The organism is Actinomyces denticolens (genome assembly GCF_002072185.1).
Lineage (GTDB): Bacteria > Actinomycetota > Actinomycetes > Actinomycetales > Actinomycetaceae > Actinomyces > Actinomyces denticolens.
In genome coordinates this window covers 1-55,947 of the sequence record NZ_MVIW01000003.1, presented here as the reverse complement: position 1 = coordinate 55,947, position 55,947 = coordinate 1, and the positions used below count along the sequence as shown (strand labels likewise).

49 protein-coding genes and 6 tRNA genes are annotated in these 55,947 nt (G+C 71.4%); 37 read left to right on the top strand and 18 right to left on the bottom strand.

Annotation, left to right across the window (positions count from 1 at the left end; translation table 11 throughout):
* Window positions 1–10: 10 nt before the first annotated feature.
* The 6 genes from B1H55_RS01485 to B1H55_RS01460 all read left to right on the top strand — a co-directional run bounded on the left by B1H55_RS01485 (window position 11) and on the right by B1H55_RS01460 (window position 6,086).
* Window positions 11–295, top strand: a complete 285-nt coding sequence (locus B1H55_RS01485; protein WP_073452310.1) for an HU family DNA-binding protein — start codon at window positions 11–13, stop codon at window positions 293–295.
* 171 nt (window positions 296–466) lie between these two features.
* Entirely contained in the window at window positions 467–1,249 is a 783-nt protein-coding gene (locus B1H55_RS01480; protein ID WP_307190086.1) for an ABC transporter ATP-binding protein, read from the top strand.
* Window positions 1,225–2,943, top strand: a complete 1,719-nt coding sequence (locus tag B1H55_RS01475; protein WP_077239964.1) for a transporter — start codon at window positions 1,225–1,227, stop codon at window positions 2,941–2,943. Before B1H55_RS01480 ends, B1H55_RS01475 begins: the two co-directional genes overlap by 25 nt.
* Window positions 2,944–3,085: 142 nt before the next feature.
* On the top strand, window positions 3,086–3,829 hold the full coding sequence (nagB, locus tag B1H55_RS01470; RefSeq protein ID WP_077239965.1) for a glucosamine-6-phosphate deaminase: 744 nt from the start codon (window positions 3,086–3,088) through the stop codon (window positions 3,827–3,829).
* 77 nt (window positions 3,830–3,906) lie between these two features.
* Window positions 3,907–4,269, top strand: coding sequence for a DUF3039 domain-containing protein (locus B1H55_RS01465; protein WP_073452305.1), 363 nt, complete (start codon window positions 3,907–3,909; stop codon window positions 4,267–4,269).
* Entirely contained in the window at window positions 4,266–6,086 is a 1,821-nt protein-coding gene (locus B1H55_RS01460; protein WP_077239966.1) for a DEAD/DEAH box helicase, read from the top strand. The genes B1H55_RS01465 and B1H55_RS01460 overlap by 4 nt, the downstream gene beginning before the upstream one ends.
* 92 nt (window positions 6,087–6,178) lie before the next feature.
* On the opposite strand, the gene B1H55_RS01455 is transcribed toward B1H55_RS01460, so the two are convergent.
* Window positions 6,179–7,579, bottom strand: a complete 1,401-nt coding sequence (locus tag B1H55_RS01455) for a nicotinate phosphoribosyltransferase (RefSeq protein WP_073452302.1) — start codon at window positions 7,577–7,579, stop codon at window positions 6,179–6,181.
* A 64-nt stretch (window positions 7,580–7,643) separates the two neighbouring features.
* Between B1H55_RS01455 and clpS the strand changes: the two genes are divergently transcribed.
* The 5 genes from clpS to B1H55_RS01430 are packed head-to-tail and all read left to right on the top strand — an operon-like array spanning window position 7,644 to window position 10,820.
* The gene (gene clpS, locus B1H55_RS01450; protein WP_073452439.1) at window positions 7,644–7,967 is read left to right on the top strand and encodes an ATP-dependent Clp protease adapter ClpS; all 324 of its coding nucleotides are present in this window, start codon (window positions 7,644–7,646) and stop codon (window positions 7,965–7,967) included.
* The gene (locus B1H55_RS01445) at window positions 7,964–8,530 is read left to right on the top strand and encodes a DUF2017 family protein (protein ID WP_077239968.1); all 567 of its coding nucleotides are present in this window, start codon (window positions 7,964–7,966) and stop codon (window positions 8,528–8,530) included. The genes clpS and B1H55_RS01445 overlap by 4 nt, the downstream gene beginning before the upstream one ends.
* A 42-nt stretch (window positions 8,531–8,572) precedes the next feature.
* On the top strand, window positions 8,573–9,460 hold the full coding sequence (gene murI / locus B1H55_RS01440; RefSeq protein WP_218565827.1) for a glutamate racemase: 888 nt from the start codon (window positions 8,573–8,575) through the stop codon (window positions 9,458–9,460).
* Entirely contained in the window at window positions 9,457–10,263 is an 807-nt protein-coding gene (locus tag B1H55_RS01435) for an MBL fold metallo-hydrolase (protein ID WP_073452297.1), read from the top strand. The genes murI and B1H55_RS01435 overlap by 4 nt, the downstream gene beginning before the upstream one ends.
* Entirely contained in the window at window positions 10,260–10,820 is a 561-nt protein-coding gene (locus B1H55_RS01430) for a DUF3054 domain-containing protein (RefSeq protein ID WP_231952568.1), read from the top strand. The genes B1H55_RS01435 and B1H55_RS01430 overlap by 4 nt, the downstream gene beginning before the upstream one ends.
* Before the next feature lie 97 nt (window positions 10,821–10,917).
* Here the strand turns inward: B1H55_RS01430 and B1H55_RS01425 are convergent, their stop codons facing one another.
* Complete coding sequence (locus tag B1H55_RS01425) at window positions 10,918–11,640, bottom strand: non-canonical purine NTP pyrophosphatase (protein WP_073452295.1); 723 nt, start codon at window positions 11,638–11,640, stop codon at window positions 10,918–10,920.
* Entirely contained in the window at window positions 11,637–12,431 is a 795-nt protein-coding gene (rph, locus tag B1H55_RS01420) for a ribonuclease PH (RefSeq protein ID WP_077239970.1), read from the bottom strand. Before rph ends, B1H55_RS01425 begins: the two co-directional genes overlap by 4 nt.
* 277 nt (window positions 12,432–12,708) lie before the next feature.
* Between rph and B1H55_RS01415 the strand changes: the two genes are divergently transcribed.
* Genes B1H55_RS01415 through B1H55_RS01400 form a run of 4 tightly spaced genes read left to right on the top strand, consistent with a single transcriptional unit; the run spans window position 12,709 to window position 17,315 of the window.
* Window positions 12,709–14,232, top strand: coding sequence for an ABC transporter substrate-binding protein (locus tag B1H55_RS01415; protein WP_077239971.1), 1,524 nt, complete (start codon window positions 12,709–12,711; stop codon window positions 14,230–14,232).
* Window positions 14,229–15,179 (top strand): ABC transporter permease, encoded by a 951-nt coding sequence (locus B1H55_RS01410; RefSeq protein ID WP_073452289.1) that lies wholly within the window; start codon window positions 14,229–14,231, stop codon window positions 15,177–15,179. The genes B1H55_RS01415 and B1H55_RS01410 overlap by 4 nt, the downstream gene beginning before the upstream one ends.
* Before the next feature lie 8 nt (window positions 15,180–15,187).
* The gene (locus B1H55_RS01405; RefSeq protein WP_073452287.1) at window positions 15,188–15,970 is read left to right on the top strand and encodes an ABC transporter permease subunit; all 783 of its coding nucleotides are present in this window, start codon (window positions 15,188–15,190) and stop codon (window positions 15,968–15,970) included.
* Complete coding sequence (locus tag B1H55_RS01400) at window positions 15,957–17,315, top strand: ABC transporter ATP-binding protein (RefSeq protein ID WP_073452285.1); 1,359 nt, start codon at window positions 15,957–15,959, stop codon at window positions 17,313–17,315. The genes B1H55_RS01405 and B1H55_RS01400 overlap by 14 nt, the downstream gene beginning before the upstream one ends.
* Before the next feature lie 94 nt (window positions 17,316–17,409).
* Here B1H55_RS01400 and B1H55_RS01395 read toward each other — a convergent pair.
* The 6 genes from B1H55_RS01395 to pip all read right to left on the bottom strand — a co-directional run bounded on the left by B1H55_RS01395 (window position 17,410) and on the right by pip (window position 20,085).
* Window positions 17,410–17,494: transfer RNA gene (locus B1H55_RS01395), tRNA-Leu, on the bottom strand.
* Between the two features lie 75 nt (window positions 17,495–17,569).
* On the bottom strand, window positions 17,570–18,046 hold the full coding sequence (gene bcp, locus B1H55_RS01390) for a thioredoxin-dependent thiol peroxidase (RefSeq protein ID WP_077239972.1): 477 nt from the start codon (window positions 18,044–18,046) through the stop codon (window positions 17,570–17,572).
* A 56-nt stretch (window positions 18,047–18,102) separates the two neighbouring features.
* Complete coding sequence (locus B1H55_RS12590) at window positions 18,103–18,270, bottom strand: hypothetical protein (protein WP_167370537.1); 168 nt, start codon at window positions 18,268–18,270, stop codon at window positions 18,103–18,105.
* A 362-nt stretch (window positions 18,271–18,632) separates the two neighbouring features.
* Window positions 18,633–18,706 (bottom strand) — tRNA-Lys (locus B1H55_RS01380).
* Window positions 18,707–18,743: 37 nt separating this feature from the next.
* A tRNA-Lys gene (locus B1H55_RS01375) sits at window positions 18,744–18,817 on the bottom strand.
* Window positions 18,818–18,933: 116 nt separating this feature from the next.
* Window positions 18,934–20,085, bottom strand: a complete 1,152-nt coding sequence (gene pip / locus B1H55_RS01370) for a prolyl aminopeptidase (RefSeq protein ID WP_231952566.1) — start codon at window positions 20,083–20,085, stop codon at window positions 18,934–18,936.
* 157 nt (window positions 20,086–20,242) lie between these two features.
* Between pip and B1H55_RS01365 the strand changes: the two genes are divergently transcribed.
* From B1H55_RS01365 to B1H55_RS01350, 4 genes are all read left to right on the top strand, one after another.
* Window positions 20,243–21,163: an ATP-grasp domain-containing protein gene (locus tag B1H55_RS01365; RefSeq protein WP_073452281.1), complete on the top strand. Its 921-nt coding sequence runs from the start codon at window positions 20,243–20,245 to the stop codon at window positions 21,161–21,163.
* Window positions 21,164–21,296: 133 nt separating this feature from the next.
* On the top strand, window positions 21,297–21,920 hold the full coding sequence (locus B1H55_RS01360) for a hypothetical protein (protein WP_073452279.1): 624 nt from the start codon (window positions 21,297–21,299) through the stop codon (window positions 21,918–21,920).
* Window positions 21,917–22,402: a hypothetical protein gene (locus B1H55_RS01355; protein ID WP_073452278.1), complete on the top strand. Its 486-nt coding sequence runs from the start codon at window positions 21,917–21,919 to the stop codon at window positions 22,400–22,402. The genes B1H55_RS01360 and B1H55_RS01355 overlap by 4 nt, the downstream gene beginning before the upstream one ends.
* A 23-nt stretch (window positions 22,403–22,425) precedes the next feature.
* Window positions 22,426–22,809, top strand: coding sequence for a YccF domain-containing protein (locus B1H55_RS01350; RefSeq protein WP_077239973.1), 384 nt, complete (start codon window positions 22,426–22,428; stop codon window positions 22,807–22,809).
* A 46-nt stretch (window positions 22,810–22,855) separates the two neighbouring features.
* Here the strand turns inward: B1H55_RS01350 and B1H55_RS01345 are convergent, their stop codons facing one another.
* Window positions 22,856–24,196: an amino acid permease gene (locus tag B1H55_RS01345; RefSeq protein WP_073452275.1), complete on the bottom strand. Its 1,341-nt coding sequence runs from the start codon at window positions 24,194–24,196 to the stop codon at window positions 22,856–22,858.
* 172 nt (window positions 24,197–24,368) lie between these two features.
* Between B1H55_RS01345 and mmuM the strand changes: the two genes are divergently transcribed.
* The 3 genes from mmuM (at window position 24,369) to B1H55_RS01330 (ending at window position 26,576) form a co-directional block, all read left to right on the top strand.
* Window positions 24,369–25,346, top strand: a complete 978-nt coding sequence (gene mmuM, locus B1H55_RS01340; protein ID WP_077239974.1) for a homocysteine S-methyltransferase — start codon at window positions 24,369–24,371, stop codon at window positions 25,344–25,346.
* Window positions 25,347–25,432: 86 nt separating this feature from the next.
* Complete coding sequence (locus tag B1H55_RS01335) at window positions 25,433–25,951, top strand: PadR family transcriptional regulator (protein ID WP_073452271.1); 519 nt, start codon at window positions 25,433–25,435, stop codon at window positions 25,949–25,951.
* On the top strand, window positions 25,941–26,576 hold the full coding sequence (locus B1H55_RS01330) for a GyrI-like domain-containing protein (RefSeq protein WP_073452269.1): 636 nt from the start codon (window positions 25,941–25,943) through the stop codon (window positions 26,574–26,576). Before B1H55_RS01335 ends, B1H55_RS01330 begins: the two co-directional genes overlap by 11 nt.
* Here B1H55_RS01330 and B1H55_RS01325 read toward each other — a convergent pair.
* Window positions 26,573–29,242, bottom strand: coding sequence for a DEAD/DEAH box helicase (locus tag B1H55_RS01325; protein WP_077240165.1), 2,670 nt, complete (start codon window positions 29,240–29,242; stop codon window positions 26,573–26,575). The two genes, B1H55_RS01330 and B1H55_RS01325, sit on opposite strands and share 4 nt — an antisense overlap.
* Window positions 29,243–29,458: 216 nt before the next feature.
* On the opposite strand from B1H55_RS01325, the gene B1H55_RS01320 reads away from it, so the two are divergent.
* The 6 genes from B1H55_RS01320 to B1H55_RS01295 all read left to right on the top strand — a co-directional run bounded on the left by B1H55_RS01320 (window position 29,459) and on the right by B1H55_RS01295 (window position 38,016).
* On the top strand, window positions 29,459–30,649 hold the full coding sequence (locus tag B1H55_RS01320; RefSeq protein WP_157750273.1) for a DUF4241 domain-containing protein: 1,191 nt from the start codon (window positions 29,459–29,461) through the stop codon (window positions 30,647–30,649).
* 134 nt (window positions 30,650–30,783) lie between these two features.
* A complete protein-coding gene (locus B1H55_RS01315; protein WP_080461534.1) occupies window positions 30,784–32,322 on the top strand; it encodes an alanine/glycine:cation symporter family protein in 1,539 nt (512 codons plus the stop codon).
* Between the two features lie 19 nt (window positions 32,323–32,341).
* On the top strand, window positions 32,342–33,901 hold the full coding sequence (locus B1H55_RS01310; protein ID WP_077240166.1) for an alanine/glycine:cation symporter family protein: 1,560 nt from the start codon (window positions 32,342–32,344) through the stop codon (window positions 33,899–33,901).
* 11 nt (window positions 33,902–33,912) lie between these two features.
* Window positions 33,913–35,358 (top strand): alanine/glycine:cation symporter family protein, encoded by a 1,446-nt coding sequence (locus tag B1H55_RS01305; RefSeq protein WP_073452266.1) that lies wholly within the window; start codon window positions 33,913–33,915, stop codon window positions 35,356–35,358.
* Between the two features lie 153 nt (window positions 35,359–35,511).
* Entirely contained in the window at window positions 35,512–37,083 is a 1,572-nt protein-coding gene (locus B1H55_RS01300) for an alanine/glycine:cation symporter family protein (protein WP_371836534.1), read from the top strand.
* A 96-nt stretch (window positions 37,084–37,179) separates the two neighbouring features.
* The gene (locus B1H55_RS01295) at window positions 37,180–38,016 is read left to right on the top strand and encodes a fumarylacetoacetate hydrolase family protein (RefSeq protein ID WP_073452264.1); all 837 of its coding nucleotides are present in this window, start codon (window positions 37,180–37,182) and stop codon (window positions 38,014–38,016) included.
* 294 nt (window positions 38,017–38,310) lie between these two features.
* On the opposite strand, the gene B1H55_RS01290 is transcribed toward B1H55_RS01295, so the two are convergent.
* The 4 genes from B1H55_RS01290 to B1H55_RS01275 all read right to left on the bottom strand — a co-directional run bounded on the left by B1H55_RS01290 (window position 38,311) and on the right by B1H55_RS01275 (window position 40,684).
* A complete protein-coding gene (locus tag B1H55_RS01290) occupies window positions 38,311–38,631 on the bottom strand; it encodes a GIY-YIG nuclease family protein (protein WP_073452262.1) in 321 nt (106 codons plus the stop codon).
* Between the two features lie 12 nt (window positions 38,632–38,643).
* Complete coding sequence (locus B1H55_RS01285) at window positions 38,644–39,876, bottom strand: MalY/PatB family protein (RefSeq protein WP_077239975.1); 1,233 nt, start codon at window positions 39,874–39,876, stop codon at window positions 38,644–38,646.
* 62 nt (window positions 39,877–39,938) lie between these two features.
* On the bottom strand, window positions 39,939–40,217 hold the full coding sequence (locus tag B1H55_RS01280; protein ID WP_077239976.1) for a hypothetical protein: 279 nt from the start codon (window positions 40,215–40,217) through the stop codon (window positions 39,939–39,941).
* Between the two features lie 236 nt (window positions 40,218–40,453).
* Window positions 40,454–40,684 carry a hypothetical protein gene (locus tag B1H55_RS01275; RefSeq protein ID WP_077239977.1) on the bottom strand — a complete coding sequence of 77 codons (231 nt, stop codon included), beginning with the start codon at window positions 40,682–40,684 and terminating at the stop codon, window positions 40,454–40,456.
* A gap of 163 nt (window positions 40,685–40,847) precedes the next feature.
* On the opposite strand from B1H55_RS01275, the gene gltX reads away from it, so the two are divergent.
* Window positions 40,848–42,392, top strand: coding sequence for a glutamate--tRNA ligase (gene gltX, locus B1H55_RS01270; RefSeq protein WP_073452260.1), 1,545 nt, complete (start codon window positions 40,848–40,850; stop codon window positions 42,390–42,392).
* A 103-nt stretch (window positions 42,393–42,495) separates the two neighbouring features.
* Here the strand turns inward: gltX and B1H55_RS01265 are convergent, their stop codons facing one another.
* On the bottom strand, window positions 42,496–43,263 hold the full coding sequence (locus B1H55_RS01265; protein WP_080461528.1) for a hypothetical protein: 768 nt from the start codon (window positions 43,261–43,263) through the stop codon (window positions 42,496–42,498).
* 250 nt (window positions 43,264–43,513) lie between these two features.
* Here B1H55_RS01265 and B1H55_RS01260 point away from each other — a divergent pair.
* The 3 genes from B1H55_RS01260 to B1H55_RS01250 all read left to right on the top strand — a co-directional run bounded on the left by B1H55_RS01260 (window position 43,514) and on the right by B1H55_RS01250 (window position 43,799).
* Window positions 43,514–43,585: transfer RNA gene (locus B1H55_RS01260), tRNA-Gln, on the top strand.
* A gap of 37 nt (window positions 43,586–43,622) precedes the next feature.
* Window positions 43,623–43,695: transfer RNA gene (locus B1H55_RS01255), tRNA-Glu, on the top strand.
* Window positions 43,696–43,726: 31 nt separating this feature from the next.
* Window positions 43,727–43,799 (top strand) — tRNA-Glu (locus B1H55_RS01250).
* A gap of 74 nt (window positions 43,800–43,873) precedes the next feature.
* Here B1H55_RS01250 and B1H55_RS01245 read toward each other — a convergent pair.
* Entirely contained in the window at window positions 43,874–44,806 is a 933-nt protein-coding gene (locus B1H55_RS01245; RefSeq protein ID WP_077239979.1) for a polysaccharide deacetylase family protein, read from the bottom strand.
* Between the two features lie 93 nt (window positions 44,807–44,899).
* On the opposite strand from B1H55_RS01245, the gene B1H55_RS01240 reads away from it, so the two are divergent.
* Window positions 44,900–45,949, top strand: coding sequence for an ATP-binding cassette domain-containing protein (locus tag B1H55_RS01240; protein WP_077239980.1), 1,050 nt, complete (start codon window positions 44,900–44,902; stop codon window positions 45,947–45,949).
* Window positions 45,946–46,788, top strand: coding sequence for an ABC transporter permease (locus B1H55_RS01235; protein WP_073452254.1), 843 nt, complete (start codon window positions 45,946–45,948; stop codon window positions 46,786–46,788). Before B1H55_RS01240 ends, B1H55_RS01235 begins: the two co-directional genes overlap by 4 nt.
* Window positions 46,789–46,819: 31 nt before the next feature.
* Here B1H55_RS01235 and B1H55_RS01230 read toward each other — a convergent pair whose 3' ends face one another.
* A complete protein-coding gene (locus B1H55_RS01230) occupies window positions 46,820–50,128 on the bottom strand; it encodes an AfsR/SARP family transcriptional regulator (RefSeq protein WP_158083319.1) in 3,309 nt (1,102 codons plus the stop codon).
* A 143-nt stretch (window positions 50,129–50,271) separates the two neighbouring features.
* On the opposite strand from B1H55_RS01230, the gene B1H55_RS01225 reads away from it, so the two are divergent.
* The 3 genes from B1H55_RS01225 (at window position 50,272) to B1H55_RS01215 (ending at window position 55,834) form a co-directional block, all read left to right on the top strand.
* Window positions 50,272–51,906, top strand: coding sequence for a ribonuclease J (locus tag B1H55_RS01225; protein ID WP_073452252.1), 1,635 nt, complete (start codon window positions 50,272–50,274; stop codon window positions 51,904–51,906).
* Window positions 51,907–51,911: 5 nt separating this feature from the next.
* Window positions 51,912–52,835: a PfkB family carbohydrate kinase gene (locus B1H55_RS01220; protein WP_073452250.1), complete on the top strand. Its 924-nt coding sequence runs from the start codon at window positions 51,912–51,914 to the stop codon at window positions 52,833–52,835.
* Between the two features lie 113 nt (window positions 52,836–52,948).
* A complete protein-coding gene (locus tag B1H55_RS01215; RefSeq protein WP_073452248.1) occupies window positions 52,949–55,834 on the top strand; it encodes an FtsK/SpoIIIE family DNA translocase in 2,886 nt (961 codons plus the stop codon).
* Window positions 55,835–55,947: the final 113 nt, after the last annotated feature.

Here is a 55,947-nt window from a genome sequence, read left to right as displayed (position 1 = left end):
GAGGCAAGACATGTCCGTCAACCGCACCGAGCTCATCGCGGCCATCGCCGCCAAGACCAGCCTGAAGAAGACCGAGGCCGATGCCTTCCTCGCTGCCTTCCAGGACGTTCTCGTGGAGAGTGTCTCGAAGGGTGAGGCTGTCAAGATCACGGGCCTGATGGGCGTGGAGCGCGTCAAGCGCGCTGCCCGCACTGGCCGCAACCCCCGCACCGGTGAGGAGATTCAGATCCCCGCGGGCTACGGCGTGAAGCTGACCGTGGGCTCGGCCCTCAAGAAGGCCGTCGCCGACAACTGAGCCCGGCCGAGGGCGGAGGGCGCCGCGGCGCCCCTCGACCGCCCGCACGCCCCGGGGGTGCGCTACCGAGACGGTGGCGCACCCCTTCTCGTCGCTCCGGGGGAGGAGGCTCTGGCCGTCTCGTCCGGGCGAACGAGGAACGGCGATCCCCCTCCCCTCTAACCTGGGGGTATGAGCCAGACGACTCCCGGGATCCCCCCGGCGCTCCTCATGGAGGGGCTGTGCAAGGCATTCGGGCAGAAGGTCGCCGTCAACATGCTCGGCCTGTCGATCCCGACGGGCTCCATCTACGGCGTCGTCGGCCCCAATGGCGCGGGCAAGACCACGACGCTGTCCATGTCCACCGGCCTGTTGCGCCCCGACGCCGGGCGCGCCCTCGTCCACGGCATCGACGTGTGGGAGGACCCCGCCGCCGCGAAGTCGCGCCTCGGCGTGCTCCCCGATGGACTGCGCACCTTCGACCGCCTCAACGGTCTCGAGCTCGTCACCTACTCGGGGCTGCTGCGCGGCATGGACCGCGACGTCGTCATCGAGCGGGCGACCGAGCTGCTCCACGTCCTGGAGCTGTGGGACGCGGGCAAGACCCTCGTGGCCGACTACTCCGCGGGGATGCGCAAGAAGGCGCACCTGGCCTGCGCCCTCGTCCATTCGCCCTCCGTGCTCGTCCTCGATGAGCCCTTCGAGTCCGTCGACCCCGTCGCGGCGCGCACGATCCAGGCGATCCTGCGCGACTTCGCGGCGACCGGGGGCACTGTCGTCATCTCCAGCCATGTCATGGCGACCGTCCAGCGCTTCTGCACCCACGTGGGCGTCATCGGCGCCGGCCGGGTCCTGGCCTCGGGCACCATCGACGAGGTCGCCGCGGGGGAGGACCTCGACACCCGATTCGCCCAGCTCGTGGGCGGCCCGACGACGACGGAGGGGCTGTCATGGCTGCGACCCTCATCCGCCTGAGGTGGAGGCTCACGCTCAACGCCGTCACGCGCAGCGCCTGGACGACGATCGCCGCCGTCCTCGGCGCGCTGTGGGCCCTCACGGCGCTGAGCTGGGTGATCCCCGGAGCCGTGCTCCTCGCCGCCGGGATGGGGACGGATGACGCCGCCCTCGTCCTCGGCGCGATCGGCGCGCTGGTGGTCCTGGGGTGGATGCTCATCCCCCTGCTCGTGGCGGGCGTGGACTCCACCCTCGACCCCCGGGCCATGGCGGTGTGGATCACGCCCTCGCGGCGCCTGGCCATCGGATTGGCCGCCGCCGGTGCGCTCGGGCTTCCGGGGATCATCACCGGTGGCGTCCTCCTCATGCCCGTCATCACATGGCTGGTGGCGGGCGAATGGCCCGCCGCCCTGCTCGCGGCGCTCATGGCGCCGGTGGCACTGGCCACCTGCGTCCTCCTGTCGCGGGTCCTGGCCATCGGCCTCGGCGTCCCGACGACGCGGCGCGGGCGGGACACGGCCGGGGTGATCGCCGTCGTCCTCGTCATGGGAGGGGTGCTCCTCCTCAATGCCGTCAACGCGCTCGCCGATCGCGCTCAAGGGATCTCCCTCGACGGCCTGCGCACGATCGCGCGGGCGCTCGGGGCCTCCCCCCTGGGATGGGCGCTGGCCGCGCCCGGGGCGATGGCGCAGGGGAGGGTCGGGATCGCTCTCGTCCAGGCCCTGGGCGCCGTCGTCCTCGCCGCCCTCCTCGTCCCGCTCTGGGAGCGCGTCATGGCGCGAGTCATGACGGGGCCCGCCCGGAGCACGGGACGCGCCGGGGCCTACGCCCCGAGGGCGCCCCGCGGTGGGGCCCTCGATTCCGGGGCGGCGGCGCGGGCGGCGGTGGACGCGCTGACCTGGCACAGGCGCCTGGCGCGGATCATGCCCTCCCCGGCGGCCGCCGTCGCCGCCCGGTGCCTGCGGTACTGGCGCGCCGATCCCCGCTATCTCGCCCAGTTGGTCAGCCTGGTCGTCCTGCCGGTGGCGATGGTGGCGGCAGGCCGCATCCACGGCGCGGCGGCGGCCTCGAACTCCGGGCGAGCCGCCTCGTTCGGCATATTCCCGATGATCGTGACCGCCCTCCTCGTGGCGCTCATCGCCGGCTGGTCGCTCCACGACGATCTCGCCTACGACTCCACCGCCCTGTGGTCGCATATCAGCGCCGGCCTGAGCGGGCGCGATGACCGCCTCGGGCGCCTCGCGGCGGCTCTCCTGTGGCAGGTCCCCGTCCTGACGGGAACGCTCGGCGTCCTGGCCCTGTGGGCGGGGCGCTGGGAGGCGGTGCCGCCCCTGCTCGGTGCAATGGCCTCGCTGCACGGCGCGGCACTGGCGTGGTCCTGCACGGCGAGCGTTGTCATCGTCTACGAGGTCAACGCCCCGGGGGAGAGCCCCCTGAAGTCGCGGACCTCGGGCACGATCCTCATCGCGGCGCTCGAGCAGACGGCGGGCCTGCTCGTCGTCGTGCTCTGCAGCGCGCCGGTATGGGGCGCGATGATCGCGGTGGCCTCGGCGGGCGCGTGGGCCTGGGGCTGGGCGGTGCTCCTGGCGGGAGTGGCCTGGGGCTGCGCCTGCGCGGCCGGGGGTGTCGTCGTCGGCGGGAGGCTCCTGGACCGGCGGGAGGCCGCGGTCCTGGCCACGATCTCGTCGTGGCCGGGGCACATGGAGGTGCGTTGAGCGAGAGGAGGAGTAAAGACGACTGGATGACTTCTAATGATCGGATGCTCTATGATTCACTCATGAGCGCGCAGACGTTATTCCGTTCGTCTCGTCCATCTCATCCACCCCGCCACTGACCGAGCACATTCGAGGAGCAGCCATGGAGCTCATCGTCCTGGACACCCCCGAGGCCATCGCCGATCGCGCCGCCGACGCGATCGAGGAGTTGCTGACCGCCAAGCCGGATGCCGTCCTGGGCACCGCCACCGGCTCCAGCCCCCTGCCCCTCTACGACGAGCTCGTCCGCCGCTGCGCCGCCGGACGCCTGTCCTTCGCAGGGGTCACCGGCTTCATGCTCGACGAGTACGTGGGCCTGCCCGAGGGGCACCCCGAGCGCTACGCCACCTTCATGGAGCGCCACCTGCGCTCCCGCGTCGACATGCGCCCCGGCGCCCTCCACGGCCCGGACGCCCTGGCCGACGACCTCCAGGCCGCCTGCGCCGATTACGAGCGCCAGATGGCGCGGGCTGGCTACTGCGACCTGCAGATCCTGGGCATCGGCTCCGACGGGCACATCGCCTTCAACGAGCCCGGCGGGCCGCTGGACTCGCCCACGCACGTCGATGTCCTCACCGAGCAGACCCGCCGTGACAACGCCCGCTTCTTCGACGGCGATGTCGACGCCGTTCCCACCCACTGCATCACCCAGGGACTGGGCACCATCATGAAGGCCCGCAGGCTCGTCCTCATCGCCACCGGGGCCGGCAAGGCCGAGGCCATCCGCCAGCTCGTCGAGGGCGAGGTCAGCGCCGAGTGGCCCTGCACCGTCATGCAGAACCACCCCGACGCCCTCGTCCTGGTCGACCCCGCCGCCGCCTCCCGCCTCACCGCCACCCGCCCCTGATCGGGGGAGGGGCGGGGCGAGTTATCGCACAGGCCACCGGCTCGGAGCGCGCCCGGGGGCGGGCCTAGACTGGCCGCATGATGCTTCCCCGCATGAGCTCCGATCCGGCTGATCCTGGCAGCCCCGCGGACCCGGGCGCCGAGCCCGGGCGCTCCGTGGGCACGGCCGTCCTGGAGCGCGAGGAGCTGCAGTCCACGGACGACGGCGACGCCGACCGCTTCGCCCACTACGTGCGCAAGGACAAGATCGCCGCCGCGGCCGCCACCGGCCGCCCCGTGGTCGCCCTGTGCGGCAAGGTGTGGACCCCCGGCCGTGACCCGTCGAAATACCCCGTGTGCCCCACCTGCAAGGAGATCCTGGACTCCATGCGCCCCGGTGACGGCGAGGGCGGGGGAGGCCCGCGCCGCCCGCGCTTCCCCTTCGGGCGGGGTGGTCGGTGAGCCCCGCGCGCGGGAGCCAGGCCCAGCACAACAACCCCACCCAGCCGTCGATCTTCGCCGCGGAGCACCTCTCCCCGGCCTATCCGCAGCGCGCCGCCTGGGGGACGACACGCTCCCTGCGCGCCTGGCAGGCGGCCGCCCTCGAGAAGTACATGACGGCCATGCCGCAGGACTTCCTGGCCGTGGCGACGCCGGGCGCGGGCAAGACGACCTTCGCCCTGCGCATCGCCGTCGAGCTCCTGCGCCTGGGCGAGGTCCACAAGGTGACCATCGTGTGCCCCACCGAGCACTTGAAGTACCAGTGGGCGGAGGCCGCCGCGAAGGTCGGCATCCACATCGACCCCTCCTACTCCAACGGGCAGGGGGCCCTCGGATCCCGGTTCGACGGCGTCGCCCTCACCTACGCGCAGGTCGCCGCCAATCCCGCGCTGCACCGCGCCCGCACTGACTCCATCCGCACCCTCGTCATCCTCGACGAGATCCACCACGGCGGCGACGCCCTGAGCTGGGGCGATGCCATCCGCGAGGCCTTCAGCCCCGCCCGGCGCCGCCTGGCCCTGACCGGTACTCCCTTCCGCTCCGACGAGTCCCCCATCCCCTTCGTGACCTACGCCGAGGAGGCCGGGGGGATCAAGCGCTCGAAGGCCGACTACTCCTACGGCTACTCCGACGCCCTGCGCGACGGCGTCGTCCGCCCGGTCATGTTCATGTCGTACTCGGGCGAGATGCGCTGGCGCACCCGCGCGGGGGACGAGGTGGCCGCCCGCCTGGGCGAGCCCCTGACCAAGGACCTCGAGGCCCAGGCCTGGCGCACCGCCCTGGATCCCAAGGGGGAGTGGATCCCCGCAGTGCTCGCAGCCGCGGACCAGCGCCTGAGCGAGATGCGCCGCCAGGTGCCCGATGCCGGCGGCCTGGTCATCGCCGCCGACCAGCGGCGCGCCCGCGCCTACGCCCGCCAATTGGCCGCGATCACCGGGGAGTCCCCCACAGTCGTCCTGTCCGACGACTCGGGTGCCTCCAGCCGTATCGAGACCTTCGCCGAGTCCACCGACCGCTGGATGGTGGCCGTGCGCATGGTCTCGGAGGGGGTGGACGTCCCGCGTCTGGCCGTGGGCGTCTACGCGACCTCGACCTCCACGCCCCTGTTCTTCGCCCAGGCCGTCGGGCGCTTCGTGCGCTCGCGGGCGCGCGGCGAGACTGCCAGCGTCTTCCTGCCCTCGGTCACCCCGCTGCTGGGCCTGGCCAACGAGATGGAGGTCGCCCGCGACCACGTGCTCGGCAAGCCCCGGTCGAACGAGGATGAGGTCTTCGGTTACCCGGAGGACCGCCTCGTCGCCGAGGCCAACCGGGAGGAGAGGGCCTCCGACGATCTCTTCGGCGCCTTCGAGGCCATGAACTCCACCGCCGAGTTCGACCGGGTCCTCTTCGACGGCGGCGAGTTCGGCACCGGCGCCATGGTCGGCTCCGTGGAGGAGCAGGACTACCTGGGCCTGCCCGGACTGCTCGAGCCCGAGCAGGTCACCGCCCTGCTGCGGGCCCGCCAGGACAAGCAGATCAAGTCGCAGAAGCGCCAGGCCGCCGCTGCCGCCCAGCGCCGTGCCAACTCCGGGGTCGACGACGCCCGCAAGCGCGCCGCCGCCCGCAAGGAGCTCAACTCGCTCGTCTCCGCCTGGGCGCGCCGCTCGGGCCAGCCCCACGGGGCGGTTCACAACGAGCTGCGGCGCGTGTGCGGGGGCCCGGAGGTCGCCCAGGCCACCACCGAGCAGATCGAGAAGCGCGTGGGCACCCTGCGCCGCTGGTTCGTCGGCAAGCGCTGACAAGCGCCGGCGGGCGCTGAGAGGGGGCGCGCTGCTGGGGCGCCGGGCCGGCGGGGCGACGACGGCGGCCGGGCCGGCCTGCTCAGCGCGCTTCAGCGCCGGATGGCGGTGCGGCCGTCGAGGTCGAGGTAACGGGTCGGGATCGCGGCATCGCCGTCGCTGAGCCTCCAGGCCTCGTAGGGCAGCTCCGCGCGCGAGACCTGGTGGCGCTCCGCGGCGGCGGCCAGCGCCCCCTCGTCCCGGTGCTCCTCCACGATCGCCCCGTCGACGACGAGCGGCACCTGCAGGGGACGCGCCCCGGCCTCGGCCAGGGCAGCCAGGCCCTCCGCCTCGGTGCCGGCCGAGACGAGCAGCTCCTCCACCGCCGTCCCTGCGCCGTCGATCACACGGCCCGCCCACTTGCGGCCGCCGACCGTCGCCTTGCCCCCCGAGGAGAACTTCGCGACCTCCGCCATCTCGCCGTCGGCCCCCCGGCGCTCCACGAGCTTGTAGACCAGTGCCGCCGTCGGGCGCCCCGAGCCGGTCACGAGCTTGGTCCCCACGCCGTAGGAGTCCACGGGCGCGGCGCCGAGCGCGGCGATCGCGTGCTCATCGAGGTCGTTCGTCACCGTGATCCTGGTGGATGTGGCGCCCAGGGCGTCGAGCTGCGCGCGCACCTTGAAGGCCTCGGCCACGAGATCGCCGGAGTCGAGGCGCACCGCGCCGAGCTCCCCGCCCGCGTCCCGGGCGGCCCTGACCGCCCGCTCCACGCCCGTGGCGATGTCGTAGGTGTCCACGAGGATCGTCGTGCCCGTGCCCAGCGAGGCCACCTGTGCGGCGAAGGCCTCCTCCTCGCTGTCGTGCAGGAGGGTGAAGGAGTGCGCGGAGGTCCCCACCGTGGGGATCCCGTAGCGCATGCCCGCCTCCAGGTTGGAAGTCGCTGTGAACCCGCCGACGACGGCCGCCCTCGCCGCCGCGACGGCCGCCTCCTCGTGCGCCCGGCGCGCCCCGAAGTCAGCGCAGGGGCGGCCGTGAGCAGCGATCGTCATGCGCGAGGCGGCCGAGGCCACCGCGCAGTCGTAGTTGTAGATCGACAGGGCGAGCGTCTCGATGATGCAGGCCTCCGCGAACGTGCCCTCGACCGTGAGCAGGGGGGACCCGGCCACGTAGCACTCGCCCTCGGCATAGCCGCGGATCGTCCCCCGGAACCGGTAGTCGCGCAGGAAGTCCAGCGTCATGTCGTCCACGACCCCGGTGCGGTGCAGGAAGTCGATCTGCTCGGAGGTGAAGGCGAAGGCCTCGACGGCATCCAGGAGGCGCCCCGTGCCCGCCACCACGCCGAAGCGCCGGGAGGCCGGCAGCTTGCGGCCGAAGAGCTCGAAGACGCTCTCCCGCCCGGCCGTGCCCGCCCGCAGCGCCGACTGGAGCATGGTGAGCTCGTACATGTCGGTCATGAGGGAGGTCGACAGCGCGGTGGGCAGCGAGGCGGACGGAGCGCCGGGCGTGATCGTCATGACAACAACCTAGTCCCAACCGAATGCGCGCTGCATGCCCGCCGTCTCCGGCTACGCTGCCAGCATGAGCCCCGCCGTGCCGGTCGCGGAACCGATCATCCAGCCAGATGAGCGCACCAGCGCCCACCGCCTGTGGGCCACCGTCGTCCACGACGACCCCATCAACACCATGGACTACGTCACCTGGGTCTTCGCCAGCTACTTCGGCTATCCCCGATCCAAGGCCGCCCACCTCATGATGCAGGTCCACATGACCGGCCGCGCCACCGTCTCCCGTGGCGAGCGCGCCCGCATGGAGGCCGACGTCACCGCCATGCACTCCTACGGGCTGCGCGCCACCATCGAGCCCCTGGCGGGCCTGCCCGACGGCGGGGGAGAGGACCGATGAGGGCCTTCGCCGCCGTCGAGGGGGGCTGGGAGAGCCGGTTGGAGGCATGGGAGCGCGAGGCCCTGGCCGGCCTCCTCCTGCAGGTCGCCACCGTCCTGGGCGCCGACGACGACGACCATCCCGCCGAGACCTCCGCGGACCGGGCGCTCCGGGCCGAGGCCGCCCTGGCCCGCGAGACCCTCCTGCCCGAAGCCTCGGAGGACCCGGAGATCGCCGTCGCCATCTCCGCGCGCAGGCGCGCGGACCTTCGCGACCTCAAGGACTCCCGGGCGCGCGACGTCGTCGCCGAGCTCCTGGCGCCCTCCGGGACCCGCGGCGCCGTCCGGGTGGCGGCGGGCGCCGAGGGCGCGTGGCTGGGGGCGCTCAACGATGCCCGCCTCCTGCTCGCCCGGCGCCTGGGGATCGACAGTCCCGAAGCCGCTGAGGCGATTCACTCGCTCGCTGACTCGATGCCGAGTGGGAGTGAGGATCCGCAGGTCAGAGAGCATCATGCGGCGGCGATCCTCTACACCATGCTCACCTGGTGGCAGGAATCACTGGTCTCAGGGCTCCTGGGGGACTGAGCGCCGCATAGTCTCGGGTCCATGAATGACGCCGCCATCGGAATGTTCGACTCCGGGGTCGGCGGGCTCACGGTGGCGCGCGCCGTCCTGGATCAGCTCCCCGGGGAGAGGGTCCTCTACATCGGCGACACCGCGAACACCCCCTACGGGCCGCGTCCCATCGACGAGGTGCGCGCCCTCGCCCTGGGGGTGATGGACGAGCTCGTCGATTCCGGCGTCAAACTCCTCGTCATCGCCTGCAACACGGCGTCGGCGGCCGTGCTCCACGACGCCCGCGCCCGCTACACCCTGGGCAGGGGAGTGCCTGTCATCGAGGTGATCCACCCCGCCGCCCGCGCTGCCGCCCGCGTGACCCGCAACGGGCGCATCGGCCTGATCGCCACCCAGGGAACCGTGGACTCGCGCGCCTACCCCGACGCCCTCAGCGCCGTCCCGGGGGTCGAGCTCATCAGCCAGGCCTGCCCGCGCTTCGTCGACCTCGCCGAGAGGGGCGTGACCACGGGCCCCGAGGCACTCGGGGTCGCCGAGGAGTACCTCGCGCCAGTGCGCGACGCCGGCGTCGACACACTCATCCTCGGCTGCACGCACTACCCGCTGCTCGTGGGCCCCATCTCCTACGTCATGGGGGAGGACGTGCGCCTCGTCGCCTCCTCCGATGAGACGGCCAAGGACGTCTACCGGGCTCTTGCCGCGAACGACCTGCTCCGCGACCCGGGCGCTCCCGCCCCCCTCCACGACTTCCGCTCCACGGGGGACCCCGAGTCGTTCGCCGTGCTCGCCCGCCGATTCCTGGGCCCCGAGGTCGGGGCGGTCACCCGCGCCGGCCGCCCGGCGCCGTCGGCGCTGGAGCCGTCGGCACGGGCTGAGCGGGCCGGGCGGGCTGAGCAGGCCGTGCCCGTCCCCGCCATCTCTGACGAGGAGAGCGCATGAGGCTCACCATCATCGGCTGCTCCGGCTCCATGTCGGGACCAGGCTCCTCCGCCTCCTCCTACCTGGTGCAGGCCAGCGGCGGTGACCCTCTGGGCCCCGTGGGCGCCGAGCACACCTGGTCCGTCATCCTGGACCTCGGCCCGGGCTCGATGGGACGCCTCCTCAACCACGTGGACCCCGCCGACCTCGACGCCATCTGCATCTCCCATTGCCACGCCGACCACATGGTCGACCTCGTCGGCATGCAGGTCTACCGCCGCTGGAACCCCACCGGCCCCCTCGGCCCCGTCCTCACCCTCGGGCCCTCCAACCTGCTGGAGCGCCTTCGCGGCGTCGACGGCACGGAGAAGACCGATGAGGACTACCGCACCGAGTTCGATATCCGCACCGTCACCCCGGGGCGCCCCGTCCGCGTGGGCCCCATGACGATCACCCCGTACACCGCCCTGCACCCGGTGGAGGCTTACGGCTACCGGATCGAGGGCCCCAGCGAGGACGGATCGCGCATCGTCACCATGGCCTTCACCGGGGACACCGACTCCTGCGAGGGCATGACCGCCATGGCCGACGGCGTCGACCTGCTCCTGTCCGAGGCCGCCTTCGTGGAGGGCGGGGAGACCGTACGCGGCATGCACCTGACCGGTCTGCGCGCCGGCGAGCTCGCCGCGGAGGGGCACGTGGGGCGCCTGATCCTCACCCACATCCAGCCCTGGACGGACCCCGCCATCCCGCTGGCCGAGGCCCGCCGCGCCTATTCGGGCCCGGTGGACGCGGCCATGAGCTCGATGGTGTGGGAGCTGTGAGCGAGCGCGGGGCCGCTGCCGTGGATCCGATCGAGGGCGACTCCTCCTCATCGGCTGCCGGGGCGGGGGGCAGGATCGAGTGGTCGCCGGCCGTTCCCGACGGCGTTGACTGCCCCTGGACCCGTGACCGGCTCACGCGCTGGTGGCTCGTTCTGCCCGCCGACGCCATCGGCGCCGCACTTGTGGCGGTGCTGGGCTCGGCGGGGGCGCATGAGCTCGACGCGATCCCGACGGCGCTGGCGCAGGGAGCCGTTGCCGTGGTGATCGCCTGGGCATGCGCGTGGGCGCTGCTGCGCGGGCGCGAGCACCACCTCGAGAGGCCCTGGCCGGAGGGCGGTGCCGTCATCGCCGTGACGTGGGGCGCGTGGATCGTCATGCGCGTCCTGGCCGTCGGCGGCGCGGGACTGGCGTCATGGGCCGTCATGACGGGAGTGCTGCTCGCGGCGGCCCTCGATGGCTGGCGCTGGCTCTACGGCTTCGCCAAGGCCCATGACTCGCTCACCCCCAAGCCCCTCCAGCGCCGTCTGGACGCGCAGGATCACTCCTCCAGCACCTGATCCACCCATTCGCATACCTTATGGCCGAGACCGGTCGATAATGTCATCGAGACCGGCCCTCCGAGCCGGTCTCGATGACATTATCGACCGGTCTCGCTCATTGGGGGAGGTGATGAGTGAGGAGATCGGCGAGGATGGGCGCCAGGGCGCGGAAGGCCCGGCCGCGATGGGAGATCGCGTTCTTCTCCGCCGGGGTCAGCTGAGCGCTCGTGCGACCCGCCGCCCCGGGCTCATCCTCGCCGGCGGGAACGAAGATCGGGTCGTAGCCGAAGCCTCCCTCGCCGACGGGCTCGGTGATGAGCCGTCCCTCCATCGAGCGCTCGATGATCTCCTCGCGCCCCGCCTCGCCCCCGACCCCGGGGACGACGAGCACGGCGGCGCAGGTGAAGCGGGCGGTGCGGTGCGGGTCCGCCACGGCGCTGATCTGGCCCAGGAGGAGGCGCAGGTTCGCCTCGTCGTCGCCGTGGCGACCGGCCCAGCGCGCCGAGAAGATCCCCGGCGCCCCGCCGAGGACGTCCACGCACAGCCCCGAGTCATCGGCGACGGCGGGCAGGCCCGAGGCCCGGGCCAGAGCCCGCGCTTTGATGAGGGAGTTCTCCGCGAAACTGAGGCCGTTCTCGATCGGCTCGGGGACGTTCAACTCGGCGGCGGAGATGATCGTCCCGGGGGCCAGCCCGGGTACGAGCGGCGCCAGGATCTGCCGCAGCTCGGCGAGCTTGCCGGCGTTGCGAGTGGCCAGGACGAGGCGGGCCCCGCGGGGCGTCTCGACGGCGGATGAACCGTCGGCGCCGATCGGCTGGTCATCAACGGCCGGAGTCATGCTCGTGCCCCCGCAGCGGATGAGACCGTCACGGGCCCGTCGGCGCGCTCCGCCAGGGCCCGGTGCTGGAGGGCCGCCAACTCCGCGTTGCCCGCGCTCGCCAGGTCGAGCAGGGCGCCGAGCTCGTCGCGGTCGAAGGGGGCGTGCTCAGCGGTTCCCTGGACCTCGATGAAGCGCCCGTCACCGGTCTGGACGACGTTCATGTCGGTCTGGGCGCGAACGTCCTCCTCGTAGGGAAGATCGAGGCAGGGGACACCGTCGATGATGCCGACGCTGACGGCGCTCAGCGAGTCGGCGAGCACGGGCAGCCCGGCGCGGGGCTTGATGAGGCCGCGCTCGGTTCCCCAGGCGACGGCGTCGGTCAGGGCGATGTAGGCCCCGGTGATCGCTGCGGTGCGGGTGCCGCCGTCGGCCTGAAGGACGTCGCAATCCAGCGCGATGGTGTTCTCGCCCAGGGCGCCGACGTCGATGATGCCCCGCAGCGACCGGCCGATGAGGCGGGAGATCTCGTGGGTGCGCCCGCCGACCTTGCCGCGCACGGACTCGCGGCCGCTGCGCTCGGAGCCCGCGCGGGGGAGCATCGCGTACTCGGCGGTCACCCAGCCCTCGCCACTGCCCTTGCGCCAGCGCGGGACGCCCTCGGTGAACGATGCCGCGCACAGCACGCGGGTGCGTCCGAAGCTGATGAGGACGCTGCCCTCTGCGTGGTCGAGCCAGCGGCGGGTGATGGTGACGGGGCGCAGCTCATCGGTCGCGCGCCCGTCCTTGCGGGTGAAGCCGGTCGTAGTCACTGGGACAGGGTACCGGGGTGGCGGGCAGTCCGCGCCGGGCGCACGCCGATTGCATGTGCGGATAAGAATCAATATCATTTTGCTTCGTGATCCCCGACGGCCGTGCCACCGCTGTCGGAGCGCATGACCTCGCCGAAGAGGACCGTGTCTCCGATCAGGATGCGCCGCTGTTCGGCACGAGCGCCTATCGGCGCATTTCCCCGAGCGGTTCGCCCGTACGAGCCGCTAGTCCCCGAGACGGCGCCGCCCGGGCGCCGCGCATCGCAGGAGTCCTGACATGAGACGACGCGCTTTCACCATGCTGGCCCCCGCATTGACGGCACTGGCGCTGTCCGGCTGCTCCGGTCGGGACGGGACCCTCGGCCCCTCCCAGAGCACCCTGCGCGTCGGTGCCCTGGGCGCGAGCACGGACAACCTCAACCCTCTTATGGCCAACGGCCAGGCCGACTACATCGCCATCAGGCATCTCTATGAGACTCTCGTGGAGTTGCGCGATGGCGTGGTGACCCCAGTCGTCGCGCAGAGCGTCACCCCCAACGAGGGCGCCACCCGGTGGACGATCGTCCTCCGCGATGACGCGATCCTGGCCGGGGCGGGCACGACCGCCAGGCCGGTGAGAGCAGCGGATGCCGCCTACAGCCTGTCTCTTCTGTCCGACCCCTCCAGGAGCCCGGGGTACGCGAGCTTCTACCAGGATATGGACGCCGCCTCGATCGAGGTCGTGGACGACCGCACTCTCGTGGTCCCGCTCACGCGGCCCCGCGCCGACTTCCTGTCCACGGTGCTGGCCTTCGCCTCCTTCATCGTGCCCGAGGGGTTCGAGGACTGGACCGCTCCGGTCGGCTCGGGCCCTTACGAGCTGGAGGCCTATGAGCCCGGCAGTAGGATCGTCCTCAAAGCCCGGCAGGATCACCGCGGTGGGACTCCGGCGATCACGCGCCTGGAGATCAGCGTCATCAACGACCCGCAGACCCGTATGAACGCCCTCAAGAGCGGCGAGATCGACGTGGCGACGCGCCTTGATCCCGTCATCGTCAAGGCCGAGGAGGCCAACCCCGACATCATCATCCATCGCGGCTCCACGGCCGATGCGCAGGTCCTGGGCTTCGAAATGAATGTCAAGGCGCCTCCCTTCGACGACCCATCCGTGCGCGAGGCCGTGAAGCTGGCCATCGACCGCCAGGAGATGGTCTCAACAGTCCTGTTCGGCGAGGGGCAGGTCGGTAATGACCTGGTAGGTCTGGGGCTGGAGGGCTATGCCTCCGACATCCCCCAGCGCGAGCACGATCCGAGTCGGGCCCGCGAGCTGTTCGCGCAGGCCGGGGTGACGCAGATATCCATCCGTGCCGCGGAGATCGCGCCGGGCCTGACATCCGCGGCCAAGCTGCTCGTGGACCAACTCGCCGCGGCAGGGGTCACCGCCACCGTGGAGCCGGTGGAGGCGGACGCATTCTTCGCTGATATGGAGGTGGTCTTGTCCACGCCGATGCAGGTCGCCTATTACCTCAACCGCGATGCGGGCGCCTACCTGGGGAGCTTCAGCGGATCCACCGGGTTCTTCAACATCTCCGGTTACGCGCCCGCCGAGTTCGACGAGTTGCTGGCCCGGGCCCAGTCGACCCTCGACGCCGAGGCCCGTGCCGAATTGTTCGGGCAGGCCCAGCGCAAGATCTGGGAGGAGGGCGGAACCGTCCTGTGGGGCTATCAGACCGTCTTGGATGCCAGTATCCCCGGTCTGAAGGACATGGGCCTGGCTCAGGGGATCCCGGTCTTCGATCGGGCGAGCCTCTCCCGCTCATGAGGCCGGACCCGCGCACCGTCCTGGCCGCGCGCATCGTCTGGGCCCCGGTCAGCGTGCTCGCAGCCGGCTGCCTGGCCTGGTGCGCGGTCACCCTCCTGCCCGGTGACGCCGCGACCAACATCCTGGGTCCTCACGCGACCGCCGGGCGCCTGGCCGAGTTGCGGGCCGCCATGGGCCTGGATCGTCCTGCCCTGGAGCAGATGCGGCACTGGCTTCGAGGACTCCTGAGCGGGGACCTGGGCACGAGCATTCTGACTGGCCAGCCGGTAGCCGACCTGATCGCTCCCCGCCTGGGGGCCTCTGCTGTGCTCGCCGGCGCGGCCTCGGCACTGGCGCTCGGAGTCGGCATTCCCCTGGGAACGATGATCGGCCTGCGCCCACGGGGGCGCGGCATCGCCGGCGCCGTCCTCCTGGGGATCGGCGCCGTGCCCGACTTCGTCGTGGGATCGGTGGCCGTGGGGTTGCTCGCGGTCTCCTGGAGGCTGCTGCCCTCCCTGTCCAGGCTCCAGACGGGTCAATGGCCCTGGCAGCGGCCTGAGGCGATGGTCATCCCGGTCCTGGCGATGGCACTGCCCGTGATCGTCTGGGTCGCCCGCTACACAGCCGCCGTGGTGGAGAGGCAGGAGCGGACCGCCCATGTGCGCGCGGCCCGCCTCATGGGCGTCTCCGAGAGGCGCGTGCTCCTCCACCATCTGCTTCCCGGCGCCCTGGCGCCGCTCTTCCAGCTCTTCGGCTGGATGGCCTCGGGACTCGTCGGCTCCACGGTCGTGGTGGAGCAGCTGGTGGAGTTCCCCGGCATCGGCTCCCTCCTGGGACGGGCCGTGAGTCAGAGGGACACCCCAGTGGCGGTCGGGATCGTCACGGTCCTGGCCGCCGTCATTGCCGTGAGCGTGCTCGTGTGCGACCTGGCCGCGCGCAGACTCGATCCGAGGCTGGCATCGCGATGATGCTGGGAATGCGGCGACCGCGCGTCGCCACGATGGCCGTTCTTGCCCTCGGCTGCCTGACGGGCCCCCTAGTCGGCCGGTTCCTGCCGGCATCCCGGGGGCTTCCCTTCCAGGCCCCTGATGGCCGCCACATCCTGGGGACCGACGCGCTGGGCGAGGACGTCCTGGCGCGGCTGGTCGAATGCGCGCCGGGGACATTCCTGGTACCCGGGGCCGCGGCGGCAACGCTCGTGGTCGTCGGCACCCTGCTGGGTGCACTGCTGGGGCTGGGGCCCTCTGGCCTGCGCGCCGTCGTCCTGCGCGCGGGTGACGTGCTGCTCATCATCCCACCGGTCGCGCTCACCCTGGTCATCGTGCTCGGCCTGGGCGCCGAGGCGACGACGATGGTCGCCGCCGTCGTGCTCACCGGCCTGGTCCCCTTCACCCGTGTGACGGCGGGCGCCACCGCCCAGCTGGCGCGCTGCGGCCATGTGGAGGTCGCGATGGGACTGGGGGACGGTCTCCTGCGAATAGCGGTCCGCGACGTGATCCCGATCCTGACGGGTGTCATTGCGGCTGAGGCGGGCTTGCGCCTCCTCGCAGCCATCCAACTGGTGGCGGCCGTGAGCTTCCTCGGCTTCGCCCCCGGGCTCGGGGACAGTTGGGCGAGGGCGCTCAGAGAGAACATCACCGGGTTCAGCCTGAACCCCTGGGCCTGCCTCGCCCCGGGGATGGCCCTGGTCCTCGCTACCGCCCTGATCGCCCTGATCGCCGCCTCTGTTGAACGGGGAGGGCGTGATGACCGTCCTTGACTGCATCGATTTGAGCATCAGCGCCCCTGATGGCCGGGTTCTCGTGGACCACTTGAATCTCAGCGTAGCCATGGGTGGGCGTGTGGCGATCATGGGCCCCTCAGGGACGGGGAAAACCTCCCTACTGCGGGCGCTCCTCGACGATCTTCCTCCCGGCTTCAGCCGCTCGGGAACGCTGCGCCTCGCCGGGCGCGAGGTGAGCGGGAGTCAGGATGCGACCAGGCGGCACGTGCGAGCCCACGTCGCCTATCTGCCCCAGGAGGCCGGTCCGAGCCTGACCCCGACGATGCGCCTAGGAGCCCTTCTCCGCGAGGCCGCGCGGTGCCGCGGCAGGAAGGCCCGCGAGGAGGCGAGGCTCGCCCTGGAGATGGTCGGGCTCCCCACTGACCCGGTCTTCCTCGCCCGCCGGCCCTGGCAGCTCTCCGGAGGGCAGCAGCGCCGCCTGGCACTGGCGCGGGCTCTCGCGCGCCGATGCCCGCTGCTCGTGCTCGACGAGCCGACCGCCGGGCTGGACCCGGCAGCTCGCCGCCAGGTCCTCGACGTCCTTACCGGACTGTCCGGGGGCCTGTGCTGCGCCCTGCTCATGGTCACCCACGACGAACAGGCCGCTGAGGCCCTGGGCTGCGCTGTCAGGCGGCTGGGGCCATCTGGCGCCCCGGCGTCGACGGCGCATGCCGGTCCTCGCGCCGCGCGACGGCCCCGGCCCATTCTGATCACGCGCAATGCCGACATCGCCGCCCCCGGAGGCCGCCTGGTGGCCCGCGACCTCACTCTCGAGATGCGCCCGGGGGAGGTTACGGTGCTGCGAGGGCCCAGCGGTGGGGGCAAGACGACCATCGCCAGGGCGTTAGTCGGCCTGACGCCGATCGTCGGCGGGACGATCGAGCTGGACGGCCGCACCGTCCCCGCTCCTGTGCTCGCTCGTGCAGAAGCGCAGCGGCGGCGCATTCAGTACGTGCCGCAGGATGCCCGATCGGCCTTCAATCCGCGTCGAACCATGCGGCAGGCGATAGACGACGCGCGGCCCGCGATGGATCCCGGCGACTTCTTGGAACCTCTGGGATTGGACGCCGATCAGTGGGGACGCGTGCCGGCCGGCCTGTCCGGAGGGCAATGCCAGCGCTTCGCCCTTCTTCGTGCCCTCGCCGTGCAGCCGGGAATCCTGCTCCTGGACGAGCCGACCTCCGCCCTCGACCCGTCGTCGGCCAGGCGGGTGCTCGGCGTCATCCGGCGCTTCGCCGACCAGGGGAGGGGCGTGCTGCTGCTGACCCACGACGAGGATACGGGCGCTCTGGCGCCGGAGCACGAACTCGTCCTGTGCGATGGCGTCGTTGCGAGCCGCTGAGAGCACCGCCGCAGGACTGAATGCCGTCGGCAGCCGTGGAGTGCGACGCTCCCCGCCCCCTGCTCGCCCGGTTGGGCTTTGTAGAGGAGTGCCGTGGTACGCGAGAAGGGACTCGAACCCTCACGCCCGAAGGCACCAGGACCTAAACCTGGGGCGTCTACCAATTCCGCCACTCGCGCTCGCGGACGAGCCTACCCGCTCGGGCGGGCGCCCCGCGGCGCGGTCAGCTCCGGCCCGCCGGACGCAGCGCCATCTCAGTCGATGCCGAGCTCGGCGCGCAGGCGGCCGACATGCCCGGTGGCCTTGACATTGTGCTTGGCCAGCAGGACCTTCCCCGCGGTGTCCACCACGACAGTCGAGCGGATGACGCCGGTGACGACGCGTCCGTAGTTCTTCTTCTCACCCCAGGCGCCCCAGGCCTCCATGACGGTGTGATCGGGGTCGGACAGCAGCGGGAAGGGCAGGGACTGCCTCTCGGCGAAGCGCGCCAGGGCGGCGGGGGAGTCGGGGGAGATGCCTACCACCTCGTAGCCGGCGGCCCGCCAGGAGGCCAGGGAGTCGCGGAAGTCGCAGGCCTCCTTGGTGCAGCCCGGCGTGGAGGCTCGGGGGTAGAAGTAGACGACCACGCCGGCGTCGGCCCTCTGGCGCAGCTCGGCGAGGCCGACCTCGGCGCCGGAGGCATCAGTCAGTGAGAAGTCCGGGGCCGTGTCCCCGACGGCGAGAGTGCTCATGATCCGTCTCCTGTCCGTATCCGACCTGGGCGTTGTCCTTCCGGTCGGCCCGTGCCTCAGGCGGCCAGGTCCAGGGCCTCCTCGGCGGCCTGCAGGCGCTCCAGGGCCCGCTCTAGGCGGGACGGGGACGCGGTGGCGACCAGGGAGTCGACCTCGGTACGGGCCGCGGCGAGCTCGCGCTCGGCGTCCTCGCGGGATGCGATGATGCTGATGATGTTCGTCATTGCTCTCTCCTTCTTCTCATCTCAGCCCTTCTGCGAGGGCTCCTCAATGCCGGGCGCGGGCAGGGACGGCAGGGAACCTGCTCGGTGGCGCTGACGCGCTCCGGCGGATGGTCACGGTGGGCGCGAACGGCACAGGGCTCCCGGAGGGTTCTCCACGGGGGAGGGCGCCTCGGCGCTCGCGGCACGGCGGCGTGCGCTCGGGATTCATTCCCGCAGCGGCATCGCGCCGATCCAAACGTGGTACACCGCCAAGGACTCGAACCTTGAACCCGCTGATTAAGAGTCAGCTGCTCTACCAATTGAGCTAGCGGTGATCGGCCACTCGCGTGGCCGACGGCTTCCGGCTGGGCCGGGAGTCGTCGTACCCCCTCAGGGACTCGAACCCTGGACACCCTGATTAAGAGTCAGGTGCTCTAACCAACTGAGCTAAGGAGGCTCTGGTGAGCGGCTTCCGGCTGGGCCGGGAGTCGTCGTACCCCCTCAGGGACTCGAACCCTGGACACCCTGATTAAGAGTCAGGTGCTCTAACCAACTGAGCTAAGGAGGCATTGGATTGTCATGATCGCCAGGCGCGAGCGCTTGGCAACGGAGACAGACTGTACCTCCGGGGTGTGCAGCGAGTCCAGCCGGGAGCGGCTTGTGGCCCTCGATGTGCCTGATATCTCAGGCCTCAGTGGGGGTGGCGCCTCCCCGCGCAGTGAGCCGCGCCGATCCGGCGGGCGCCGCGGATCCCGCGAGCCCGGCGCGTCCTGCGAGTCCTGCAAGCTCAGTGGCGAAGCGATCAGTGGCCCTGATGAGCGAGTCGAGGGTCTCGGGCTCGTTGAAGGCGTGGCCCGCGGTGGGGCTGATGCGCAGCTCTGCCTCCGGCCAGGCGCGGTGGAGAGCCCAAGCGGTGCCGATGGGGCAGCACATGTCGTAGCGGCCCTGGACGATCACCCCGGGGATGCCGTGGTCGGCCAGTGTCCTGGCGCGGGTGAGCAGCTCGCCGTCGTCCATCCAGCCGTGGTTGACGAAGTAGTGGTTCTCGATGCGCGCGAAGGTGAGGGCGAAGGCCGGGTCCTGCACCTCATCGATGTGCTCCTGGTCGCGCAGGAGGGTGGAGGTCGCCGCCTCCCATGTGGTCCAGGCGATCGCCGCCGGGCCGTGGATGGCGGGGTCCGGGCTGGTCAGCAGCTCGTGGTAGCGCTCGATGTACCCGCCGGGGCCCACGCCGTCGCCGGCCGCCGCCGTGTAGGCCTCCCACTCGTCGGGCCAGACCATGTCCGCGCCGCCCGCCTCGTAGTACCAGTCGAGCTCGCGCTGGCGCAGGGTGAAGATCCCCCGCAGGACGAGGGCGGCCGCGCGCTCGGGGTGCGTGACGGCGTAGGCCAGGGCCAGGGTGGATCCCCAGGACCCGCCGAAGATGAGCCATGATTCGACGCCCAGGTGGGTGCGCAGGCGCTCCATGTCCTCCACGAGGTGCCAGGTGGTGTTCGCCGTGAGGTCCGCCTCCGGCTCCCAGGCGTGGGGCAGGGAGCGTCCGCAGCCGCGCTGGTCGAACAGGATGATCCGGTACTTCTCCGGATCGAAGCACCGCCGGTGCGCCGGTGCGCAGCCGCCGCCGGGGCCGCCATGGACGAAGACCGCCGGGATGCCCGCCGGGTTGCCGCACTCCTCGTAGTAGACGCTCTGGCCGTCGCCCACCTCGAGAAGGCCGGTGGCGTAGGGCTCGATCTCCGGGTAGAAGCCGCGCAGCGCCGACGACGGCGAGGCGGTGGTGGGGGAGGCGGCATCGATGGGGAGGGGACTGGAGTCGGTCTGCTCGGGGGCGCTCATGGCGGCATTATGGCGCCAGCGCGGGCCGGTGCGCTCGTGGAGGTCCGCAGCGGCCGCGGTGGGACGTCGGGCCCGGGGTGGAGGGGGCTCGCCGTCCCGCTGGTTCTCACAGCCCCGGAGGTGGGGCCTAGGGCCGTGCGCGCGGTACGGTGGGACCGTGAGCATGCCGATTGTGACCCTCGCGACCTCCTCCGACTTCCCAGGACTCGATGAGGACGACCGCGCCCTGCCCGATGCGCTGCGCGAGCGGGGCATCGAGCCGCGCATCGCCGTGTGGAATGAGCCGGGCGTGGACTGGTGCGAGTCGGACATGGTGGTCCTGCGCTCAGTGCGCGACTACGCCAAGAGCGACCGCTACGAGGACTTCATGGCGTGGACGCGCTCCGTCCCGCGCCTCGCCAATCACCCCGACGTCGTCGCCTGGAACGCGGACAAGCACTACCTGCGCCGCCTCAGCGAGCTCGGCGCGCCCATGATCCCGACCCTGTGGCTGGAGCCCGATGCGGGGCTGTCCAAGCACCAGGTGCACTGCCGGTTCCCGGCCTTCGGCGACTTCGTGGTCAAGCCGGCCATCTCCTCGGGCGGCCGCGGCACGGGACGCTACACGGCGATCGACGCCGGCTCCCGCTCGGCGGCCATCAACGACGCCATGCACCATCTCTCGCGGGATCGCACCGTCATGGTGCAGCGCTACCTCGAGGAGGTGGACCGCAGGGGCGAGCTCTCGCTGGTCTACTTCAACGGCGTGCTCTCCCACGCCGTCGAGAAGGCCCCCATGCTGCACCCCTCCTTCCGCTCCACGGACGAGGTCCACGAGGAGATCGTCACGGCGCGTGAGCCCAGCGAGCAGGAGTGGCTGTGGGGAGAGCGGGTGCGCAAGGCCATCCATCAGCACATCAAGGAGCGCTCCGGGCGCGACATCCAGTTGCTGTTCAACCGGGTCGACGTCGTCGAGGACGGCCAGGGGGGCTTCTACCTCATGGAGGTCTCGCTCATCGACGCCGGCCTCTATCTGGGCTCGGCCCCCGACGCCCTCAACAACTTCGCCGACGCCATCGCCCAGCGCGTCTTCTGGTGACTGGGACGATCCGGATCCTCCACTGCGATCAAGGTCTTAGTCTTGATATAGTTTGATCAAGGTAGAAGCATTGATGCAGGGCTATCAAGGCTTCAACATTGATGAACTGAACTGTCGCCGGAATGAGGGTGAGATGCTTGTCATGACTGTCGATCAGCGGGGCTCGCGCACCGCTCCTGATCGTGTGCCCGCCCTGCTGGAGGCCCTGCGCGGCATTCCCGTACGCGCACCCTTCGAACGGACCGTCGGCGATGAGGTCCAGGGAGTCCCTCAGGATGCGGACGCGGTGTGGAGCGCTCTGCGCGTCATGACCCGCGAGGGGGACTGGCATATCGGCATTGGCGGCGGTGCCGGTGAGCTGGGGCCCGATGGAGCCTCCCGTTCCGGGAGGGGGGCGGCCTTCCTCGCCGCGCGCGATGCCGTCGAGGCCTCGAAGAGTCGATCGCCATCGGTTGCCGTGCGCGAGGGAGGGCTGCCCGGAAGTGAGCGCGCCGCTGCTGTCGAGGCGGTGGCCGGGCTCCTGGTGTCCCTGCTCCAGCGCCGAAGCGAGGCGCAGTGGCAGACCATCGATCTCCTCGAAGGCGGCATGAGCGGGCAGCAGGCAGCCACTGTCCTGGGGATCAGCCCCCAGGCCGTCTCCCAGCGTCGACTCGCCGCTGGGGCTGACATCGAGCGCGACGGTGCCGCTCACCTTGTCCGTCTCCTGGACGCGCTGGACCACGCGGCCGCTGACGAGCCCCAGGGGAAGCGGGAATGAGTATCGAGGCTGTTCTTTCGGGCTTCGCCGCGTTCATTGCTTCGGCCGCGGGCGGTTGGCTGTTCGTCCGCCTCCTCCTGGCGTTCGCCCGCGTTCCCGAGCGGTCAGGCGGGCGCGCCAGCTCGCCCGACGGGCGCCGCGTCCCCCTTCTCAAGCCTCGCGCGGGGCAGGGCGGGCAGCGCCGATCATCGCTCGGTGACGGGCCTGTCGGCGAGAGCGGGGACAGGGCGAACGAGGAGCTGTTGCGGGGTGGTGCGATGATCGGTGTCCTGGAGCGCATCGCGATCACTGGAGCCGTTCTGGCAGGCCAAGGCACATGGATCGCCGGTGTGATAGCAGTTAAGGGCCTGGGGCGGTGGGCGGATCTCAAGGACAAACCCGGTTCCACTGAGCGCTTCATCATCGGGACACTCGCCTCGATGATCTGGGCCGTTTTCTGTGGATCCTGCGGGCGGATGGCCATCGGATCGTTCGCGTGCTGAGCCCGGTGTGATAGGACTGTGCCATGCGCACGCTGCTCAACCTCATCTGGGTCGCCTTCGGCGGCTTGTGGCTCTTCCTCGGCTACATCCTCGCCGGGATCATCGCCTGCGTCTTCATCATCACCATCCCCGCCGGGGTGGCCTGCTTCCGCATCGCCGGGTACGTGCTGTGGCCCTTCGGCCGCCAGGTGGTCCCCAGCCCGGGCGCCGGCGTCATGAGCGGGCTGTCCAACGTCATCTGGTTCCTCATCGCCGGCCTGTGGCTCGCCATCGGGCATGTGACCACTGCCTTCGCCCAGGCCATCACGATCATCGGGATCCCCTTGGCCATCGCCAATATCAAGCTCATCCCCGTCACCTGCTTCCCCTTCGGCAAGCGGGTCGTCCCCGGGCGCGGCCTGCTCTGAGGACGCCGATCCGCGTGCCCGAGCGGCGCGGAGATCCCCGATCCGATCAGAGGCTGACACGGCGAGCCGCTGCCCAATGGCCCCCGTAGCACGCCGCCAGGAACACCGCCGTGATCCCCAGGGCCGGGCGCTGAACCGGGTCGAAGACGATGAGCAGGCACGACGCCGTCGTCAGCACCAGTGCCGCGATCGGCACCCACGGGTATCCCGGCGCCCGATACGCCAGCTCCTCGACGCCGTGCCCCTCGGCCGCCCACCTGCGCCGGAACGACAGGTGCGAGGCCGAGATCGCCACCCACACGAGCACCACGGCCAGGCCCGAGACCGACACCAGCACGAGGTAGACCGTCGACGCCGCGTACACCGAGGTCAGGAGCGCGGCCAGACCGCCGATCATCGACAGGCCCATCGCCAGGGCGGGCACCCCGAAGCGGTTCGTGCGCGCCAGCGCCCTCGGCAGAGTCCCCTCGTTCGCCAGGGACCACAGCATGCGGGTCGAGGCGTAGAGCCCCGAGTTCGCCGCCGACAGGATGGCGGCCAGGATGACGACGTTCATGATGTCCCCGGCCCCGGGAATCCCGATCCCGTCCAGGACGGTGACGAAGGGGCTCTCCTCCACTCCCGCGTCCTCCCATGGGATGAGCGCCGCGATGACGACGATGGAGCCGATGAAGAACACAACCAGCCGGGCCAGAGTGGCATGGATCGCGCGGGGGATCGTGGCGCCCGGGTCCTTCACCTCGCCTGCGGTGATGCCGATGAGCTCGGTGCCTGAGAAGGCGAAGTTAACGGCCAGGATCGTGGTGAACACCGCGCCGAAACCGTTGGGAAAGAAGCCGTCCTTGTACAGGTTCGTCAGCCCCGGGAACGACCGGCTCCCCTCATAGGGCAGTAGGCCGATGATCGCGGCCGCGCCCAGAAGGATGAAGATGATGATGGCCGCCACCTTGATCCCCGACAGCAGTGTTTCCGCCTCGGCGAAGATTTTGACCGAGACCATGTTGAGCACCAGGATCAGCACGATGAAGGCGGCCGCCCACACCCATTCGGGGACACCCGGGAACCAACCGTGCATGATCATCGCGGCGCCGGTGAACTCGCTGCCCAGCGCCACCGTCCACGTCAGCCAGTACAGCACCGCCGTCACGAAGCCCGTGGCCGGCCCGATGAAGCGGCGCGCGTAGACGTGGAACGCCCCGGTGAAGGGCATCGCCACGCTCAGCTCGCCCAGGCACAGCATGACCAGGTAGACGATGACGGCGCCGATGGAGTAGGCCAGAACGGTCCCCGCCGGGCCGGCCTGGTAGATCGTGTTGCCGGTCGAGAGGAACAACCCCGTGCCGATGACCCCGCCGAAGCTGATCATCATGAGGTGGCGCCGGTTCATGCGGCGCTCCAGCGCGGTGACGTGACCCGGACCTTCAGGGTGGCCGCTTCCGGGCCGTGGGGGTGGAGCAGGAGGTGCCGCCGATAGGGCGGCTGCGTGATGGGAATCTGCCACGGGAGCCATGGTCGGGACGCTACTGGGACACCCCGGGCCTATCCGATACCGTGTCGCAATGCGAACGTTCTCGGTGCCCGACACCTCTTCCGGACCTCGATCAGTACGGCTGTCCGCCCTTCTGGCGCGAGGCCCGGTCATCCTGGACGGGGCGATGGGGACCGAGCTCGACGCCCGTGGTGTCGACACCCGTAACGCCCTGTGGTCGGCGCTCGCACTCACTGCGGCGCCCGACGTCGTGCGCGAGGTCCACACCGACTACCTGGACGCCGGGGCTCGCGTCATCACCACCAACACCTATCAGGCAACGCTCCCGGCCCTGTGCCACTGCGGGTACGACGCCGCACAGGCACGAGAGATCATCGCGGCCGGTGCCCGCCTGGCCCAGGAGGCCGCCCGCCGCTTCGAGGCCGGGCATCCCGAGGCTCTGGTGCTCGTGGCTGGAGGGCTCGGGCCGTATGGCGCCTACCTGGCTGACGGCAGTGAGTACACCGGGGCCTACGACGTCGACGTTCCCGGTGACCCCCGTTTCCGGGAGGTTCATCAGCCCCGCATCGAGGCGTTGGTGGGGGAGGGGGTCGAGCTGTTCGCCCTGGAGACCCTTCCGCGTCTGGATGAGGCGCGGGCGCTCGTCGCCATGGTGAAGGCTCTGGCGCCCCGGGTCGAGTGCTGGGTCTCCTTCCAGGTGCAGCCCGACGGCGACCGCCTGGCCGACGGCAGTCCACTCACCGAGGTGGCAGCCTGGGCCGAGGGGCAGGACATGGTCGTGGCCGTCGGCCTCAACTGCGTGGCCCCCGACGCCGTCGGCCGAGCGCTGACCGTCCTGCGCGCGGCTACCGGCAAGCCGCTGGTGGCCTATCCCAACGCCGGGGACCTCTACGACCCGGTGACCAAGACCTGGCGGGCAGCGGGGCAGGGCGCCGGGCTCGGGGTGCTGGCACCCTCCTGGATCGCCGCCGGGGCCCGGCTCGTCGGAGGCTGCTGTCGTACCCGCCCGACCCAGATCCGCGAGCTCGCCTGTGCGGTCGGAGCGTAGCCGCACAACCTTCCGACATCTCCGGTGCGGAGTCCCAGTCTCCCGGCTGCCTTTGCGCACCACTACTCTAGTGCTAGAGTAATGACATGTCCTCCGACGCCGACATCGTTGTCCTCTCGCTCCTTGCTGAGCAGCCGCGCCACGGCTACGACCTCGACCGGGTCATCGAGCAGCGCGGATACCGCCAGTGGACCTCCCTGGCCTTCTCCTCGGTCTACTACGTCCTGAAACGACTGGCGCAACGAGGCCTCGTCGAGCCCGACGAGGGGCATACGGGGCGTCGCACCGTCTTCCGCGTCACCGACGCCGGCCAGCGCGAGCTGGCCGAGGCCGCCGGTGAGCGCGTCCTCACTCCGGTCCCGCCCACCGCCGGTGTGCTCCCGGCGATCAATGCCTACTCCCGGCTCGACGATCCCGAGCTCGTGGCTGGGCTTGAGAGACGTGCTCAGGCACTCCGCAAGACGCTTGAAGAGCTTCGCGGCCTGCGCGCTCAGGGCGACGAGGAGCACGCCCTGGCCATCTTCGACTACGAGATCCTGCGTCAGGAAGCGGATCTCACCTGGACCCGAACTCTTCTTAAGGAAGCAGGCAGCGATGAGGACTGACATCAAGAAGGACCGCAAGGACCTCTACCAGCCGGGACGAGCCGACTTCACGGAGGTCGACGTGCCGCCCATGACCTACCTGGCCATCGACGGCCATGGCGACCCCAACACCTCACCGGCCTACGCCTCAGCGATCCAGGCGCTGTACGCGGGCGCCTATGCGATCCGCGCGGTGTTGAAGAAGCGCACTGGTGACGACTTCGTGGTCGGACCCCTTGAGGGGCTGTGGACGAGTGCTGACAGCTCCGCCTTCGTCGCCCGCGACAAGGGGGAGTGGAACTGGACCATGATGATCCCGCTGCCCGACGCGGTCTCGGCACGCGACATCGCCGACGGCCTTGGACAGGCGGCACGCAAGAAGCCTGAGCTTCCCGTCTCCGCTCTCAAGGAGCTCCCTCTGAGCGAGGGCCGCTCATTACAGATCCTCCACGTGGGCACCTACGACGACGAGGCACCCACGCTGGCGCGTCTGCACGATGAGGTCATGCCGCGTCTCGGGCTCACCTGGAACGGCCCCCACCACGAGATCTACCTCAGTGACCCCAGGCGCGTGGCGCCGGAGAAGATGAAGACCATCCTGCGACAGCCGGTGAGGCTCAAGGCCAATACCAACGTGGCGGGCTAGCCCTGCTGCGGGCCCACGGACAGCAGGTGGACCACTGCGCGCTTGTCCCGGTCGCACTCGGCCAGGTCCACCAGGGCCGTCAGGCGCCAGTCGTGATCGCCGTCGGGGTCCTCCAGGACCTGAGTGGCCAGCCACACCTGGCGCCCGGAGGTCTCCAGGGCCTCGCGCAGACGCTCGCTGATCCCGGCGGCGGCCAGGGCCGCCTCGTCGGGGGCCTCGTCGAGTGGCGCCAGTGAGATCGCCCGGGCCGAGGTATCTGTGCCGATCCAGTCGTACTCGTCCCAGTAGCGCGCCAGCGCCTCATCCCAGCGGTCCTCGCCCCAGCCCGACGCGGCGTCCAGACGCGCCAGGCCCTCGACGTCGTCGCGCGCCATGAGCTCGACGCGCCGGAACATCTCGCGGCGCACCGCCACCCGGAAGGCGTGACGGTTGCGGGTGAAGGCCACCATCCCGTCCTCGCCTGCTCCGAAGGCCCGCTCCACCCCGGCCGAGTCATCCGCACCGGGACGGTCGCCCTCCAGCAGACCTGCGACCTCGCCCGCCCTGCCTGCCTGCGCCTGACCGAGCGCCTCCCACTCATCGAGCAAGGAGGAGTCGACGGCGCGTACCAGCGCCCCCAGCCAGTCGATGAGCTCGGTGACTTCGGGGGTGCGGTGCTCCTCGGGGACCACCTGGCGCAGCGCCCGGTAGGCGTCGGTGAGGTAGCGCAGGAGGACGCCCTCACTTCGCCCGAGCTCGTAGCGGGAGACGAGGTCGGAGAAGGTCATCGCGTTCTCCACCATCTCGCGCACCACTGACTTCGGGCGCAGCTCGTGCTCAGCGGTCCATGGGTTGGCCTGCTTGTACATCTCCAGGGCGGGGGCCAGGAGCTCGGCCAGCGGCTGGGGCCAGGTGATCTCCTCGACGGCGGCCATCCGCTCCTCGTAGTCCATCCCCTCGGCCTTCATCGCCGCGATCGCCTCGCCGCGGGCCGCCCTCTGCTGGGCGTACAGGAGGGGCCGGGGGTCGTCCAGGGTCGCCTCGACGACGCTGACCACATCCAGCGCGTGCTCCGGCGACTCGGGATTCAGCAGGTCCATCGCGGCCAGGGCGAAGGGGGCGAGCGGTTGATTGAGGGCGAAGTCCCCGGGCAGGTCCACCGCCAGGCGCAGGCGGGGCCGGCCATCGGCGGCGGCCACGGCGCTCGGCACGTGCTCCACCACGCCCGCCGTGCGCAGCGAGCGGTAGATGTCCAGGGCCCGGCGCACGTGGGCGCGCCGCTCGGCCGCCGTGGACTGCGCGCGGGCGAGCAGCCCGGCCATATGCGCCACGGGGTTGCCCGGCCGCTCCATGACGCCCAGGATCATGGTGGTGGTGACCCGGAACTGGCTGGTGAGCGTCTCCGGGGCGGCGTCGCGCAGCCGCTCGAAGGTCTTATCCGTCCAGTTGACGCGGCCCTCCGGGGCCTTCTTGCGCACGATCCTGCGGCGCTTGCGCTCGTCGTCGCCCGCCTTGGCCAGGGCCTTGGCGTTGAGGATGACGTGCTCGGGCGCCTGGACCGTCACATAGCCGCGCGTGTCGAAGCCGGCCCGCCCGGCGCGGCCGGCCACCTGGTGGAACTCGCGGGCGGTCAGGTGGCGCTCCTTCGCGCCGTCGAACTTCACCAGGGAGGTCATGACCACCGAGCGGATCGGTACGTTGATGCCCACCCCCAGGGTGTCCGTGCCCGAGATGACGCTGAGCAGGCCGGCACGGGCGAGCCTCTCCACGAGCCTGCGGTAGCGCGGCAGCATCCCCGCGTGGTGGACGCCGATGCCCGCTCGCAGCAGCTTGGACAGGGTCGCCCCGAAGCCCGGGCCGAAGCGGAAATCGCCGATCGCCCCGACCACCTCCGCCTTGCGCTCCCTGGTCAGGCCCAGGTCGACGCTCAGCAGGGAGGTCGCGCGCTCAACGGCCTCCTTCTGGGAGAAGTGGACGACGTACACGGGGGCCTTGTCCTGGCCCACCAGCCGGGTGAGGAGCTCCTCGATGGACTCCACCGAGTACTCCAGCTCCAGCGGGACCGGCCGCACCGCATCATCGACGACGGCGACCTCCCTGCCCGTGCGCGCCTCCATGTCCTCCACGAAGTAGGACACGTCCCCCAGGGTGGCCGACAGCAGCACCATCTGCGCCTGGGGGAGCTCCAGGAGCGGCACCTGCCAGGCCCAGCCGCGCTGCGGGTCGGCGTAGTAGTGGAACTCGTCCATGACGACGCAGTCCGTGTCCAGCTCCTCGCCCTCGCGCAGCGACTGGTTGGCCAGGATCTCCGCCGTGCAGCAGATGATGGGCGCGGCTGCGTTGATCGAGGTGTCCCCGGTGACCATGCCGACGTTGTCCGCCCCGAAGAGCCGCACGAGCTCGAAGAACTTCTCACTCACCAGGGCCTTGAGGGGCGCCGTGTAGTAGGAGCGCCCGCCGCGGGCGAGCGAGGCCGTGTGGGCCGCGAGCGCGATCATCGATTTGCCCGAGCCCGTGGGGGTCGCGGCGATGACATGACGGCCCTCAAGGATCTCGCTCAGCGCCTCGTCCTGATGGGGGTAGAGGGGGCGGCCCGTGGACTCGGCCCACTCGGTGAAGGCGAGATAGACCTCCTCCGGCTCGGGCACGCGCTGCGGGTCATCGGCCGGGATGAGGGCGTCGAGCATCGCGTTGAGCGCGGGGGCCTGGGGAGCGGTGCCGGTCGACATGGCGCCATCGTCCCACACGGGAATCGCTCGCCCCACAGCGTCCGGGACGCTCTGAGAAGGGGCTGAGAAGGGGAGGAGCGCTGAGGGAGCACTATTGTGAGCCGGACGTCGCATCGCCATGACCCCGAGGAGCCCCGTATGGCCTCGTCTCCCGCCGCCACCCCTGAGGAGCGTGTGAGCGCTTTCATCGCCGACTACGCTCGGGCGCATGGGCAGGTCGCACCCCTGTTCGACGAGCCGAGGCAGGACGGGACGGTCAATCCGTTCGAGGCCTGGGGTCGACGGCTCACCCAGGTGCATGCCGCGCACTGCCTCAAGCCCTCGACCTTCACTCGCGCCTCCTTCGGTTCCGATCCCGAGTTCTCGCCCGACACTGTGACGATCACCCGGATTGAGCGTTACGGCACCTACGCCCGCGTCTCGATGAGAAGGGATGGGAACGCGATCGGAGGGAGCCGCCTCGAGGCGGACCTATGGCTCGTCGATGGCGACTGGCGCATGAATCCCATCGAGTCGTATTACGAGGAGCCATCGTCTCCGCTCATGGAACCGGCGGTGAGAGCGGAGCTGATCGCCAAGGCGACTGCGGCGGACGATTTCTGCGAGCGTGGTGTGGATGCTTCGCCGGATCCGGACGCGTTCTTCCGTGATGGCTGGGCGCGCGAGCCGCTGGTCGATCGGCTGGGCTACCTATGGGAGGGCCCTGCATGGGAGGAGATCGCGGCGGACTACGAGGACGATCCCGAGCTGGGACCGCAGGCGCGGGCGAAGGCCATGGATAACGTTCCTATTCGACGAACCGAGATCATCGACCTGGGGATCTTCGTTCAGGGGGGCCACCTGGCCGTCGGCGATCCTGGCTGGCCGGAGGATGCCGACGTGTGCGCCCTCGCACTACCACCAGGGCCTGTCCGCGCGCAGGCACTCCTCGCCCATGATGAGATGCGGGGAGACCGAGTGGCCGCGCTTCGCGTCCTCCTCGATCCAGAAGGCAGTGACGAGGCTCGTCCGGTGCGTTGGGAAGGTGCTCATGGCGTGCCGCATATGGGCAACGCCATCGGCGTCGAGACGGGGAGTGCCTTCATCGCGGATGCCGAGGGCTTCTTCTCCCTGACGCGGCGAGAGTGGCGAAGGACATCCTTGGCGCTCTCAGAATCGTGGACCTTGATGAGCGACGCTGCGGGAACCCCGATCGGCGCCGAATCGCTCGCGGGGTTTGGGGATGGAGGATACGGCGTGTCGTGGGGGTTGGACGAGGAGGGCCGTCCCCTCCAACTCCTCATCGATTTCGGCGTCGTGCGCGAACCCGTCGCAGGCCCGAGATCGCCGAGGGCCGACGGGGATGACGACTCCTCCTCGTCGTAGCGCTGGTGGCGCTCGCCCGTCCGTCGTTCGACGTGTTGCTCGGCGCCACGGCCCAGGATCCGGCACGGCGCTTCGCGCAGGGGCCGCTTCATGAGAGCATGCCCGGCGTTCCCATCCCCGGCGGAAGGCGCAGCATGGACGCACTCGCGGCGAACCTCCAGGAGATCGCCGACTGGATCACCGCCCACATCACCATGTGGGTGCTGGTCGGCACGGGCATCATCCTGACCATCGCCACCCGGGGCGTCCAGGTCCGCCACCTGGGCTCCATGATCCGGCAGGTGCGGGGCGCGCGCAGTGGTGCCGACGGCGGCATCTCCTCCTTCCAGGCCTTCGCGATCTCGTTGGCCGCGCGCGTTGGGATCGGCAACGTCTTCGGCGTGGCCGCCGCCCTCCTCATGGGCGGCCCCGGCGCGATCTTCTGGATGTGGGTGGTGGCGCTGGTCGGCATGGCCACGGCCTTCTTCGAGGCGACCGTCGCCCAGATCTTCAAGGTCCGCTCGGCCGACGGCTCCTTCCGCGGCGGACCCGCCTTCTACATGACCAGGGGGATGGGAAGCCGTCCCCTCGCCGTCGTCTTCTCCGTCATCTCCCTGGTCACCTGCGGGTTCATCATCACCTCGGTTCAGTCCAACTCCGTGGCCGGGACCCTGCTGGCCGCCTTCGGCGCCGACGACGCCGCGCCCCTGCCCGGCGTCGGGGGACTGACCTCCGCCCAGCTCGTCGTCGCCGCGCTCATCTTCGTGTTCACCGCGATGGTCGTCTTCGGCGGGGTGCGGGCCGTGGCGCGCGTGACCGAGTGGATGGCGCCGATCATGGCCCTCATCTACATCTGCCTCGTCGTCCTCATCTGCCTGACCAACATCCACGAGTTCGTCGGCGTTCTGGGGCAGATCGTGCGCGCCGCCTTCGCCCCCGAGCCCATCGCCGGGGGCCTGGGGGGCGGCATCCTCGCCGCCGTCGTCAACGGCACCAAGCGAGGCCTGTTCTCCAACGAGGCCGGTCAGGGCACTGCTCCCAACGCCGCCGCCACCGCCACCGTCGCCCACCCCGTCCAGCAGGGGCTCATCCAGTCCCTCGGCGTCTTCGTGGACACGATCATCGTCTGCACGGCCACCGCCTTCGTCATCCTCATCGCCGGCCCCGAGGTCTGGTCCTCCCCGGACGCCAACCCCGCGACGCTGACCACCCTGGCCATCGCCCACGAGCTGGGCGGCTGGACCGTGGCGCCCATGGCGGTGCTCATCTTCGTGCTCGCCTACTCGTCCATCATCGCGGCCTACGTCTACTCCGACGTCAACATGGAGTACCTCGTGGGGCCTCGGCGCTGGGCGAGCTGGGCGGTGCGCGTGCTCTCCGTGGTCTCGGCCTCCGCCGGCGCCATCCTCACCCTCGACGTCGTGTGGAACGCCGTCGACATCGCCATGGCCGTCATGACGCTGACCAACCTCGTGGCCCTGCTCTGGCTCGCGCGCTGGGGCGTGGGCGCCCTGCGCGACTACGAGGCCCAGATCCGGGCCGGCGTCGTCGAGCCTCTCTTCGTGGGGCGCGGCAATCCCCGCCTGCCCGGGGACGTTCCCGGCGACGTGTGGTCCTCGCGCGACGACGCCGTCCCCTCAGACCCCCGATCGACCCAGCCGGCCGCCTCGACCGGCGCCGAGCACTGTTCCTGACGAACGAAGAGGACTCATGATGACCCCCGCACCGCTCACCGCACCGACAGCCCTGCCCGCGGCTACCCTCGCCGAGCAGCTCGGTCAGGTCGATGACTTCCTCTACACCTACGTGCTCGCCGCGCTGCTCATCGCCGTCGGCCTGTACCTGACGATCCGCACCCGTGCCGTCCAGGCCCGGCACTTCGGGACCATGGCGCGGGCGCTGACCCGGTCGCGGAATGGGGCCGAGGGCGGGATCTCCTCCTTCCAGGCCTTCGCCGTGGGGTTGGCGGCGCGCGTGGGCATCGGCAACATCGCGGGCGTCGCGATCGCCGTCCTCATGGGCGGCCCTGGCGCGCTGCTGTGGATGTGGGTCGTCGCGCTCATCGGCATGGCCACCGCCTTCATCGAGTCGACCCTCGCGCAGATCTTCAAGGAGCGCGGCCGCGACTTCACCTTCCGCGGCGGTCCCGCCTACTACATCAAGAACGGCCTGGGCTCGCGCGCCTGGGGCGCCGTCTTCGCCGTCCTGTGCATCGTCTCGGTGGGCGTCACCGTGGTCATGGTGCAGACCAACTCCCTGGCCGGGGTCATCAACGCCACCGTCCCATCCGTGGAGCCCTGGATGGTCGGCGTCTTCCTCGTCATGCTCACCGGGCCCGTCGTCCTGGGCGGCCTGAAGTCGGTGGCCCGGATCACCGAGTGGATGGCCCCCGTCATGGCGCTCGTCTACGTGGCCATGACCGTCATCGTCCTGGCGCTCAACATCACCGAGCTCCCCGGCGTCCTGCGCTCGATCCTCTGGGGGGCCATCGGGGCCGACCAGGCCCTGTACGGAGTGGCCGGCGGGATCGTCGCAGCGGTCCTCAACGGCGTGCGCCGCGGCCTGTTCTCCAACGAGGCCGGCCTGGGAACCGTGCCCAACGCCGCGGGCACCGCCACCACCACCCATCCGGTGCGCCAGGGCCTCATCCAGTCCTTCGGCGTGTTCATCGACACGATCCTCGTGTGCACCGCCACCGGCCTGCTCATCCTGCTCGCCACCGGCACCTACGCGCCCGGGACCTACACGGCGGACAACGCCAAGGGCATCGGGGCGGTCCTGACCCAGCAGGCCGTCGCCGAGCACCTGGGGGCCTGGACCACCTGGCCGATGGTGGTCCTCATCTTCGTCCTCGTCTTCTCCACCGTGCTCGGCTGCTACTCCTACTCGCAGGTCAACGTCAACTACCTGGGCGGCCAGCGACGCGCCGAGCAGGTCTTCGGCCTGACCCTCACCGCCGCGGCCTTCGCCGGCACCATCCTCGACCTGCCCGTGGTGTGGGCCCTGGCCGACATCGCCCTCGGGCTGCTCGGCCTGCTCAACCTCGTGGTCATCGTCCGCCTCGCCCCCTGGGCCCTGGGTGCGCTGAAGGACTTCGATGCCCAGCTGCGCGCCGGCCGCGCCCCGGTGTTCGTCGGCCGCTCCAACCCCCACCTGCCCGGTGACCTGCCCGGAGGCGTCTGGGACGGGGCGACGGCGACCGGCGGCCCCACCTCCGGAAAGGCCGCCGCGATCCCCGCGCCCGCCGCCGACCCCGCCTCCGAGCAGCGCTGAGAGGAGCCATCATGCCCGCGCCGAACGACGTCCTCACCCAGGTCTCGGACTTCCTCTACTCCACCTTCCTCGTCTGGCTCCTCATCGGGGCCGGGCTCTACTTCACGATCCGCACCCGCGGCGTGCAACTGCGCCACTCCATCCCGATCGCCCGCTCGATGGTCGGCTCCCGGGCGAGCGGGGGGCGATCCCTGTCCTCCTTCCAGGCCTTCGCCGTCGGCCTGGCCTGCCGCGTGGGCACCGGCAATATCGTCGGCGTCGCCCTGGCGCTCGTCCTGGGCGGTCCCGGCGCCATCCTCTGGATGTGGGTGGTGGCCCTGCTCGGCACGGCCACCGCGTTCACGGAGTCAACGCTGGCGCAGGTCCTCAAGGTCCGCCACCGCGATGGCAGCTTCAGGGGCGGACCGCCCTACTACATCGCCAAGGGCCTGCGCCTGCCGTGGCTCGGCGCGGTCTTCGCGGTCTTCTTCCTGGCCGCCAACGGGCTGTCGATGCCCCTGGTCCAGTCCAACGCGGTGGCCGGGGCCCTGGGAGCCGCCGGTGCCATCCCCGCATGGGGCAGCGCCCTCATCGTCGTGGCCCTCACCGCGCCGGTGCTGCTCGGCGGGCTCAAGGTCATCGGGCGCGTCGCGGAGATCCTCGCCCCGCTCATGGCCGCCGCCTACCTGCTGGCCGTGCTGGGCATCGTGGTGACCCATCCGGCGGCCTCCTGGCAGGCGCTCACCTCCATCATCGAAGGCGCCTTCGGCCTGCGCGCCGGGCTCGCGGGCCTGGCCGGCGGGGTTGTCCAGGCGATTCTCAACGGCGTGCGCCGCGGCCTGTTCTCCAATGAGGCGGGACTGGGCGGGGCGGCCTGCGCCTCCGGCTCCGCCGCCGTGCGCCACCCCGTCCAGCAAGGGCTCATCCAGGCCCTCGGCGTCGTCATCGACACGATCCTCGTGTGCACCGCCACCGCCCTGGCGATCCTCATCGCCGGTGACGCCGTCTACACGCCCGGCGTCACCGGCAAGGACGCCGCCGGCTCACTGACCCAGGACGCCATCGCGCTCCTGGTGGGGGAGTGGACTCGCTGGCCCATGGCGATCCTCATCGTCGTCCTGGCCTACACGACGATCATCGGGGCCTTCTCCTACGCCCAGGTCTGCCTCGACTACCTCACCGAGAATCGCTGGGTGTCCAAGGCCCTGCAGTGCGCCGCCGTCGCCTGCGCCGCGCTCGGGGCCTTCCAGGCGCTCACCACGGTGTGGACACTGGCCGACATCCTGCTGGGCGCGGGGGCCATCATCAATCTCGTGGCGCTCGTCGCGCTCATCGGCTGGGTGCTCGGCGCCCTGCGCGACTGGGAGGCCCAGCGCCGTCAGGGCGTCGAGCCCGTGTTCATCGGTCACGGCAATCCTCTCCTGCCCGGGGACACCAACGACGGCGTCTGGGAGGCCGCCCCAGCGCCCGGGCGGTGAGCCGGGCAGCGGCGCGGCGCTTCGGGGAGGGGCGGGGAACGGGCGGCGGACTCCCCGCCGCGCGCCGACCGGCCCGCCCCGGCCATGACACAGGCGGGTAACACGCCGGGCCTAGGCTCGACGGGACTCGCCCCGGCCTCTGGAGGTACTCCCTTGACCCACCCTGCTCCCGTGCTGCGGGCGGTGCTGCCCGCGGGCGCGCTCGACAACGCCACCAAGACCCTCGGGGACATCTCCGACCAGTTCTACGCCGGCCTCCTCGCCTGGGCGCTGATCGCCGTCGGCCTCTACTTCACCATCCGCAGCCGCGCCGTGCAGTTCAGGCTGTTCCCCGAGATGATCCGTACGGTCTTCGGATCGAGGGGCAACGCCGAGGGCGGGATCTCCTCCTTCCAGGCCTTCACCATCGGACTGGCCAGCCGCGTGGGCACCGGCAACATCGTCGGCGTCGCCATCGCCATCACGCTGGGCGGGCCGGGCGCGATCTTCTGGATGTGGGTGGTGGCGCTGGTCGGCATGGCCACCGGCTTCATCGAGTCCACTCTCGCCCAGATGTTCAAGGTACCCGCCGCCGATGGCACCTTCCGCGGCGGCCCCGCCTACTACATCACCCGCGGCCTGGGCTCGCGCGCCTGGGGCGGTGTCTTCGCCGTCGTCATCACCTTCGTCTTCGGCTTCGCCTACGAGGCCACCCAGGCCAACACGATCGCCGGTGTGGTCAACGGCGTCCTGGAGAATCACGGGCAGAAGGTGGAGCCCTGGGTCATCGGCGCGGTGCTCGTGGCGCTGACCGCCCCCATCGTCTTCAGGGGCATCAAGCGCGTGGCCCGTGTGGCCGAGTGGATGGCGCCGATCATGGCCCTCATCTACGCGCTGCTGGCCATCGTGATCCTCAGCCTCCACTTCGACGCGATCCCCGGCGCTTTCAAGGCGATCTTCGAGGGCGCCTTCGGCCTCAACGCCTCCTTCGCCGGCATCAGCGGCGGGTTCTACGCCGCGGCCATCAACGGCATCAAGCGCGGACTGTTCTCCAACGAGGCCGGTGAGGGCTCCGTGCCGAACGCCGCGGCGACGGCCACCACCTCCCACCCCGTCAAGCAGGGCTTCATCCAGTCCATGGGCGTATTCGTCGACACCATTATCGTGTGCACCGCCACCGCGCTCATCGTCATGCTCTCCGGCCTCTACGACTCCGCCGCCAACCTGGCCGGCCCGGAGGCCACCGCGGCCGCCGATGCCGCGAAGAAGACCCTGACCTCCGACTCCGTCGCCTACGTCCTGGGCGACTGGAGCCAGTACCTCATGGTCCTCATCATCTTCGTCTTCGCCTACTCCTCCCTGCTGGGCAACTACACGTACGCGGAGATCAACGTGGACTTCCTGCGCGGCTCGCGCTCCAACCACACCTGGCTGCGCCTCATGATCCTCGTGGCCACCTATGTCGGGGCCGTCGCCTCCCTGGACTTCGTGTGGAACCTCTCCGACATCGCCATGGGCGCGATGGCCATCATCAACATCGTCGCGATCACCCTGCTCGGCAAGTGGGCCTTCGGCGCTCTGCGGGACTGGGAGGCCCAGAACCGGGAGCTGCGGGAGGGCCGGCGCGAGGAGATCCGCTTCGTCGGCAAGGACAACCCCTACCTGCCGGGCGACCTTCCCGGCGATGTCTGGGCGCCCCGAGGGGCGGCTGCCGCCGTCGCCGAGGCGCCGGTCGCCCAGGGCTGAGCGGCCCGGACGGGTTCGCGGCCGCAGGAGCGACTCGGGGCTGGGAGACGACGCCGGGCAGCTCGATCGCGACTCCGGCACCGGTAGGCTGGCCCCATGAAGATCGCGCGATTCTCCACCGGTGATGAGCCCCGCTACGGCATCGTCCAGGGCCTGGATGAGGCCGACGCCGTCCCCACGGGAGAGTCCGAGGGGCACTTGCTCGTGCTCAAGGGCGACCCCCTCTTCTCCGTGCCCGAGGCCACCGGGGAGGTCATCGACCTGGGTGAGGCCCGTCTTCTCGCCCCGGTGATCCCCCGCTCCAAGGTGGTGGCCATCGGCAAGAACTACGCCGCCCATGCCGCCGAGATGGTTGGTGGCATGGACGGTGCCGTGCCTCGGACCCCGATCATCTTCCTCAAGCCGAACACGGCCGTCATCGGCCCCGACGCGCCGATCGTCCTGCCGACCTGGAGTGAGGAGGTCCATTACGAGGCCGAGCTCGCCGTCGTCATCAAGCGCATCGCCAAGGATCTCGCCCCGCAGGACGCCCACCGGGTGATCATGGGGTACGCGGTGGCCAATGACGTCTCCGCCCGGGATCGCCAGCGCGCCGAGCCCCAGTGGGCGCGAGCCAAGGCCTTCGACACCTCCTGCCCCCTGGGCCCCTGGATCGAGATCCCCGAGCCCGGTGACGATCGCGCCTTCGACCCCTCGCACGCCACCGTGCGCACCCGGCTCGACGGCGAGACGGTCCAGGAGGGCAACACCCGGGACATGGTCATGGGCATCGCGGAGCTCGTCGCCTACGCCTCGACGATCTTCACGCTCCTGCCCGGCGACGTCATCCTCACCGGGACTCCTGCGGGCGTCGGCGAGATCCGCGCCGGGCAGCGCGTGAGCGTCGAGGTCGAGGGCATCGGCGGTTTCTCCAACCCCGTCGTGCGCCGCTGAGGCGCTGCGGGCGGCGCCGCGCCGCGCCGCAGGGTGTGGGCGTGTGCGGGGGTTGTGGACGTGTCCCGGGAGCGCGTCGGCGACCCCGCCGCGCGTCCGCAACCCCGGGGCGCGTCCGCAATGACCCCGACTCGACCAACAGGGGGTATCCGGGCTCGTAGTCCTCCGACAATTCGGAGCACTCTACCGCGCGTCAGCGTGATGGGGCGCTGGTCGCGTCACTCAATGCGACGAGGATGTCATCGGCGAGATCGTCGCAGTGATACTTCGCGAAAAGGGACTGCCCGGAGCGCATCAGACCGAGTGCGAGTGACCTCGCCGCAGCGCGGAGTTGCGCAGTCGTGCCCCCGCGTCGCGGCGGAGCTGAATGGTCTCCTTCTCCGCGTCGTCGAGGATCTCGCGGCTGATGGGGCAGAAGTCGATGGCCTGGATGTCATCCCAGCGGCGCCGGTGGCTTGTGAAGCGATTGACGACGTCAACGCTCTGCCCGACGTACTGCTCCCCGTCGGCGAAGCGCAGAACGTAGATACCGCAGCGGTCGTCGAATGGCCCCAGTTGCACGCTGAGCGACGTCCCGGGAGGGGTCTCGTACGTCTGGAAGCGGTAGGCCGACACTGCGCGCCGGGGTCAGGCCAGGGCGGCGGTGATGCGGTCGGCGATCTCGTCCGCGATGCCGCGCCCAGTGGCCAGGTTGAGGCGGCAGAAAGTGGCGTAGTCCGAGCCGAAGGTCGCGCCCTCGTTCATCGAAACCCCGGCCTCGCGCTCCAGGAACTCGGCGGGGCCGCCGGTGATCCGGCCATCGGCCAGGGCGCCCGAGAAGTCCACCCAGGCCAGGTACGTGGATTCCGGCATGGTGACTGATACGCCGTCGATCGCGTTCAGGCGGCCCGTGATGCCCTCCAGCGTGCCGCGCAGGTACTCGCGCACCGCCTCATTCCATCCCCGCCCCTGCGAGACGGCCGCGGTCGTGGCGATGACGCCGAGGATCGAGGCGCCCCCGGGCAGGCAGGAGCACAGCGGATCGGCGTCGAAGCGCGCGCGGGCCTCGCCGGAGGCGATGAGCTGCGCGCAGCGCAGGCCCGGGATGTTCCACCCCTTCGAGGCCGCCGTCGCCGTGAACGTGAGGGCGGGATCGGCGCCGGGGCGGGAGGCGTAGCAGATGTGCCGGGGGCTCCCGGGCAGGACGAGGGGGGAGTGGATCTCATCGGTGAACACGACGACGCCGTACTTGGCTGACAGCGCCGCGACGGCGTCGAGCTCGGCGGCGCTGAGCACACGGCCCACCGGGTTCCACGGGTTGCACAGGATGAGCAGGCCGGCGCCCGCGGCCATGGCGGCCTCGATGCCCTCCAGGTCCAGGGACCAGGCGGGGGCCGAGACGCCGTCGCCGCGCAGGGCCGGAACCTCGATGGCCTCGCGATCCAGCGTCCCCGGGATCGTCAGGAAGGGCATGTACGCCGGGGTGGGCACGATGATCGGCGAGCCCGGGCGGGTGTGGCGGCTGATGATCGCCCGCAGCGCCGACAGGACGTCGGGCAGCAGGCTCATGTCCCGCTCCGGGATCTCCCAGCCGAAGGAGTCGCGGTGGAAGTCGATGACCGCCGCGCGGCAGTCCTCCCACACCGGCGTGGGCATGTAGCCGAAGCGGGCGCCGTCGACGGCGCGGTGCAGGGCCTGCGTCACCGCCGGGGCCGTGCCCAGATCCATCTCCGCCACCCAGGCCGGGATCGCGGTATCGGGCCGCTTGGACCACTTCATCGAGCCCCCGACGCGCACCTGCTCAGGGGTCAGGGCGTCGAAGGCGGCGAAGAACTCCGAGGAGGACGGGGCAGGGACGGGCTGAGAGGAGGGCTGAGTCATGGAGCGAATCATACGGAGGCCGCGAGCCCGCTCCTGACGCCGTCCGGGCGCCCCGGCGGTCCTCAGCCGGCGCCGCCGGGCGTGTTGTCCGGGTTCACCTGGTCCATGTCCGCGGGACCCGACTGGAACAGCGAGGTCGACTTCAGGAGCTCGTCACGTTCGGAGTCGCTGTAGGCGCTCACGGGGCAGGAGTAGGAGAGCATCATGACGGTGGGCGTCTGAGTGGAGGTGAACACGCGGAACCAGGTGGTGGACCGGACCCTGCTCCCATCCTGGGTGCGGGTCGTCTCCACCTTGACGAACTCCGTGCTGCCCTGGGCGGTATCGGAGCCGATCTCCATGGAGTCGCTAGTCGCTGGGAGTCGCTGATGGCCTGCTCAACGGTGCCGTGCCGGGACTGCAGGAATGCGACCCATTGGCCGGCCTGGTGGTCCGATTCCGCGCGGTCGCCGTAATGCGTGACCTGGAAGGCGTTCTGCTTGCTGGTGTAATGACATCCGTTGGCGTTGCTGATCTGGAAGATCCCGTCGGAGTCGACCACATCGGCGTTCCAGCCGGACTTGCTCGCGGGGAAGCGTCACATCGCGGCACCGGGGAGATCATAAGTGGTGCCACCGGACCCGCTGGTGGATGGGGCGTCGGTGGACGCCGAGGGCGTTCCCGGCGCGGACGTCCCCGAAGGCCGGGTGATCGGCGCCTGATCCCCGCAGGCGGCCAGGGCGGGGCAGGCCAGGGCCAGTGCGGCGCCGACGGCGAGTGCGCGCCGCCGCCATGGACGGGAGTCGATACGGGTGCGGGAATGGGACATGACGACCTCCTGCGGTGGCAGCGGCACTGCCGCGGGTGTGGTGCAGGTTACGCCGTGGATGCTCTGATGTCACCACCCATAAGTGCCTTCGACCTGGTTGTTCTCCGATCCGGGTGGGGAGCCGGGAGGGGGTGCCCATGGCCGGGCTACGCTATGTCCCATCATGACTGACACCGCCACGCCCGCTCCCATCCGCGTCCGCTTCTGCCCATCGCCCACGGGCACGCCCCACGTCGGCATGGTCCGCACCTGCCTGTTCAACTGGGCCCACGCCCGCCATACCGGCGGCACCTTCGTCTTCCGCATCGAGGACACCGACGCGGCGCGCGACTCCGAGGAGTCCTTCAACGCCATCCTCGACTCACTGACCTGGCTGGGCCTGGACTGGGACGAGGGGGTCGGCAAGGGCGGCCCCCACGAGCCCTACCGTCAGTCCCAGCGCATGGGTCTTTACCGGGAGGTGGCCGCCGAGCTGCTCGAGGCGGGCTACCTCTACGAGTCCTACTCCACGCCGGAGGAGATCGAGGCCCGTCACCGCGCCGCCGGGCGCGACCCCAAGCTCGGCTACGACGGCTTCGACCGGGACCTGACCGAGGAGGCCAGGGCCTCCTTCCGCGCCGAGGGCCGCAAACCCGTGCTGCGCATGCGCATGCCCGACGAGGACATCACCTTCACCGATCTCGTGCGCGGCCCCATCACCTTCAAGGCCGGGTCCGTGCCCGACTACGTCGTCGTGCGCGCCGGCGGGGACCCGCTCTACACTCTCGTCAACCCCGTCGACGACGCGGCCATGGGCATCACCCATGTCCTGCGCGGCGAGGACCTGCTGTCCTCCACGCCCCGCCAGATCGTTCTGTACCGCGCTCTCATCGCGATCGGCCGCGCGCAGTCCGTGCCCGAGTTCGGCCACCTGCCCTACGTCATGGGGGAGGGCAACAAGAAGCTCTCCAAGCGGGACCCCGAGTCCAATCTCCTCATCCACCGCTATCGCGGGATGATCCCCGAGGGCCTGCTCAACTACCTCGCGCTGCTCGGATGGTCCCTGAGCAAGGATGAGGACGTCTTCACCCCCGCCCAGCTCGTCGAGCACTTCGACATCCACGACGTCAACCCCAACCCCGCGCGCTTCGACCCCAAGAAGTGCGAGGCGATCAACGCCGAGCACGTGCGGCGCCTGGGGGCGGATGACTTCCGCGACCGCCTCGTGCCATACCTGCGCGACATCCACCCGGACCCCGCCGACCCGGCCTGGCGGGCCCGCCCCCTCGTGTCCGCCCCCTCCTTCGCCGAGCTGACCCAGCGCGAGCAGGAGATCCTCACCGCCGCCGCCCCCCTCATCCAGACCCGCGTCCAGCTGCTGCGCGAGAGCCGCGACATGCTCGGCTTCCTCCTCATCGGTGACGACGCCCTCGTCGTCGACGACAAGGCCGTGTCCAAGCTCAAGGACTCCGCCCCCGCGGTGCTCGACGCCGCCATCGCCGCGCTGGAGGCCCTCGGCCCCGAGGAATGGGCGACGGTGCGCCTCGAGGAGGTCCTGCGCGCGGCCATCGTCGATGGGCTCGGCATCAAGCCCCGCCTCGCCTTCGGGCCGCTGCGCGTGGCCGTCACCGGCCGCCAGGTCTCCCCGCCGCTGTTCGAGTCCATGGAGATCCTCGGCGCGGACTCGTCCCTGACCCGCCTGCGAGCCCTCCGGCGGCGCCTCGCCTGAGACGCGGACTGCTCGCGAACGGGCCGCGCCGCCCGTCGCGCCCGGGAGCCCCGGCGCGAACGGGCGGCACGGCCGTTCCTGCCCGCTCAGCCGCTGCGGCTCCTCACAAGTCGGGGGAGTCCATCCCCTCGATGCGGATGCCCCCCAGGATCGTGTGCCACTGATCGACGGAGATCTCGTGCCCGCTCTCACAGCCGATCCACACATCGAAGCGCAGCCCCGCCCCGCCCACGACCCGTGAGAAGTGGTAGCCGGTGAGATCGCGCTGGCTCCACTGCTGCGAGTCGGTGGTGCCCGTCCAATGCGCCGAGTACCCACCCATGATGCCGCCGTCGTCCTTGACCAGGCCGAGTTCCTCCGGCTTCTCGCTGTTGAAGTCGTGGACGATGGGCTCGGCGCGGCTCGCCCGGTTGTAGCTGTAGGTGTCGTCGTCGAACTGCTGCTGGTGGTAGGCGGAGCTGATGTCCCTGTTCACGTAGCCCAGGCAGTAGCCGTCATAGGTGCGGTAGCCCTCGAGGTTGCCCTGGTCCGTGACGCTGTCCTGCTGGGTGATGCTGTCATCCTGGTACCACACGGAGTAGTCGTCGTTGTAGAACTTCAGCGCCGGTGGCGTCCAGCCCGCGTCGGGGTTGGGGACCCGATTGAGCGTGGGAACAGTGCCGGGCGTGCTCCGAGTGTGCACCGGCGGGGCCTCGAGCGTTGGCACGGCGACGGGGCTCGACGACGCCGTCGGCTCCTGGGAGGGCTCGGTCCGGGAGGCGCTCCCGCCACCGGAGCATGAGGCGAGGCACAACGACAGGCCCAGGGACGCGGTGATGACGATGGCCCGGGCCATGCGGTGCCCGCCGCTCGCGGTGTGGATGAGGGGCATGTGACGGATCATTCGATACCTCCGGGACCGGGAGGGGGTCCCCTTGATTCTAGGGACTCCCGGAGGCGCGGGGTACCGCCCGCCATGGTGAGGACTGTCCGGCAGCGGGTCAGTTGCTGCCGATGGCCGCCGGCGGCCGCCGATGGTGCTGTGGTGGCGTTCACGCGTCCACGATTCGACAGCGAGGGGGAGCACGTGTAGATTTCTTCCCGCTGCCCCGATCGGCTCGCCGGTCCGGGGTCACCTGCTTTGGGGTATGGTGTAATTGGCAACACAGGTGATTCTGGTTCATCCATTCTAGGTTCGAGTCCTGGTACCCCAGCGGAGAGCGTGAGCTCACCACACAGTTGAAGAACTGCGCCCCGTTCGTCTAGCGGCCCAGGACACCGCCCTCTCACGGCGGCAGCACCGGTTCAAATCCGGTACGGGGTACTCAAGCGGCCACCAGGCCGCCGGTCCACACGCCCCGTTCGTCTAGCGGCCCAGGACACCGCCCTCTCACGGCGGCAGCACCGGTTCAAATCCGGTACGGGGTACTCCGCAGTGAACTCGTGGGGCTCGGCCGTCGAAGGCGCTGTGAGGAGCTCTGCCCTCGACGGTCCACCGCTGCTCAAGACGCCCCGGTTCCCCTCTCGATGAGTGCCGGGGACTTGAACGATCCGCTGCTGCCCGCGAGCAGTTCTCCGGCGCTGACGACGCGCAGGCCACGGGACTGGATCCGCTCCACGGATCGGCCCATCTCCTCCATGAGCTCGGTGTACGGCTGGCTACGGCCATCGTGGCACAGGATGATCGCCCCGTCCTGCGCGGCCTGTCCCACATCCTTGGCCGCCGCGGCGCCCGGGGTGTGCAGGCTCCAGAGCACCAGGTCCAGGCCCCGGTCAGCGGCGGTGGCCAGGGCGACGGCGTCGACGCGCCCGTACGGGGGTCTCCAGAGCGATGGCTTGGGCGCCCCGGCTGAGGTGATCGCCTCGATCGTCCGGTCGATATCCCGGCCGAGTTCATCCGGCGAGGCGCCGTAGACGTCCGTGTGGACCCAATTGTGGATGGCGACCTCGTGCCCTTCGGCCGTCTCACGGGCGATGAGATCGGGGTGGGCCCGGGCGGCCTCTCCCAGCACGAAGAAGGTTGCCCTGGCCCCCAGGCGGGAGAGCATGTCGAGGACCACCGGGGTCCAGCGGGGATCGGGGCCATCATCGAAGGTGAGGGCCACCGACCCCGTGCCCGGCGCCGCCCGGAAGGTCGTGGACACCGCGCGGTGCCCGGAGTCGTCCGTCGGCAGCGCGGCAACGCGGAACGTGGGGGAGCGGCGCCCGTCGTGCCAGTGGGCGGCCGCTGCTCCGGCCGCAGCGCCGATCGTGCCCGCGGCGAGCGCGCCGGCCACCCTCAGCGCCCGGCGGCGCGAGGAGCGCGCAACAGCACCGCCTCGGTCCGCCTCGGCCTCCTGCGCGGCTGGGCGCGCCCCCTCCTCTGACGCGTCGGCCTGGACCTCCTCCGGCGCGCGAACGGGCGAATCCGATGGGGGAGCGGGGAGCGGGGTCATGGGGCAGAGACTACGCCGCGCGGGCGCGCGGCGCGTTTGGCACGGACAGCTCGGTGAAAGTGTCGTGAAAGCGCGGTCCCGCACGCTGCGGCCATGAGCGGAGAACAGACACCAGCGACACCACCCGCCCGCCCGGGGCCCACTCCTGGGAGGGCGGCCCCACCGGCCATCGAGACTCACGGCCTGACAAGGCGATTCGGTTCCCTCACCGCCGTCGACCACCTCGACCTGATGGTCCCCGCCGGCACCGTCTACGGCCTCCTCGGGCCTAACGGCGCGGGGAAGTCGACCGCCCTCAAGATGCTCACGACGCTCCTGCGCCCCACCGGCGGGCGGGCCTGCATCATGGGGCACGACCTTGTCGCCGAGCCCCACCGGGTGCGCAGCGCCATCGGCGTCGCGGGCCAGTACGCGAGCGTCGACGAGGCCCTCACCGGGCGGGAGAACCTGCGGCTCTTCGCCCGACTGACCGGTATGAGCCGCGTCGCCGCCCGCCGTCGGGCCGATGAGCTCCTCGAGGCCTTCGGGCTCACTCAGGCCGGGCGCCGCCTCGTTCGCGACTACTCGGGGGGCATGCGGCGCCGCCTCGACCTGGCCGTCTCCATGGTGGCCGCCCCGCCGCTCGTCTTCCTCGACGAGCCCACCACCGGGCTGGACCCCCGCACTCGTGAGCAGATGTGGGGCGTCGTCGAGGACCTAGTCGCCCTGGGCACCACGGTGCTGCTGACCACCCAGTACCTGGAGGAGGCCGACCGCCTCGCCGACCGCATCGGCATCATCGACCACGGGCGCATGATCGCCGAGGGCACGGCCGACGAGCTCAAGGACCGCATCGGCACCTCGACACTCGTGCTCGCCCCCGCATCCGACCCCGCGGGTGAGCGAACCGCCGAGATCATCGCCCATGTCCTGGGCCCGAGCGCCGCACCGGTGATGAGGGCAGGCCGGCTCCACACCCCGATCACCGATGCGAGCGCCGCCGCCGACGTCCTGGCAGCCCTGCGCGACGCCGGGCTGCCGCCGGTCTCCTTCGCCGTGGACCGTCCCAGCCTCGACTCCGTCTTCCTCGCCCTCACCCAGGGGCCCGCCGGCGGTACCCGGACCGCCGCCGGAACCACCGCGACCGCCAAGGAGAACTCATGACCACCGCCCCCATCGCATCATCCGTCCTCGCCCCATCGGCCCGCGCGCCCCGTCCGCGCCGCTTCAGCGAGTCCCGCCTCGTGGCGGACACCGCCTCCATGACCTGGCGCTCCGCCCTGAGCATGCTGCGCAACCCAGCCGAGTTCTTCGACATCCTCGTCCAGCCCGTCCTGTTCACCGTCATGTTCGGCCAGCTCCTCGGCGGGGCGATCGCCGGCGATGTCAAGGCCTACCTGCCGATCCTCGTGCCCGGCCTGGTTATGACGAATGTCCTGTCCGCCTCCCAGAGCGTGGGCGTGGACCTGCGCACGGATATGGACAAGGGGGTCTTCGACCGGTTCCGGGCGATGCCCATGTCCCGGCTCGCGCCGCTGCTCGGCCCCCTCATGACCGACCTGCTGCGCTACATCGTGTGCTCGGCCCTGACCGTGGCCACGGGCGCGGCCATCGGCTACCGCCCTGGGAACGGGCCCCTGGGCGCCATCGGCGCGGTGCTCGTGGCGGCGGCCTGCGGCTGGGCCTTCTCCTGGATCTTCCTCCTCCTGGGCGTCCTGCTGCCCTCGCCCCAGGCCGTAACCTCCTTCAACCTCATCGTCCTGTTCCCCCTGTGCTACATCGCCAACACCATGGTGCCCACCCGCACCATGCCCCACTGGTTGCGGACCATCGCCGACCACAACCCCGTCTCCTACGCGACGGACGGCCTGCGCTACCTCCTGGACGGGGCCTCGGGCACCGGCTCGGCGGCGGGCGCCGGGTGGGCCCTCGTGGGATGCCTGGTCATCGTCCTCATCGTCGCCCCGATCGTCGTGGTCCGCTACCAGCGCGCGACCTCTTGAGACGGACGCCGCCCGCTGCTTCGCGGGCCCGTCACAGCCAGTCGGAGAGGCCCTCCACCAGGAACGCCATATGGGCCACCAGCTCCTGGAGGCTCTCGCCCAGGCCCTCCGCGCGGCCTCGCGCCTCGCGGAGGGCCTGGGCGTCCACCCGCTCGGCGCCCGCCACGATCCTGGGCAGGGAGAGCAGGAGGCAGGTCTGGTTGTGCCCGACGCGCAGCGCCGTGGCGAGCAGCTCGGCCCCCACGGGCCCGGCGGAGCGGGGGAGCCCGATCGCGGAGTCGTCCGAGGCGGCCGCCGCCATCACCGCCAGACCCACGGCGACGGCGAGCGTGGCCACGGTGGGCAGGTCCCGCTCGCCGCGCGCCCCGGGGCCGAGGGCCCGGCCGAGCGCCCTCATCGCACGGCGCCGCACCGAGGGAAGATCGAGGCCGACCCGCTCCGACGCGTCCAGCGAGGCATCGATGACCAGGCAGGTGGCCAGGGCGTAGAGCTCCCACGGGCCGCCCGGGGGAACCGCCCCCTGCGGCGTTGCCAGGTCCTCCAGGAACGCCTGGTTGTCCAACGCGGCCTGGCGGGTGCTCCCCATGAGGGCCTTCATCTCGCTGCCCACGAAGCTGAGCATCGACATCCCCGCGCCGGGCAGGACGGCGCCGCCGAAGTCGCGCAGGAGGGCGCTCGCCGCCTCGGGCGTCGGATCGACGTAGACCTGGCAGCAGCGCCGCTGCATCTCGAGCAGCCGCAGGTACAGGGCGCGCTGGGGCAGGGCGCTGCGCTCGAGGAGGCGCGCCGTTCGGGCGCAGACGCGCCCGGCCTCGGCGTACCTGCCCAGTTCGAGGAGGAGGCGCAGGCGGACCAATGAGAGGTCGACGAGTCGCGCGTCGGGAAGCCCCTCCGTCCGGGCCCGCTCGAGAAGCGACTCGGTCAGTCCGAGTGCCCCCTCGACGTCGCCCGCGTTCTCCATATCCGAGGACACGCAGGCGCCCGCCGTCCACGCCGTCCACATGTCCTCGTCGCGCGCCAGGTCCGGCCACTGAGAGCGCGGCGCGCGGGCCAGTCGCCGGATCGCCGCCCCCGCGGCGTCGTCGAGCCCTGAGTCTCCCGGGATGGCCCGGCGGACATCCTCGGGGAGCGGGCCGAGCAACCAGGTCGAGGCGCACAGCACATGCAGCAGCAGGGCGCGCGAGCGGGCCCCGGCGGCGCTCGGCGGGGCAGTCGCGGCGACCGGCGTCAACCTCGGCGCCCACGCGGCCAGCTGCGGGTACCCCCAGCTGGAGGACCAGCAGGTCAGCAGTGCCGCCCCGAGCGAGCAGGCATCCTCCAGGTCCGCGAGCGACGCCGGATCGCGATCCCAGGCCTCCAGGGCGCGGCTGAGCTCCTGGACGAGCCCGGGCTCCTCCGCGAGGACGCGCTCCATCGTCCCCGTCCCGTCACCGCCCGGGGCCTCCGGGGCCGTGGAGGCGTCCAGGACCGTCGAGCACACGCTGAGCGCCCAGGCCCGCACGGCGGCGAGATCGGCGGCGGCCAGGGCGGGATCGTCCGGGAGGGAGCGCACGAGCTCGCGCACGGAGGACATCATCCGGAAGCGCGGTCCTCTCGCGCCGGCGCCGTCCGCGCGGGGCGGGGCCTCATCGACCGACAGCAGCGACTGCGCGACCAGGGCGTCGACGACGATGGGCGCGCCCGGGCCGAGTACCTCCTCGGCGGTCTCGAGCGCGAAACCGTCGGCCAGGAGGGACAGGCGCCTCATCGCGCGGCGCTGGGAGTCGTCGAGCAGGCCCCAGGACCATTCGATGACGGAGGCCAGGGTGCGCTGGCGCTCGGGCAGGTCCCGCCGCCCCGGGAGCGTGAGCAGGTCGCGGGGCAGGCGCTGGGCCACCTGCGCCACCGACATGATGCGTGTGCGGGCGGCGGCCAGCTCGATGGCCAGCGGGATGCCGTCCAGCGCCGGGAGGAGCCGCTCCAGGTCGGCGTCATCGATGTCCTGGCCCGGGCGCACCGCCAGTGCGCGCTCGCGGAACAGCTCCGCTGAGGCGCCGGGCGCCAGGGGCCCGAGGCGCTGGACGCGCTCGGGCGCGATATCGAGGCTCCGGCGCGAGGTCACCAGGATGCGCAGCCCCGGCAGGGTTGCGAGCAGCGGGGCGAGCAGGTCCGCGAGCGCCCCGCTGATGTGCTCGCAGTCATCCAGCACGAGGAGCGTCGCTGGGGCGGAGAGCGCATGGGCGAGGGCGGCGCGCGGATCCTGCCCGGCGCGCGGGCCGTGCCCGAGGGCGGCGAGGAGCTCCTGGGCCAGGCGCGTCACCGGGCGGGCGGCATCCGCGTCGGCGTCGCCGGGGCGCCTCGGCGAGACCTCGATCATGGGCAGGACGTGGACGATGGGGAGAATCGAGCGCGAGGCCGTCAACTGCGCCAGGCTCGTCTTGCCGACACCGCCCGGCCCGGTGATGGTCACGAGTCGGTGGGTGGCGATCGCCGCTTCCACCTCGCGCAGGTCGTCGTCGCGCCCCACGAGGCGATCCGGCCCCGCACGCAGGCCCCGGCGCACGGGGCGCTCCGCCTCCAGCGCCGCCTCATGGGCCGCGCGCAGGGCGGGCCCGGGCACGGCGCCGCGCTCGCGCAGGCGGCGGCGGTGGTTCTCATAGCGGTCGAGCGCGGCCGCGGGGGAGCCGGTCCAGGCCTCCGCCCGGATGAGGGCGGCGAGGAGGGCCTCATCGCCGGGGCGCCGCTCGCACAGCGCTGGAAGGAGCTCCATCGCCTCCGCGCAGCGCCCGAGGTCGCTCAGCGCCAGCGCCCGCGCGCGAGAGCACTGGGAGATCGTCGCCCCCGCCTCCTCGCGCAGCGCTCCCCACGCGCCCGCCTCCGGGGCGTCGGCCGCGGCGGCGGGGGAGGAGCCGGCGGGGCCGGCGCCTCCGGCATCGGCGAGCGTGCTGAGGGAGTCGTCGAGGGAGTCGGTCAGCGCGATGACCCCCGCCGGATCGCCGCTCCTCGCCGCGGCTCCCACATCCCGGGCGAGGGCCGCCAGGGCGAGGGCATCGACGTCGCCCGGCCCCAGGGCGAGCGCGTAGCCCCCGGCCCGCCTCGCCACGGCCCCGGCGCCGATCCTGGCCCGCGCCCGGGAGACGGTCACCTGGAGGGACTGGCGGGAGTGGGCGGGGCGGTGGTCCGGCCCCCACAGGGCCGCCACGAGCTCCTCATCGCCGACGGTGGCGCCGTCGGCGCCGGCCAGGACGCACAACAGGTCCAGGACCCTCCCTCCCAGCGGCCGTCCCTCCCAGGAGGGGGAATCGGCCAGGAGCCGCAGGCGCGGGTCGTCGGCGCGCGCGTCGTCGGCCGGGCTCATCATGGCCGCCAGGATATCCGCGCCGCGGTCGGGGTCCGCGTCCGCCGTCCCGGAGGGCCCCATCGCCGTCAGGACGGTTGCTCTAGACTGCGGCCGTGACGAACTTCCCCTCTCTTGGCGCCCCGGGTCCGATCCCCGAGGGCGCGATGCGGATCGTGCCACTGGGCGGCCTCGGCGAGATCGGGCGCAACATGACCGTCTACGAGGTGGACGGCAAGCTCCTCATCGTCGACTGTGGCGTCCTCTTCCCCGAGGACGACCAGCCCGGCGTCGACCTCATCCTGCCCGACTTCTCCTACATCGAGGACCGCCTCGACGATGTGGTCGCCCTCGTCCTGACCCATGGGCACGAGGACCACATCGGCGGCGTCCCCTACCTGCTGCGCCTGCGCGACGACATCCCGCTGGTGGGCTCCGAGCTCACCCTGGCCTTCATCGACGCCAAGCTCAAGGAGCACCGCATCCGCCCCGTCCTGCGGGAGGTCCGCGAGCACGAGCGCGTCGCCTACGGCCCCTTCGAGCTGGAGTTCGTGGCCGTCAACCACTCCATCCCCGACGCCATGGCCGTCATGATCCGCACTGATGCGGGCAGCGCCCTGTGCACCGGCGACTTCAAGATCGACTCCCTGCCCATCGACGGGCGCATCACCGATCTGCGAGCCTTCGCCCGCTTCGCCGACGAGGGCGTGGACCTGTTCTGCGTGGACTCCACCAATGCCGAGGTCCCCGGCATGGTGGCCCACGAGAACCAGATCGGCCCCGTGCTCGACTCCGTCTTCGGGGAGTCCGACGGGCAGATCATCGTCGCCTCCTTCTCCAGCCACGTCCACCGCGTCCAGCAGGTGCTCGACGCCGCGGCCCTCCACGGGCGCCGCGTCGCCCTCATCGGGCGCTCCATGGTGCGCAACATGGGCATCGCCGCCGAGCGCGGCTTCCTCAAGGTCCCCGAGGGCGTGCTCATCGATGCCCGGGACATCACCAGCCTGCCGGCCGATGAGCGGGTCCTCATGGTCACCGGCTCCCAGGGCGAGCCCATGGCGGCCCTGAGCCGCATGGCCCACGGCGAGCACCGCTCGGTCACCGTGGAGCCGGGGGACACCGTCATCCTGGCCTCCTCCCTCATCCCCGGCAACGAGAACTCCGTCTACCGGGTCATCAACCAGCTCATGCGGCTCGGCGCCCGCGTGGTCCACCGCGACAACGCCCGCGTCCACGTCTCCGGGCACGCCTCCTCCGAGGAGCTCCTGCACGTCTACAACATCGTGGCGCCCCGCAACGTCATGCCCATCCACGGCGAGATCCGCCACCTCGTGGCCAACGGGGCCTTGGCCGTCAAGACCGGTGTACCGCCCAAGAACGTTATGCTGTGCGAGGACGGCGTCGTCGTCGACCTCCTCGACGGCCAGGCCCGGATCGCCGGGCAGGTGCCCTGCGGCTACGTGTTCGTCGACGGCGCCTCTGTGGGCGAGATCGACGAGGCCGAGCTCAAGGACCGCCGCATCCTCGCGGAGGAGGGCTTCGTCTCCGTCTACGCCGTTGTGGAGACCTCCACCGGCACGATCCTGGCCGGCCCGGACATCCAGGCCCGCGGCATGGCCGAGGACGACTCCGTGTTCGACGAGGTCCTGCCCGATGTCACCGCCGCCCTTCAGCAGGGGCTCGACGGCGGCCGGGCCGACGCCTACTCCCTGCAGCAGGCGATGCGCCGAGCCCTGGGCCGGTGGGTGGCCCGGCGCCTGCGGCGGCGCCCCATGATCGTCCCCGTCGTCATCGAGGCCTGAGGCCCATGCCCCCCCGCCGGCCCGCCTGCTTCATCTCCACCGGCAGCGTCCTCATCGACCTGCCCCTCCAGGTCAACAGGATCCCCGCCCCCGGCGGGGCGGTCACCGCCAGCTCCACCGGCCCGGTCGTGGGAGGCGGCTACACGGTGGTCTCGGCCGTAGCCCGGCAGGGCAAGCCCGCGGCGCTCGCCGCCACGCTGGGCACCGGCCCCAACTCCGCGCTCGTGCGTGAGGCCATGATGCTCGACGGCGTCGAGCTCGTCGTCGAGGAGCTCGTGGGTGATATCGGCACGTGCATCACCCTCATCGAGCCCTCCGGGCGGCGCACCTTCATCACCAATGAGGGCATCGAGGCCGAGCCCCAGCTCGACGACCTGCGTCGACTCGACGTCCTGCCCGGCGACTGGGTCCACGCCACCGGCTACGACATCGTCCACCCCCTGAGCCACAGGGTTCTCGCCGACTGGCTCGTCGATCTGCCCGAGGGCGTGGGCCTGGTCATCGACCTGGGCCCCGTGGAGCCGGAGATCGGTGCCACCACGCTGAGCCGCCTGCTCGGACGGGCCACTCTGCTCACCGGCAACCACCTGGAGATCACTCAGCTGAGCGCCCGGCTCGGCAGCCCCGGGGCGCTGCGCGAGGCCTGCCCCGGCGCGCTCATCGTGCGCCGCACCGGTGTGCACGGCTGCGTCCTCTGGCCCGCTGACGGCGCCCCCATCGAGGTCCCCGGCTTCTCCCGGGACGTCGTGGACACCACCGGCGCGGGCGACACTCACACCGGGGTGCTCGTGGCTGGCCTCATGGACGGCCTCGACGAGGTCACCGCCGCCACGCGCGCCAACGCCGCCGCCGCCGAGGCCGTCTCCCGGCAGGGCCCGGCGCGCTGCCCGCTGCGCGAGGAGATCGACGCCCTGCTGCGCGCGGCCTGAGCCCGCCGAGCCCTCGCCCCCGGGCGCCCCGGGGAGGTGTGGCGCACTCTTCGCCCGCCCGGCGGCGTGGCAGGCCCGGCCCGGCAGGCAGTGCCGCTAGCGTGTTGACCACCATGGTCACCCGCAGTACCGCGCGAAACGCGAAGCCCTCATCGGGCCCGAAGCCGCCCCAGCGCGGCTCGGGCCGCCGCCGTCGTACGCAGCAGGGCCAGGGCCGCGCCGACGAGACCACCACCATGCCCGCCCAGGCGGCGTCCGGTCCCCAGCGTCCCGAGGCCCACGGCTACTCCCGCACCGCCTGGGCCTTCGGGCTCCTCGCCCTGGCCGCGGTCACAGGGCTGCGCGAGTGGTTCGGGATCTCCGGCGCCGCCGGCGGCCTCCTGCACCACCTGGCAGCCGGGCCCGTCGGGGTGCTCAGCATCACCGTGCCGATACTCCTGGCCGCCCTGGGCATCGCCACCCTGCGCGTTCACCGCCTCACCAACGTCCACGCCCGCGTGAGCGTCGGCGGCCTGGGAATCCTGGCGGGGCTCACCGGCATCATCCACGTCGCCTCCGGCCAGCCCGCCCTCAGTGCCGGCATCGCCGGAGTCGAGGGCGCCGGTGGCCTGCTCGGCTGGCTCTTCGGCGCGCCCCTGGCCGGGCTCTTCGGCGCCGTCGGCGCCGTCATCCTCCTGCTCCTGCTCATCGCCTTCTCCGCCCTCGTGGTCTCCGGCAAGACCGTCGCCGAGCTGCGCGACATCGCCGCTGCCCGCCGCCCCGATCCCGACGCCGGTTCCCCGGAGGACGCCTGGTCCACCCGCGCCCTGGGCAGGGTCCGCCGGGCCCTGGGGCCGCGGGCCCACGGCGGCGACGCGGACCTCACGGCCACCACCGCCATCGACTCCTACGACGGCGATGAGCCCTTCCGCTCCGCCATCGAGACGGAGGAACCGCCCGCCCGGGACGCCACCGGCGGCAGGGCCCCCAAGGGCGCGCGCAAGCGCGGCTCCGGTCTGCGCCCCCGGATCGCCCCGGAGGAGGATGAGGGCGTCGCCCCGTCCGAGCGGCGCCGGAACGGGGAGAGCAGCGCCAACGCCGTCGACATCCCCGTGGGGGCCGATCCCGCCACCGAGGTGATCGCCGAGCCCGACCCGCCTCTCGGCCCGCCCTCCCTCCCTCCGCGGGGCATGAGCGCGACGGCGCCGGGGGAGCGGCCCGTGCCGCCCACGGATCCCGAGGCCGTCACCGACGAGACCCCCGTGATCGAGCCGGACCTTGCCGACGAGATCGAGATGGCCGGCGGCGCCGCCATGGCGCTGCCCGACGGCACCACCTACTCGCTGCCCGACCCCGTGCTCCTGGAGGCCGGCGCCGGGCACGCCACCCATACCGAGGCCAACGACGCCGTGGTAGAGGCCCTCCAGAACGTCTTCACCGAGTTCAACATCGACGCCACCGTCTCCGGGTACACCCGCGGCCCCCAGGTCACCCGCTACGAGGTCCACAGGGGACGGGGCGTCAACGTCTCGAAGATCACCGGCCTGGAGAAGAACATCGCCTACGCGGTGGCCTCCGATGAGATCCGCCTCCTGACCCCCATCCCCGGCAAGTCCGCCATCGGGATCGAGATCCCCAACTCCGACCGCGAGATGGTCAAGCTCGGTGACGTCCTGCGCTCGGGGGCCGCCAAGAAGCAGGCGCACCCCCTCGTGGTGGGGCTGGGCAAGAACGTCGAGGGCGACTACATCGTCACCAACCTCGCCAAGACGCCCCACATGCTCGTGGCCGGCCAGACCGGCTCCGGCAAGTCCTCCTTCGTCAACTCCATGATCACCTCGATCATGATGCGCGCCACTCCCGAGGAGGTCCGCATGGTGCTCGTGGACCCCAAGCGCGTGGAGCTGACCATCTACGAGGGCATCCCGCACCTCATCACCCCCATCATCACCTCCCCGAAGAAGGCCGCCGAGGCCCTGGAGTGGGTGGTGCGCGAGATGGATGCCCGCTACGACGACCTCGCCTCCTTCGGCTTCAAGCACATCGACGACTTCAACAAGGCGATCCGTGCCGGCGAGGTCCAGCCCCTGCCCGGGAGCCAGCGGGTCCTCAGCCCCTACCCCTACCTCCTCGTCGTCGTCGACGAGCTCGCCGATCTCATGATGACCGCGCCCAAGGACGTCGAGGCCTCCATCCAGCGCATCACCCAGCTGGCGCGCGCCGCCGGCATCCACCTCGTGCTGGCCACCCAGAGGCCCGTCGCGCAGGTCGTCACGGGCCTGATCAAGTCCAACGTGCCCTCGCGCCTGGCCTTCGCCACCGCCTCCCAGCTCGACTCGCGCGTCATCCTCGACCAGAACGGCGCCGAGACCCTCACCGGGCAGGGCGACGCCCTCTATCTCGGCCCCGGCGCCTCCACCCCCATTCGAGTGCAGGGCTCATGGGTCACCGAGAGCGAGATCCGCGCCGTCGTCGAGCACGTCAAGGGCCAGCTCACCCCCGAGTACCGCGAGGATGTCATCGTCCCCGAGGTCAAGAAGCAGATCGATGAGGAGATCGGTGACGACATGGACCTGCTCCTGCAGGCCGCCGAGCTCATCATCACCAGCCAGTTCGGCTCCACCTCCATGCTCCAGCGCAAGCTGCGCGTCGGCTTCGCCAAGGCCGGGCGCCTCATGGATCTGCTGGAGTCCCGCGAGGTCGTGGGCCCCTCCGAGGGCTCCAAGGCCCGCGACGTCCTGGTCCAGCCCGAGCAGCTCGAGGAGACCCTCGCCTGGATCAAGGGCGACGGGGAGGCCCCTCGGATCGACGACCCGGGCGCCTCCGACGCCACCGCCGCCCGCGTCCCCTCCGACCTGCGGGCCGGCACCCGCGAGGTGGGCCCGTCGGCCGACCGCTACGCCGTCGACCCCCTCGAGGCCGGAGACGACGCCCCCGTGAGCGAGTCCTGGGATGACGAGTCCGCCTCTGAGGACTCCGAGGACGCCTGGAGCCTCACCGGCCGCGGCCAGTCCTGGTAGAGCGCGGGCACCCGCGAGGGCGCTGCCGCGTCGCCCGCGCCGGGCCCTCCCGCGCCCCGGGCCCCGCGCCCTCATCCCCGGGGTCGCGCCACCGGCGCGCCGCCCGCGGCCGG

What these genes read in the sequence shown, in the direction of transcription:
- B1H55_RS01285 (WP_077239975.1), bottom strand. Translation starts at nt 39,876, where the DNA reads ATGACTCAGCCCTCCTCTCAGCCCGTCCCTGCCCCGTCCTCCTCGGAG.
- B1H55_RS01435 (WP_073452297.1), top strand. Translation starts at nt 9,457, where the DNA reads ATGAGGCTCACCATCATCGGCTGCTCCGGCTCCATGTCGGGACCAGGC.
- clpS (WP_073452439.1), top strand. Translation starts at nt 7,644, where the DNA reads ATGAGCCCCGCCGTGCCGGTCGCGGAACCGATCATCCAGCCAGATGAG.
- pip (WP_231952566.1), bottom strand. Translation starts at nt 20,085, where the DNA reads ATGAGCGCCCCCGAGCAGACCGACTCCAGTCCCCTCCCCATCGATGCC.
- B1H55_RS01455 (WP_073452302.1), bottom strand. Translation starts at nt 7,579, where the DNA reads ATGACGATCACGCCCGGCGCTCCGTCCGCCTCGCTGCCCACCGCGCTG.
- B1H55_RS01330 (WP_073452269.1), top strand. Translation starts at nt 25,941, where the DNA reads ATGAGGACTGACATCAAGAAGGACCGCAAGGACCTCTACCAGCCGGGA.
- B1H55_RS01325 (WP_077240165.1), bottom strand. Translation starts at nt 29,242, where the DNA reads ATGCTCGACGCCCTCATCCCGGCCGATGACCCGCAGCGCGTGCCCGAG.
- B1H55_RS01225 (WP_073452252.1), top strand. Translation starts at nt 50,272, where the DNA reads ATGCGGATCGTGCCACTGGGCGGCCTCGGCGAGATCGGGCGCAACATG.
- B1H55_RS01335 (WP_073452271.1), top strand. Translation starts at nt 25,433, where the DNA reads ATGTCCTCCGACGCCGACATCGTTGTCCTCTCGCTCCTTGCTGAGCAG.
- bcp (WP_077239972.1), bottom strand. Translation starts at nt 18,046, where the DNA reads ATGAGCACTCTCGCCGTCGGGGACACGGCCCCGGACTTCTCACTGACT.
- B1H55_RS01465 (WP_073452305.1), top strand. Translation starts at nt 3,907, where the DNA reads ATGATGCTTCCCCGCATGAGCTCCGATCCGGCTGATCCTGGCAGCCCC.
- B1H55_RS01310 (WP_077240166.1), top strand. Translation starts at nt 32,342, where the DNA reads ATGACCCCCGCACCGCTCACCGCACCGACAGCCCTGCCCGCGGCTACC.
- B1H55_RS01315 (WP_080461534.1), top strand. Translation starts at nt 30,784, where the DNA reads ATGGACGCACTCGCGGCGAACCTCCAGGAGATCGCCGACTGGATCACC.
- B1H55_RS01410 (WP_073452289.1), top strand. Translation starts at nt 14,229, where the DNA reads ATGAGGCCGGACCCGCGCACCGTCCTGGCCGCGCGCATCGTCTGGGCC.
- B1H55_RS01475 (WP_077239964.1), top strand. Translation starts at nt 1,225, where the DNA reads ATGGCTGCGACCCTCATCCGCCTGAGGTGGAGGCTCACGCTCAACGCC.
- gltX (WP_073452260.1), top strand. Translation starts at nt 40,848, where the DNA reads ATGACTGACACCGCCACGCCCGCTCCCATCCGCGTCCGCTTCTGCCCA.
- B1H55_RS01425 (WP_073452295.1), bottom strand. Translation starts at nt 11,640, where the DNA reads ATGACTCCGGCCGTTGATGACCAGCCGATCGGCGCCGACGGTTCATCC.
- B1H55_RS01240 (WP_077239980.1), top strand. Translation starts at nt 44,900, where the DNA reads ATGAGCGGAGAACAGACACCAGCGACACCACCCGCCCGCCCGGGGCCC.
- B1H55_RS01355 (WP_073452278.1), top strand. Translation starts at nt 21,917, where the DNA reads ATGAGTATCGAGGCTGTTCTTTCGGGCTTCGCCGCGTTCATTGCTTCG.
- B1H55_RS01230 (WP_158083319.1), bottom strand. Translation starts at nt 50,128, where the DNA reads ATGATGAGCCCGGCCGACGACGCGCGCGCCGACGACCCGCGCCTGCGG.
- B1H55_RS01280 (WP_077239976.1), bottom strand. Translation starts at nt 40,217, where the DNA reads ATGGAGATCGGCTCCGATACCGCCCAGGGCAGCACGGAGTTCGTCAAG.
- B1H55_RS01345 (WP_073452275.1), bottom strand. Translation starts at nt 24,196, where the DNA reads ATGAACCGGCGCCACCTCATGATGATCAGCTTCGGCGGGGTCATCGGC.
- B1H55_RS01350 (WP_077239973.1), top strand. Translation starts at nt 22,426, where the DNA reads ATGCGCACGCTGCTCAACCTCATCTGGGTCGCCTTCGGCGGCTTGTGG.
- B1H55_RS01415 (WP_077239971.1), top strand. Translation starts at nt 12,709, where the DNA reads ATGAGACGACGCGCTTTCACCATGCTGGCCCCCGCATTGACGGCACTG.
- B1H55_RS01360 (WP_073452279.1), top strand. Translation starts at nt 21,297, where the DNA reads ATGCTTGTCATGACTGTCGATCAGCGGGGCTCGCGCACCGCTCCTGAT.
- B1H55_RS01245 (WP_077239979.1), bottom strand. Translation starts at nt 44,806, where the DNA reads ATGACCCCGCTCCCCGCTCCCCCATCGGATTCGCCCGTTCGCGCGCCG.
- B1H55_RS01215 (WP_073452248.1), top strand. Translation starts at nt 52,949, where the DNA reads ATGGTCACCCGCAGTACCGCGCGAAACGCGAAGCCCTCATCGGGCCCG.
- B1H55_RS01445 (WP_077239968.1), top strand. Translation starts at nt 7,964, where the DNA reads ATGAGGGCCTTCGCCGCCGTCGAGGGGGGCTGGGAGAGCCGGTTGGAG.
- B1H55_RS12590 (WP_167370537.1), bottom strand. Translation starts at nt 18,270, where the DNA reads ATGACGAACATCATCAGCATCATCGCATCCCGCGAGGACGCCGAGCGC.
- B1H55_RS01265 (WP_080461528.1), bottom strand. Translation starts at nt 43,263, where the DNA reads ATGCCCCTCATCCACACCGCGAGCGGCGGGCACCGCATGGCCCGGGCC.
- B1H55_RS01405 (WP_073452287.1), top strand. Translation starts at nt 15,188, where the DNA reads ATGCGGCGACCGCGCGTCGCCACGATGGCCGTTCTTGCCCTCGGCTGC.
- B1H55_RS01400 (WP_073452285.1), top strand. Translation starts at nt 15,957, where the DNA reads ATGACCGTCCTTGACTGCATCGATTTGAGCATCAGCGCCCCTGATGGC.
- B1H55_RS01485 (WP_073452310.1), top strand. Translation starts at nt 11, where the DNA reads ATGTCCGTCAACCGCACCGAGCTCATCGCGGCCATCGCCGCCAAGACC.
- murI (WP_218565827.1), top strand. Translation starts at nt 8,573, where the DNA reads ATGTTCGACTCCGGGGTCGGCGGGCTCACGGTGGCGCGCGCCGTCCTG.
- B1H55_RS01305 (WP_073452266.1), top strand. Translation starts at nt 33,913, where the DNA reads ATGCCCGCGCCGAACGACGTCCTCACCCAGGTCTCGGACTTCCTCTAC.
- B1H55_RS01220 (WP_073452250.1), top strand. Translation starts at nt 51,912, where the DNA reads ATGCCCCCCCGCCGGCCCGCCTGCTTCATCTCCACCGGCAGCGTCCTC.
- mmuM (WP_077239974.1), top strand. Translation starts at nt 24,369, where the DNA reads ATGCGAACGTTCTCGGTGCCCGACACCTCTTCCGGACCTCGATCAGTA.
- nagB (WP_077239965.1), top strand. Translation starts at nt 3,086, where the DNA reads ATGGAGCTCATCGTCCTGGACACCCCCGAGGCCATCGCCGATCGCGCC.
- B1H55_RS01480 (WP_307190086.1), top strand. Translation starts at nt 467, where the DNA reads ATGAGCCAGACGACTCCCGGGATCCCCCCGGCGCTCCTCATGGAGGGG.
- B1H55_RS01295 (WP_073452264.1), top strand. Translation starts at nt 37,180, where the DNA reads ATGAAGATCGCGCGATTCTCCACCGGTGATGAGCCCCGCTACGGCATC.
- B1H55_RS01235 (WP_073452254.1), top strand. Translation starts at nt 45,946, where the DNA reads ATGACCACCGCCCCCATCGCATCATCCGTCCTCGCCCCATCGGCCCGC.
- B1H55_RS01275 (WP_077239977.1), bottom strand. Translation starts at nt 40,684, where the DNA reads ATGTCCCATTCCCGCACCCGTATCGACTCCCGTCCATGGCGGCGGCGC.